The organism is Oceaniglobus roseus (genome assembly GCF_002869745.1).
In the GTDB taxonomy this organism is placed as follows: Bacteria; Pseudomonadota; Alphaproteobacteria; order Rhodobacterales; family Rhodobacteraceae; genus Oceaniglobus; species Oceaniglobus roseus.
Map to the genome: position 1 here is coordinate 54137 of NZ_PNOS01000009.1, position 56220 is coordinate 110356.

The window sequence follows — 56220 nt, forward strand, 5'->3', positions numbered from 1 at the left end:
GCCGAGCTCGGTCATCGCCTTTCCCATCGCCCGGAGCATGCCGGGCGTATTCGTCATCACGTAATCGGCCTCGGCGAAGTTCATCGTCCCGCAGTCGAGCGTGCAGAGTTCGGGCAGGCACTCGGCGATGTGGGCCACCCGCTCCTCCGCCCCGACCATGTCGGTGCCCCTGGCCACCGGCAGCGGCGCGTCGGGCCCGCCGAAGACGATGTCGCCGCCCATCCCCGCGGTCAGGTTCAGCACAACGTCGGTGTCGCTGTCGCGGATCCGGTCGGTGACCTCGCGGTAGAGCTTCGGGTCGCGCGACGGCGCCCCGGTCTCGGGGTCGCGGACATGGCAGTGGACGATGGCCGCCCCCGCCTTCGCCGCCGCGATGGCGCTCTCGGCGATCTGCTGCGGCGAGCGGGGGACATGGGGGCTCTTGTCCTGGGTGCTCCCCGCGCCGGTCACGGCGCAGGTGATGAACACCTCGCGAGTCATGGTCAGTGGCATCCGGTCCCTCCCTGCGCCCTGTCGGGAGGGAAGGACATTTGCCGCCCGGGCGCAACCGGAATGATCGCGCCCGGCCGTCGTCTCAGGCGGCGGCGGCCTCAGGCAGGTCGCGCAGCACCTCCGCCGCGATCTCGAAGCTGCGCAGCCGCGCCGCATGGTCGTGGATCTGCCCGGTCAGGATCAGCTCGTCCGGCGCGTAGCGGTCGATGAAGCCCGCCAGCGTCTTCCTGACCGTCCCCGGCGCCCCCACCGCCGAGATCCGCAGCGCATGGTTCACGCCGTTCAGCAGCGAAGGCCCGAGTTCGGCCTCGATGTCCTCCACGGGGCGCGGCAGCTTCCCCGGCCGCCCCGTCCGCAGCCGCGCGAAGGCCTGCTGCATCGAGCTACGCAGATACGCGCCCTCGGCATCCGTGTCGGCGGCGAAGACGTTCACCGCCAGCATCGCGTGAGGTTTGGTCAGTTGCGCCGAGGGGCGGAAGGTCTGGCGATAGACCGCGAAGGCCTCTTCCAGCGCATCCGGCGCGAAATGCGAGGCGAAGGCGTAGGGCAGGCCCAGGTGCGCCGCAAGCTGCGCGCCGTAGAGAGAGGAGCCGAGGATCCAGATCGGCACATGGGTGCCCTCGCCGGGATGGGCGCGCACCGCCGCGCCCTCGCGCGGATCGCCGAGAAAGCCCATGAGGTCGACCACGTCCTGGGGGAAGGTGTCGGCGGCATGGCCCCGCCGGAACGCCATCGCCACCGCCATGTCGCCGCCGGGCGCGCGGCCCAGCCCGAGGTCGATCCGCCCGGGATGGATCGTCGCCAGCGTGCCGAACTGCTCGGCAATGGCGATCGGCGCGTGGTTCGGCAGCATGATGCCCCCGGCGCCGACGCGCATGGTCTTCGTCGCATCCGCGATGTGGCCGATCAGCACCGAGGTCGCGGCGCTGGCGATCCCGGGCATGTTGTGATGCTCCGCCAGCCAGTAGCGGTGATAGCCCCAGCCCTCGGCGTGACGGGCAAGGTCCACCGAGTTGGCGATGGCCTCCGCCGGGCCGTGACCTTCGGGGACGGGGGCGAGATCGAGGATCGAATGGTGCATGGCTCTGCTCCTTTTTCCCCGATATGGGCGCTGGCGGCGGCGTTGCAAAAGAAAAACTTCCGATGCTTGGAACGGGCGGAGCCCGGGCAAGCAAGGATGGGGAAAGATGCTCCCGCTGCCGGCGCGGTGCGCCGGGTGACAGTCGAACCTGCGCCGGTGCGCACTGGCAAACCGGCGCGTCGGGTATAGGTTGGGAGCCGACAGACACCCTTCCGAAAGGCCAAGCCATGAGCGACACCGAGACTTACCAACCCCCGAAGGTCTGGACCTGGGACGCCGAGAACGGCGGCCAGTTCGCCAAGACCAACCGCCCCATCGCCGGGCCGACCCACGACAAGGAGCTGCCGGTCGGCAAGCACCCGCTCCAGCTCTACTCGCTGGCCACGCCGAACGGCGTGAAGGTGACGGTGATGCTGGAAGAGCTGCTGGCCCTCGGCAAGACCGGGGCCGAGTACGACGCCTGGCTGATCAAGATCGGCGACGGCGACCAGTTCGGCAGCGGCTTCGTCGAGGTCAACCCGAACTCGAAGATCCCCGCGCTGATGGACCACTCCACCACGCCGCCGACCCGGATCTTCGAATCCGGCGCGATCCTCCTCTACCTCGCCGAGAAGCACGGCGCCTTCCTGCCGTCGGACCCCGCGAAGCGGCCCGAGATGCTGTCCTGGCTGATGTGGCAGATGGGCAGCGCGCCCTATCTCGGCGGCGGTTTCGGCCACTTCTACGCCTACGCGCCGGAGAAGATGGAATACCCGATCAACCGCTTCACCATGGAGGCGAAGCGGCAGCTCGACGTGCTCGACCGCCAGCTGGCCGAGCGGCCCTTCATCGCGGGCGACGAATACACCATCGCCGATATCGCGATCTGGCCCTGGTACGGCCAGCTGGTGCTCGGGCGGCTCTATTCCGCGGCCGAGTTCCTGGACGTCGAAAGCTACAAGAACGTCATGGCCTGGGCGAAGAAGATCGACGCCCGCCCCGCCGTACAGCGCGGCCGCATGGTGAACCGCGCCTTCGGCGAGCCCGAGCTGCAGCTGCACGAGCGCCACGACGCCTCGGATTTCGAGACGAAGACGCAGGACAAGATCGGCACCGCCGCCGAGTGAGCGCGGAATCATACCTGTCGCGCGGCGGTCCCTCGGGAACGCCGCGCAGTGCGCCCGATCAGACGCCGCGGAACACGGGCGCGCGTTTCTCCATGAACGCCCGCCGCCCCTCGGCATAGTCCGCGCTGTCATAGCAGGCCTTCACCAGCGCCTCGACCGCAGCAACGTCCGACCCGGGACGGATCGCCGCCTTCGCCGCCGTCACCGTCAGCGGCGCGTTGCCCGCGATGCGCCCGGCCAGCTCGTCCACCGTGGCCGCCAGCGCCTCGACCGGCACGACCCTGTTCACCAGCCCCATCGCCCGCGCCTCCGCCGCCGGGAACAGCGACGCGGTGAACATCACCTCCGCCGCAACCGACGGGCCCACCAGATCCACCAGCTTCCGGATCCCCTCGACGCCATAGCCAAGCCCCATCCGCGCCGCCGTGATGCCAAGCCGCGCATCCTCGGCCGCGATGCGCATGTCGCAGGCCAGCGCCAGCCCCATGCCGCCGCCCACGCAGAAGCCGCGGATCATCGCGATCGTCGGTTTCGGGAAGGCCCAGAGCGCCCGGTCCGCCCCCTCGGACACGCGGTTGTAATCGGCGATCGCCGCCTCCGACGCGCGCTGCGACTCGAACTCCGAGATGTCGGCGCCCGAGACGAAGGCCCTGTCGCCCGCGCCGCTCAGCACCACCACGCGCACCGCGTCGTCGGCCGCAAGCTGCGCCAGCGCATCCGTCAGCCCCTGCCACATGGCGAGCGACATCGCGTTGCGCTTCTCGGGCCGGTTGAACAGCACGTGGCCGACCGCCCCCGTCCGCGAGGCGACGATCAGCCCCCCGGCCAGCTCCTGCCGCATCTCGGCCGCGCTCACGTCCAGCGCCCGCCGCCGTCCATGTCCACGACCGTGCCCGACAGGTACTGGACTTTCGGCGAGGACAGCATGACGGCCATCGCCGCCACCTCCTCGGGCCGCTTCGGGCGGCCGAAGGGGAAGGCGGCGGGGTCGATCAGCTCGCGCCAGCGGCTCTCGTCGCCCAGCTGTTCCGCCGCACGCCCGCGATAGTTGCGCCCCATCCGGTCGGTCAGGGTGGCCGAGGGGTTGATGCCGAACACACGCACCCCGTCCGCCGGCGTCTCGGCGCCGAGCGCCTGGGTGAAGCCGATCAGCGCCGCGTTTCCGGCGGCGCCGATGATGTAGGAGGGCCGCGTCGCCCGCCCGCCCATGCCGATGATGTTGACGATGGTGCCCGCCCGCTTCTCGCGCATCCGCGCGACGTAGAGCTTGCAGAGGTGGATGTAGCCGAAGACCTTCAGCGCCCAGCCCTCGTGGAAATCCTCCATCGAGACCTCGGCGAGCGATCCCGACCGGATCGCCCCGGCGTTGTTCACCAGCACATCGACGTCCGGCACGGCCGAGAACAGCGCCCCCCGGCCCGTGTCGGTGGACAGGTCGGCCGCCAGCGTGTCGGCGGCGATCCCCTCGGCCCGCAGCCCCTCCGCCGCGGCCTCCAGCGCCTCGGCGTTGCGCGCGACCAGCGTCACCGCCGCGCCCTCGGCCCCGAACGCCCGCGCCGTCGCCAGCCCGATGCCCTTCGATCCGCCGGTGACCAGCACCTTCTTTCCGCCCAGTTCCAGATCCATCCCGTCCTCACTCACAGGTAGTAATGCGTTTCAAGCAGCAGGCAGCCCTCGTCCGAGGCGAAGGGACCATGCGCCGTGCCCGGCGGCCGGCAGACATAGGCCGGCGCGCGGTGTTCGACCCCGCCGACCCGCAGCGCGCCGTCGACCAGGAAGGCCTCCTCCCAGTGGTCGTGGCGCGACACGCGGTCGAGCACGGTGCCGGGCAGGAAGCGCACCAGCCGCGTGCGGGCGCCGGTCTTTTGCGCCTCGTCCAGCCCCTCGGCGAGCGGCTTGATCTCGATCCCCGGCACGCCCTCCACCGGCGCGAAGCCCTCCGACAGATCGACGCCGGCCAGCGGCACCTCGGGCTTGGTCACGGACATCTCGGCACCTCGCGGGCAGGGGACACGACGCTGGCGTGAAGCGCGCGGCGGCCCGCGTCAAGCCCTTCCGCCCGCCCGCGTCCTGCCGGCACCGGCAAAACCCGCTGGACCCTCCGGCCCGCGGCGACGATACCTGATGCGTCCGCCGCCCTGCCGCGCGGAGCAGCGAAAGGCACGAAGGACGATGAGCGCCCTCTCCCATCTCCGCATCCTCGACCTGACCCGCGTGCGCGCGGGGCCCCACTGCTGCCGACTGCTGGCGGATTTCGGGGCCGACGTGGTCAAGGTCGAGGCGCCGAACGGGCAGGAGCGCAACGCGGGCGTCTCGGGCGACCGGCACGGCCATGACATGCAGAACCTGCACCGCAACAAACGCTCGATCACCATCGACCTGAAGCATCCCGAGGGGCGCGCGCTGCTGCTGCGCATGGCAGAGCGCGCCGACGTGGTGGTCGAGAACTATCGCCCCGCCGTGAAGACCCGCCTCGGCATCGACTATGCCGCGCTGTCGGCGGTGAACCCGCGGATCGTCCTCGCCTCGATCTCGGGTTTCGGGCAGACCGGCCCCTACGCGGACCGCGCAGGCTACGACCAGATCGCGCAGGGCATGGGCGGGCTGATGGCCACGACAGGCTTTGCCGACGGGCCGCCGGTGCGGGCCGGAACGGCGGTGGCGGACCTGTCGGCGGGGCTCTATGCCGCGACCGGCATCCTCGTCGCGCTGGCCGAGCGCGAGGTGTCGGGGCGGGGGCAGTGGGTGCAGACCTCGCTTCTGCAGGCGCAGATCGCGCTGATGGACTTCCAGGCGGCACGCTACCTGATGGACGGCGTGGTGCCCGGGCGGGCGGGCAACGACCATCCGACCGTCACCCCCATGGGCGTGGTCGAGACGGCGGACGGCCATCTGAACCTCGGCGTCGGCGGTGACGGCCAGTGGCGGGCGCTCTGCGAGGCGCTGGAGCGGCCCGACTGGCGCGACGATCCCGCCTTCGCCGCGATGTCCGACCGCACCGCGCGGCGGGACGAGATCTGGGCCCTGCTGCGCCCGGTGTTCCGCACCAGGACCTCGGCCGAATGGCTGGACCTGCTCGAAGCCCCCGGCGTGCCCGCGGGACCGATCCTGACCATGGATCAGGTCTTCGACGATCCCCAAGTGCGCCACCTGAACATGGCGCAGGGCGTTCGGCACCCGGCGCGCGGCGAGGTCCGCCTCGTCGCCCAGCCGGTCGACCTGTCGCGCACGCCCGCCGCGCTGCGCACCCCCGTGCCCGAGGCGGGAGAACACACCGCCGCGGTGCTGGCCGAATACGGCCTCGCGCCGGACGAGATCGCGGGGCTGCGCGCCGCGGGCGCGATCTGAGCGGCCTCGCGGATGAGACAGCCCATCGCACGCAGGCGCCGCCATTCCGGACTCCTCCCGACCGCGAGGCATCCCTGATGGTCAGCGCGTCCGAAACCCTTCCCCGCGCCACCGGCCGCATCCGCTGGACGCTGCTTCTGGGGGTCTGGCTGATCTACTTCTGCTTCGGCCTGACCTCGGCCGTCATGGCCCCGATGGTCGGCCTCATCCGCAGCGATCTGGACGCGGGCAACGCTGCCATGGGCGCGGTGCTCGGCGCGTGGCAGCTGGCCTACATCTTCGCCGCCATCCCCTGCGGCATCCTGCTGGACCGGCTCGGCGTGCGCTGGATGCTGGTGGCTTCCTGCGCCGTCATGGCGCTGTCCGCCACCGCCCGCGCGCTGTCCGACACGCCGCTCCAGCTCTGGCTCGCCGTGGCCTTCTTCGGTCTCGGCGGCCCGATGATCTCGATCGGCGCGCCGAAGCTCATCACCGGGCTGTTCCGGGGGGCGCAGCGGGGCGGGGCGATGGGCGTCTACATGACCGGGCCGTTCCTCGGCGGCATCGCCGGGCTCGCGCTGACCCATACCGTGCTGCTGCCGGCCTTCGGCGACTGGCGCGGCGTCCTTCTTGCCGTCGCGGCCTTCGTCGCCCTCGCCGGGCTCTGCTGGGCGGTGCTGACCGCGCTGCCGGGTTTCGCCGAGGCGAGCCACCAGGAGGGGCAGGGGAAGAAGTTCGACCTCTCCGCCTTCGGCGCGCTGCTGCGCTACCCGGAGGTGCAGCTGATCCTCGTGATGAGCATCGGCATCTTCTTCATCAACCACGGCATGAACAACTGGCTGCCCGAGCTTCTGGTCGCGGGCGGCCTTTCGCCCACCGACGCGGGGTACTGGGCCGCCTGTTCCACCGCAGTCTGCATCCTCGGCGCCGTCGCCGTGCCGCGCCTCGCCACGCCCGAGCGGCGGATCGGCGCGATGGCGGGGCTCTTCGCCGCGGCCCTGGCGGCGAGCCTGCTGCTCCAGTTCCCGCCGGGCCCGCCGGTCGCCCTGGCACTGGTGCTGCAGGGGATCGCGCGCGGCTCGATGATGACGGTGGCGATCATGCTTTTGATGGAGAGCAAGGGCGTGCCCGCCGACCGGCTGGGCCTTGCCGGGGGGCTGTTCTTCACCATGGCCGAGATCGGCGGCGTCCTCGGCCCCGTGACCTTCGGCGTGCTCTCGGCGGCCACCGGCGGCTTCGCGGCACCGCTCGCCGCGATGAGCCTCGTCTGCGTGGTGCTGATGGGCGTGCTCTGGCGGCTGCGCGGGGCCTGAGGCTCAGGCTCCCGCCGCGCCGACGTAGGCCGCGAGGAACACGCGCACCGCCGCCGCCACGTTCGCCTCCAGCGCCTCGCGCGGGGGCGGAGCGGTCATCGCACCGAACAGGCGCGGCCGCCAGATGCCCGAGGTGGTGAGGTCGACGAACTGGTAGGCCGCGAGTCGCGTGTCGGGGATGGCGAGCCGCCCGGCGGCCACCTCGCGGTCGAGAAACCGGCTGAGCCCCCGCTGCGCCCGCTGCGCGCCGCCCTGGTAGAAGCGCGCGCCGAGGTCCGGCATCCGCTCGGCCGTGCCGATGATGATGCGCTGCGCCTTGATCACCTGGTCCGAGCAGATGATCTCGGCCAGCCGCAGCCCGTAGCGGGTCAGCTTCTCGGGGATCGACAGGTCGCGGTCGAGGATCTGGTCCACGTCCGCGAACAGCCGGTCGCGCTCGCCCTCGATCATGGCGACGAACAGCTCTTCCTTGCTGGAGAAGTAGACGTAGAGCGTGCTCTTCGACACGCCCGCGGCGGCGCGGATGTCGTTCATGCTGGCGGCGTCGAACCCCGACTCGAGGAAGACGCGCAGCGCCCCCTTCAGGATCTGGTCGCGCTTGGCCGGATCCTCGCCGGCGGCATGGCGGCGCGCGGCCTCGGGATTGCACGTTTTCTGGGCGTTCTCTGCAAACACGGCGGGTTCCCTTCTGCTCGCCCCCATATAATCGAACCAGGTGGTTCGATAAACCCTTGATCCCTGCGTCACCCTGCACTAGGTGCTGGATCGAACCGAACGGTTCGGTCCGGATGGGCCGTTCCGCAGGACAGAAGGACCGCCCCCATGTCGCGCCACGACCGCAGCCTGAAGACCGTCGCCCCCGCACCGCTTCCCCTGCGCCCGCAGGACGAGACCGCCCGCGCGCCCGAGCCCGAGACGCCGGCGCAGGCCGCGCCGCCGCAGGAGACGCAAGACAGGGCACCGGAGGCGCCGAAGAAGGGCGGGAAGAAGAAGAAGGCGGTGCTGGGCCTGATCGCGGCCGCCGTTCTGGCCGCGGGCGCCTACGAGGGGCACCATTACTGGACCGTCGGCCGCTTCATGGTCGAGACGGACGACGCCTATGTGAATGCCGACATCACCCTGATCTCCAGCCGCGTGCAGGGCTATGTGTCCGAGGTGCCGGTGCAGGCGAACCAGCATGTAAAGGCGGGCGAGGTGCTGATCCGGCTCGAAGACGGCGATTACCGCAACGCTCTGGACACCGCCCAGAGCCGGTACGAGACCGCGGGCGACACGCTGGCCCGGATCGACGCGCAGATCGAGGCGGCAGAGGCTGCCGTGACCCAGGCCGAGGCCGGGCGCGACGCGGCCGAGGCGCAGCTTCAGAACGCCACCACCAGCGCGGACCGCGTGCGCAACCTGACGGAGCGCAAGGTCGCGGCCCAGGCCCAGCTCGACTCCGCGACCGAGGCGCTGGCCACCGCGACCGCCAACGTCGCCCAGGCGGAGGCCGCCATCGCCAGCGCGACGGCGCAGGTCGACGTGCTGCGCGCCCAGAAGGCCGAGGCCGAGGGCCAGCGGCACGAGCTGGAACTGGCCGTCGAGCAGGCGAAACGCAATCTCGACCGCACCGTGCTGCGCGCCCCCGCCGACGGCACGCTGGCCGCGCTGCAACTGGAGAAGGGCGACCTTGTCGCGCCCGGCACCCGGCTGGCCGCGCTGGTCCCCGACAGCGGGCTCTATGTCGAGGCGAACTACAAGGAGACGCAGCTTCCGGGCATCGAACCCGGCGCTACGGTCCACCTGACCTTCGACGCGCTGCCCGACCGGACCTTCGAGGGCCACGTGCAGTCCGTCGCCCCCGCCACCGGCTCGGTCTTCTCGCTGCTGCCCGCCGACAATGCCACGGGCAACTTCACCAAGGTCGTGCAGCGCGTTCCCGTCCGCATCGCCCTGCCGCCCGAAGCGGTGGAGACGGGCAAGCTGCGCGCGGGCCTCTCGGTGATCGCCGAGGTCGACAGCCGCACCGCCGACGGCGAGACGCCGACCGCCGTCGCGGCCCTGTCGGAGTGATGCGCCATGGCCGCCGTCGCAGAGCAGGGCGCGACCGAGCTGACGCCCCGGAAGATCGTCGCGTTCTTCGTGATGGTCTTCGGGATGTTCATGGCGATCCTCGACATCCAGATCGTCTCGGCCTCGCTACCTGACATCCAGGCCGGTCTCGGCGCCTCCCCGGACGAGATCAGCTGGGTGCAGACCTCCTACCTGATCGCCGAGGTGGTGATGATCCCGCTCTCGGGCTTCCTTGCCCGGGTGATGTCGACCCGCCTTCTGTTCGCCACCGCCGCCGCGGGCTTCACCGCGGCCAGCTTCATGTGCGCGACCTCCTCGACCATCTCCGAGATGATCATCTGGCGCGCCGCGCAGGGCTTCCTTGGCGGCGGCATGATCCCGTCGGTCTTCGCCGCGGCCTTCACCATCTTCCCGCCCTCCAAGCGCGCCGTCGTCTCGCCGATGATCGGCCTCGTCGCCACGCTGGCGCCCACCGTGGGGCCGACCATCGGCGGCTATCTCTCCGACGCGCTGTCCTGGCACTGGCTGTTCCTCGTCAACGTGATCCCCGGCATCCTCGTCACCATCGGGGCCTTCCTGCTGATCGACTTCGACAAGCCGGACTGGAAGCTCGCCAACCGGTTCGACTGGTGGGGCCTCGTGGCGCTGGCCGCCTTCCTCGGCGGGCTCGAGTTCGTGCTGGAGGAGGGGCCGGGCAACGACTGGTTCGCCGACCACGCCGTGGCGCTGATGTTCGTCGTCATGGTCGTCGGCTGCGTCGCGACCTTCTGGCGGGCGCTGACGCGGGACGAGCCCATCGTCGACCTCTCGGCCTTCACCGACACCAACTTCTCCGTCGGCTCGGTGTTCAGCTTCACCATGGGGATCGGGCTTTACGGCCTGACCTACCTCTACCCGCTCTACCTGGCCTCGATCCGCGGCTACGACAGCCTGATGATCGGCGAGACGGTCTTCGTCTCGGGCCTCGCCATGTTCTTCTCGGCGCCGCTCGCGGGGGTGCTGTCGTCGAAGATGGACCTCAGGGTGATGCTGCTGATGGGCTTCGTCGGCTTCGCAAGCTCCACCTGGATGCTCACCGGCATGACCGCCGACTGGGACTTCGCCGAGCTGTTCTGGCCCCAGGTGATCCGCGGCATGTCGCTGATGATCTGCATGGTGCCGATCAACAACCTCGCCCTCGGCACCTTGCCGCCGAGCAAGATGAAGGGCGCCTCGGGCCTCTACAACCTGATGCGCAACCTCGGCGGCGCCGTGGGCCTTGCGACGATCAACACCATCCTGTCCGACCGTCGCGCGCTCCATTACGAGCGGCTGTCCGAGGCAGTGAGCTGGACCAACGCAGAGGCGGTGCGGCAGATGGACATGATGGCGGCGAACCTGTCTTCCCGCGGCCTCGACGGGCAGACCGGGGCCATCGCGCAGATGGTGGGCCGGGTGAAGGGGCAGGCGGCGGTGATGTCGTTCATCGACATCTTCTTCCTGATCACCGCGCTCTTCGCGGCGCTCGCGCTGACCGCGCTGCTGATGAAGAAGCCGGGGAAAGCGCCGGTTGCCGCTCACTGAGGCGGTCCGACCAAGGGCGGGCTTGCCTCGCGCGGTTCGTCCGGCCAATCTGCCGCCATGCGCTGCCACGCTTTTCGGGCGCCGGGCCTTCTGCTCTGTGCCGTCATCACCCTATCGGCCCTCGGCCCCGCCGAGGCCAGCCAGCGGCCCCGACCGCGCCCTCCGGGGCTGGTCGAGGTGATTCCGAAGACCCAGTGGGACCACCGCCCCGAGGCCGAGGCCTGGACACGCGCCGCCCTCGCCGCGCTGAAGGCCCACGGCAGCCCGCTGGTGAAGAGCACGCCGCGCGACATCGCCGAATGGTGCCCCGGATACCCCAAGGCCGCCGCGCCGCTGCGCCGGGCCTTCTGGGTCGGGTTCCTGTCGACGCTGGCGAAGTACGAAAGCCGCTGGCGGCCCCGCGCCGTGGGCGGCGGGGGGCTGTGGTACGGGCTGCTCCAGATCCTGCCGCAGACCGCACGCCATTACCGTTGCCGCGCAGGCTCGGGCAGCGAGTTGCAGGCCGGGGCCGACAACCTGTCCTGCGCGATCCGCATCATGGCCCGCACCGTTCCGCGGGACGGCGTGATCCAGGCCGAGGCGCCGCGCTGGAGCGGGGTGGCGGCGGACTGGGGGCCGATGCGCTCGGACGCGAAGCGGCAGGCGATGGCGAACTGGCTGCGCACGCAGGACTACTGCCAGCGCACGACGAGCCCCCGGCCGAAGCCGCGCCCGCGCCCGGTGGCCGAGGCCGAATGGCTGCCTGACCTGCCGCCCGCCCCCTCGCTGGGCCTGCCGGTGCCGGAGGTGGAAGCGGAGGGGCCCGAGGCCCCGATCACGCTCAGCCGGAACTAGGAAACGTGCGCCGGACGGGCGCGCTCAGTACCCTGCCGCCGAGACCCAGCGGGGGCGGCGCGTGCTGTCGATCAGCGACAGGGCCGGGGCGTGCCGGCCGCCGAGCGCCAGCGTGGCGGCGCGCAGCATCTCGATCCCGTCCTCCGACGTCGCGGGCAGGGCGGCCGGCGAGATCGGCTCGCCCACCCGCACGCGATAGGGCTGGCGGTGCTTGTTCAGCGTCTCGTGGAACAGGGTGATGTCGCGCAGGGTCGGGTGGATGATGTCGAACAGGTAGAACAGCGCCGAGTTGCGGGCGCGCAGGTTCACCGGGATCACCGGCAGGTCGAACTTCCGCGCGATCATCGCGGCGCTCGTCATCCAAGGCCGCTCGTGCAGCTTCAGCCCCCGCCGCTTCGCCAGCCGCCCCGAGGGGAAGATCACCCCGATCCGCCCCGCGTCGATGGCCTTGCGGGTCAGCGCCATGGTCTCGCGCGTCTTGGTCAGGCTGCGCTTCTCGATCCGCCATTCGACCGGCACGATCAGCGTGTCCATCTGCGGCATGACGCGCAGGATGTCGGAGTTGGCATAGATGAAGAGGTCGGGCCGGATCGCCGCCAGGAGGTGGTGCAGGATGATCCCGTCCGCGATCCCGGTCGGATGATTCGCCACCACCAGCGCCGAACCCTGCCGCGGGATGTTCTCGAGCCCCGAAACCGTGACGTGCTTCGCCAGCATCCGGCCCATGTGGCCCATCAGCTCGGGCGTCGGCGAATCCTTCAGCTGTTCGGCCAGCTCCAGTGTCTTGTGATACCCGAGAAGCCGCTCGATCGCGTGGCGCGCAAGGCGCGTCCCCGGACGGCTGGCGAAGAGCCAGGGGGCACGCTCGGCGATCAGAGGATCGAAACGGTCTCGCATTGTGCCCTCTGAACAGGTTTCCGTTACGTTTAAATGACGTGGCCCGTGTCCGGTTCCAAGGGGAGATGATATACTCTGTTAACGAATGAGGCGCAAAGATACGCCGCGCACCGGCAGAACACTGCCGATGCGCGGAGTCGTTTCAGAAGGCCATGTGGCCATGTGCCGGATCAGGCGGCCTTGCGCTCGTGGCGGCCTTCCTGGATCTCCTCCACGATCTTCTTCACGAAGGCGTCCAGATCGTCGGGGTTGCGGCTGGTGACGATGCCCTTGTCGCAGGCCACTTCCTTGTCCACGACCCTGGCCCCGGCGTTTTTCAGGTCGGTGCGGATCGAGGGATAGGACGTCACCTCGCGGTCGCGCACGACGTCGGCCTCCACCAGCAGCCACGGCCCGTGGCAGATCGCGGCGACGACCTTGCCCGCGTCGAAGAACGAGCGCACCAGCGACACCGCTTCCGGCTTCGTGCGCAGCACGTCGGGGTTGATCTGGCCGCCCGGCAGAACGATGGCGTCGTAATCGGCGACGTTCGCGCTTTCGATGGTCAGGTCGACCTCGGCCTCGCGGCCCCAGTCCGTCTCGTCCCAGCCCTTGATGGCCTTGCCGTCGGGCGAGGCGACGTGGACGGTGGCGCCATGGTCGCGCAGCTTGTCGCGCGGGACTTCCAGTTCGGACTGCTCGAAGCCGTCGGTGGCGATGATCAGGATCTTGGCTTGTTCGATGGTCGGCATGGGTATGCCTCCTTTCAATCTTGCGGTTCGCCCGGAAAACGGGTGAGCCGGACAAGAGTTCCGGGTCTTCCGCGGCGGCAGTGCCTGACGTTTTGCCGCACCGCCTCGGTTTTGGATCGAACGGACGGGGGGCGCCGCCCCCCGCCGCCTCAGCCGAGGATCCGGCCCACCATCTCGGTGCTGTCGCGCGACAGGCCCGGCGCGGCCGCGATCCGCTCCAGCGCCGCGCGCATCATCTGCTGGCGGTCGGCGTCGTAGCGCCGCCAGGTCTCGAAGATCGTCGTCATCCGCGCCGCCGTCTGCGGGTTCTTCGGGTCGAGCCGGATCAGCCAGTCGGCGATCAGCTCGTAGGATTCGCCCGAGGCCTCGTGCAGCCCGGCGTGGTTCGCCGCCAGCCCGCCGATCAGCGACCGGAAGCGGTTCGGGTTCCTCCAGTCGAAATCCGGGTGCTGCGACAGCTTCTCGACGATCCCCGCCGCGTCCTCGGGCGGCGCGTACATCGCCTGCAGGTTGAACCACTTGTCCAGCACCAGCCGGTCGTGGGACCACTGGCGATAGAAGTCGGCGACCTGCGCACCGCCCTCGCCGATGGTCAGCAGCGCCGTCAGCGCGCCCAGCTGCTCGGTCATGTTGTCGGCCTGCTGGAACTGCCTCGCGGCCCGCCTGCCGCCGTCCACCCGGCTGAGGAGCCCGAGCGCCGTCAGGCGCAGGGCCCGCACGCCGGCGGCCTTGGCATCGGGCGTGTAGGGTCCGGGCACGTCCATCGCATCGTAGGTGTCGGCCAGCACGCCCGAAAGGTGCTGCGCGATGGCAAGCGACAGCTTCCGGCGCGCGCCGTGGATCGCCGCCGGATCCGGCGTCATGCCGCCGTCGGCCAGGGTCTGCGCCAGGTCGTCCTCGCCCGGCAGGGCCAGCGCAAGGCTGCGGAACGCGGGGTCGAGGCCGTCGTCGCGCAGCACCTGCTCCAGCGCCGACAGGTAATCGGGCCCCGCGACGCTGCCCTTCGTGATCATCCCCACCAGCACGTCCTTGGCCAGCGCGCGTCCCGCCTCCCAGCGGTTGAACGGGTCGGTGTCGTGGGCCAGAAGGAAGGCGCGGTCCTCGGCCGTCAGGTCGCGCTCGACGATGACGGGGGCCGAGAAGCCACGCAGCAGCGACAGCACGGGGCGCACGCCCTCGGTGTCGAAGGTCAGCACCGTCTCGACCTCGTCCATCTCGACCATCTGGGTTCCGACCATCTCGTGCCCGTCGGGATGCAGAAGGCCGAAGGCCAGCGGGATCACCTGCGGCAGCTTCTCGCTCTGCCCCGGCGTCGGCGGCGTCTCCTGGCGCAGCCGCACGGTCAGGCGGCTGCCCTCGAAGCTTTCCTCGACATGGAGGCGCGGGGTGCCCGACTGGCTGTACCAGCGCTTGAACTGCGCAAGGTCGCGCCCCGTCGCATCCTCGAACACCTTCAGCCAGTCCTCGATCGTGCAGGCCTGCCCGTCGTGGCGGTCGAAGTAGAGGTCCAGCGCCTTGTAGTACCCCTCGTCGCCGACAAGCCGCTTCAGCATGCCGATCACCTCGGCGCCCTTCTCGTAGACCGTCGCGGTGTAGAAGTTGTTGATCTCGATGTAACTTTCCGGCCGCACCGGGTGGGCCAGCGGGCCGTTGTCCTCGCGGAACTGCCGCGCCCTCAGCTGCAGCACCGACTCGATCCGCTTCACCGCGGCCGAGCGCATGTCGCCCGAGAACTGCTGGTCGCGGAACACCGTCAGACCTTCCTTGAGGCAAAGCTGGAACCAGTCGCGGCAGGTGATGCGGTTGCCGGTCCAGTTGTGGAAGTATTCGTGGGCGATGATCCCCTCGATCAGCTCGTAATCGCGGTCGGTCGCCGTCTCGGGCGAGGCGAGGACATACTTCGAATTGAAGATGTTCAGCCCCTTGTTCTCCATCGCCCCCATGTTGAAGTCGTCGACCGCCACGATGTTGAACACGTCGAGGTCATAGGCCCGGCCATAGACCTCCTCGTCCCACTTCATCGAGCGGATCAGCGCGTCGAGCGCATAGTCGCACTTCCCCTCGTCGCCGGGCCGCACCCAGATGTTCAGCGCGACGTCGCGCCCCTCCATCGTCGTGAACCGCCCCGAATGGGCCACCAGGTCCCCCGCGACCAGCGCGAAGAGATAGGCGGGCTTCCTCCAGGGATCGTGCCACTCGGCCCAGCCCTTGCCCTGCGCGGTCGGGTTGCCGTTCGACAGCATCACCGGCAGGTCCGATTCCACCCGCACGTCGAAGGGGGCCATCACGTCGGGACGGTCGGGGTAATAGGTGATCTTGCGGAAGCCCTCGGCCTCGCATTGGGTGCAGTACATGCCGTTCGACATGTAGAGCCCTTCGAGCGCGGTGTTGTCGGCCGGGGCAATCTCCACCTCCGCCTCCCAGACGAAGGCGCCCTCGGGCACCGCGCAGGTCAGGCCCGTCTCCGTGACCTCGGTGTTCACCGGCCTGCCGTCGATCCGCGCCGAGATCAGCTTCAGCTGCTCGCCGTCGAGCTTCAGCTCGCGCGAGGGCGCGGCCTCGGGGTTCGGACGGAAGGCGATCTTCGAGATCACCCGCGTGCCCTGCGGCGACAGCCGGAAGGTCAGCGCGACGTGGTCGATCAGGTGCGAGAAGGGGCGGTATTCCGACAGGTGAACGGCCTGCGGGGCTGCATCTTTCATGGAAGACCTTTCGGAGTGGACTAGATGACGTCGGGACGACGGCCGAGGCGGAGGTTACGGCGGCAGGGCCCGGCCTTCAATGGGGGCACCACGCCGCAAGACCCCGCCCCGGCCCGAACCGCCGCGCCCGGCGCGGCAGAGAAAGAAACGAAGGAAGAAGAATGTCCGCACCGAACACCGACCCCGAGAAACAGGCAAAGCGCCACAAGCCCGCGCTGCTCGGCATGACCGCCGTGGTCATCTATGCCCTGATCCTGCTCGCCGCGCTCATCATCTGGCTCGCCTGGAGGGGCAACACCCCGGAGGAGGAAGGCGCGATGATCGACGCACGCACGGGCGAGACCGTGCAGCCCTCGGAATGACCTGAGGGGAAGGGGCGATGCCGCGCGGCGTGAAGAAGGCCGACCTGCCGCAGAAGACCTGCGCCACCTGCGGCCGTCCCTTCGCCTGGCGCCGGAAATGGGCGCGGGATTGGGAGTCGGTGCGCTTCTGCTCGGACCGCTGCCGCGCGGCGGGGCGGAAGGGTCGGGAGGCCGTCGTGGCCGACAGGGCCTGATCCCCGGGCCGCACCCCGGGACACCGCACAAAATTGCGGCGAACGCTTCCGCCCGCGGCAGTGCGGTGGCGGCGCCCTGTTCTTTTTCCGCCTTTCGCTTTATATGAAAGTCAGGATTGTGTGACAGAGTGAGGCAGCGCAATGGCCCGTCCCGTGGTCGGCATCATCGGCAACCATCACCTCATCAACGAGACCTACCAGGTCCATGCCGGCGGCGCGATGAACTCGGAAGCCGTGTCGCAGGTGACGGGTGCCGTGCCGATGCTGATCCCGGCGGACCCGCGGCTGGTTTCGGTCGAGGAGCTGATGGAGGTCTGCGACGGCTTCCTGCTGACCGGCGGCCGCCCCAACGTCCACCCCGAGGAATACGGCGAGGCGGCGACCGAGGCCCACGGCACCTTCGACCGCGCCCGCGACTCGATCACCCTGCCGCTGGTCCGCGCCTGCGTCGAGCGCGGCCAGCCCTTCTTCGGCGTCTGCCGCGGCTTCCAGGAGGTCAACGTCGCCATGGGCGGCACGCTCTACCCCGAGATCCGCGACCTGCCGGGCCGGATGAACCACAGGATGCCCCCGGACGGCACCATCGAGGAGAAGTTCGCGCTGCGCCACCTCGTGACCTTCACCGAGGGCGGGCCGTTCCACCGGCTGATGGGCGCGCAGGCGGTGATGACGAACACGCTGCACGGGCAGGGGATCCGGACGCCGGGGCCCCGCGTGGTGATCGACGGCCTCGCCCCCGACGGCACCCCCGAGGCGACCTATATCAGGGACGCGCCCGGCTTCACCCTTTCGGTCCAGTGGCACCCGGAATACCGGGCGGCCGAGGATCCGGTGTCGCGCACGCTGTTCTCCGCCTTCGGCGACGCCGTCCGGGCCTGGGCCGAGGCGAAGCACGCGATGCCGGTGCGCAGGATCGCCTGAGGCGGGCGGGCGCGTCAGGACGCGCCCCCGCGGCATCTTTTCCGGCCCGATCCGCGTCCCGCAAAGCCGCCGCGGCGTTTACCTAAAAATCCGCGCAAAGCTTCTTGTTCTCTCAAGAAACTTGCCGAGGATTTGACTCAATCTCCCCCGAAACCAGCCCTCGTGCAGGCGGCGGCCCGGCGTCGTCCCACGCTGTCCATTCACTGGCAAGGAGAGGCAATCCGATGGGATTTGCGAGTTTCATCAAGACCTTCGGACGGTCCGAAGACGGCGCCGTCACGATCGACTGGGTGCTGCTGACAGCATCCGTGGCCGGTCTGGCCGTGGCCGCGATGGCCACCGTCTCGGACGGCACCGGCGATGTGTCCGGGGCGATAAGGCGGCAACTGGAAGACCTGTCGATGTCCGCCGACGATCCGTCCGGACCGCCGCCGCCCGACATCGCGGGATGAGGGGGCGTGCCCTCAGGTCACCGCCGCGCGCGTCCGGCATTCCGCCCGGTCCCAGAGCCCGCCGTCCATCACCGCCCGCAGATGTTCCACCGCCGCCTGCACGTCCTCCATCCCGATGTAGAGCGGGGTGAAGCCGAAGCGCAGGATGTCGGGCGCGCGGAAATCGCCGATCACGCCCCGCGCGATCAGCGCCTGCATGATCGCATAGCCCTCGGGGTGGCGGAACGAGACCTGGCTACCGCGCCGCGCCGGATCGCGGGGCGAGGCGAGGTCCAGGGCGGGGCAGGCGGCCTCGACCCCGGCGATGAAGGCTTCGGACAGGTCGATCGAGCGCGCCCGCACCGCCGCCATGTCGACCCCCTCCCAGACGTCGAGCGCGGCGTCGAGCGCGGCCATCTGGATCACCGGCGGCGTGCCGACCCGCATCCGCTCGATCCCGACGCCGGGGCGGTAGTCCGGGTCGAAGGCGAAGGGCGCCTCGTGCCCCAGCCACCCGGCCAGCGCGGGCTTCATCGCGCCTGCATGGCGTGGCGCGGCATAGATGAAGGCAGGGCCGCCGGGGCCGGAGTTCAGGTACTTGTAGGTGCAGCCGACCGCGAAATCGGCATCGCAGCCCGTCAGGTCCACCGGCAGCGCCCCGGCGGAATGGGCCAGGTCCCAGATCACCAGAGCCCCGGCCTCGTGCGCCTTCTCGGTGATCGCGGCCATGTCGTGCAGCCGCCCTGTGCGGTAGTCGACCTCGGTCAGCATCACCACCGCCACCTCTTCGGTGATCGCCGCCGCCACGTCCTCGGGACGCGGCGTCAGCAGCCGGTGGCCCTGTCCCAGCGTCTCGATCAGGCCGCCCGCCATGTAGAGGTCGGTCGGGAAGTTGCCGTCGTCGGACAGGATCACCTTGCGCTCGGGCCGCAGCGCCAGCGCCGCGGCGAGGGCCTGGTAGACCTTGATCGACAGCGTGTCGCCCAGGACCACCGTCCCCTCCGCCGCGCCGATTAGCCGCGCGATCCGGTCGCCAAGCCGGGCGGGCGCCGCCATCCATCCGGCCCTGTTCCAGCCGGTGATCAGCATCTCGCCCCACTCGTCGCCCATCATCCGGGCGACCCGCTCGGGCGTGGATTTCATCAGCGGCCCCAGGGAGTTGCCGTCGAGATAGATCACCCCCTCGGGCAGCTGGAACTTGGCGCGTGTCGCGGTGAAGTCGGTCATGCCTGGCCCCCTGAAATCTCGATCGCCTGCCCGTTGACGCTGCCCGAGCCGGGGCCGCAGAGCCACATCGCCGCGGCGGCGACCTCCTCGGCCGTCACCAGCCGCTTGTGGGGGTTCACCTGCACCATCATCGCCTCGGCCTCGGCCTGCGACACGCCCGCCCGCGCGCTGATCGCCGCGGTGTTGCGGGTCACGATCTCGGTCGCGACATAGCCGGGGCAGAGCGCGTTGAAGGTGATCCCGGACCCCGCGTAATCTGCCGCCAGCCCGCGGACCAGCCCGACCATGCCGTGTTTTGACGCGGTATAGGCGGGCGCGCCCTTCAGCCCCTTCAGCCCCGCGACCGAGGCGACGGCGATCACCCGCCCCCAGTCGCGCCCCCGCATCGTGCGCAGCGCCGCGCGGATCGTCAGGAAGGCCCCGTCGAGGTTCGTGCCCAGCATCCGCCGCCATTCGGCAAGGTCGGTCTTGTGCAGTGCGCGGCCCTCGGCGATGCCGGCATTGGCGATGCAGATCGAAAGCGGCCCCCGTGCCGCCACGGCCGCGTCGACCGCGGCGTCGAGCGCCGCCTCGTCCAGCACGTCGGCGACCGCCGCGTGCAGCCGCGGATGCGCCGCCGCCTCCTCCAGCGCCGCCGCCCGCCGCCCGGTGATCGTCACCTCGGCCCCGGCGTTGCCCATGGCGCGTGCGATGGCCAGCCCGATGCCGCTGCCGCCCCCGGTGACAAGGGCGTGGTGTCCGGTGAGATCCATGGGTTTTCCTCCTGGCCTTTTGCCGCCGAACCTGACGAAGCGGCGCACGGAGGGCAAGCGGGATCGCCCTCAGGACTCCGGCGGCGCGGCGCTCCAGCGATGGGTGTCGAGGTGGGCGGCGCGGAACGGCGTGCCGGGATCCAGAAAGCCGAGCCCGTCGCCCAGTCCCATCACCGCCGCCGGGCGGCCGGTGGCCATGGCGATGGCGGTGGAAAGCTCGGCGCCGCACTGCTCCACCATCACGCCGACGGCCCGGGGCAGGGTCAGGTGCGCGCCCGCCAAGGTGCCGTCGGCCAGGGTCAGCCGGTCGCCCGCCTTCAGGATCCGCCGCCCGTTCAGGGTGAAGCCGTCGATCTCTGCCCCGACCGTCGCCATGGCGTCGGTGACAAGGAACAGCCCCTCGGGGCAAGCCGCCATCGCGGTGCGGATGGCGGCGGGGTGGACGTGGACCCCGTCCGCGATCAGCCCCGCGGCAAGGCCGGGCAGGTTCAGCGCCGCGCCGACCAGGCCGGGGGTCCGGCCGCCAAGCTGGCTCATCGCGTTGAACAGGTGGGTGACGCCCCGCGCCCCGGCGGCGACGGCTTCGGCGCAGAGGTCGAAAGGGGCGTCGCTGTGGCCGAGGAAGACGGTCGCGCCCGCCTGCGCCAGTTCGGCGATCTGCGCGGGCGACACGGCACCGGGGGCGACGGTCAGCAGCAGCGCGGGCAGGCGGCGGGCGGCATCGCAAAGCAGCGCCAGGTCCTCCGCCGTCATTGGCCGGATCAGCGCGGGGTCGTGGGCCCCGGCGCGGGCAGGGTCGAGGTGCGGCCCTTCGAGGTGCAGCCCCGCGATCCCGTCCATCCCCCCGGCAATCGCCTCGGCCGCGGCGTCGATCGCGCGGCGGGTGGTGTCGGGCGTGTCGGTGATCAGCGTCGGCAGAAGCGCCGCCGTCCCGCTGGCATGGTGGGCCGCGGCGATGGTGGCCAGCGTCGCGGGCTCCGGGGCGTCGTTGAACATCACCCCGCCGCCGCCGTTCACCTGGAGATCAACGAACCCCGGGCAGAGCACGCCGCCGGGCGGGGTGATCCGCCGCGCGTCCGGCGGCAGGTCCGCCCCGGGCAGCAGGGCGGCCAGGCGGCCGTCCTCGACCAGCGCCGCCGTGCCCTCGGGCCGGAAGGCCGCCCCGTCGTGGATCCGGGCGCCGGTGTAGGCGACACGCCCGCTCACAGTGCCGCCGCAAGGGCCAGGGCGTGGTCCACGGCGCTGGCCGCGGGCGCGATCAGCGTCGCCTGCGCCGCGCTGGCGAGGTAGGGCGCATAGGCCGGCCCGACGCCACCCATCAGGCAGAGCCGCGCGCCCGGCCGGAAACCGACCGCGGTCAGCGCGCGGTCGAGATAGGCCGCGGCCTCGAGCATCGCCGCCAGCGCCTGCGTGTCGCCCGCCGCGGCCGCCGCGACGATGCGCGGCGCGAAGCGGGCGTAATCCTCGGCTTTCGCGCCGACGGCGAAGGCGACCAGCCCGCGGGGATCGCCGCCGAGTTCGGCGAGAAGAGCGCGGGTCAGTCCGGAATGGTCGGCGATGCCGTCCTCGCAGAGCAGCACCCGGCGCAGCACCGCGCGCCCGAGGTCCGCGCCCGAGGCCTGGTCGGACAGCGGAAAGCCCCAGCCGCCCGCCCGCCGCAGCCTGCCCCCGGTGCGCCCGGCCACGATGGTGCCGGTGCCGATGGCCAGCACGAAGCCGTCGCCGGATCCGAGCGCGCCGCCCACCTGCAACTCGAGGTCGCCGCCCACCTCGGCGCGCATCGGCAGAAGCTCGGCGAAGGCGCGGCCCATCGCCTCGTCCATGATCCCGGCCAGCCCGATCCGCGCCCGCGCCGCGGCGATCTCCGCCGCCTGCGCACCGGCCAGGGCGGCCACCCGTGCCACCACGGCCCGGACGCTCGACAGCGCCTGCGCGCGGTCGGTGGTGGCGTTGGCCGGGCCGCCCGTGGCCGCGAAGACCTGCGGGCCGTCGGACCAGCGCGCCGCCGCGCGGCAGCCGCTGCCGCCGCCGTCGATCCCAATCAGGAGCTGCCGTGTACCCGTCGCCACGTCCGATCCCCGCGTTCGTTCGCCGTGTCCGTTCCGTCCCCCGGGATCAAGCAGGTCGCGGCGCCGGAGTCGAGACGTTGCCGTGTGAATCCCCCGACCGGAGGCCGGGCCAGGAGCGGTGAACAACTTGAAGTTGCGGAATCATGGGGCGCGGGTTACCATGCGTCAAGTTTCAGATGTCCGATTTCAGTCCGGCCGACACCGCATTTCCGTCGGCGCCGCCACGAGGCCTGCTTCGATGGGTTCCACGACCCCCGGCGCGTCCCTTCGCAACACGATCCGCGAGGATTTCGTCGATCTGCGCGACCAGCCCTATGTCCCGAGCCTCGCGGTGCTGGCCGAACGGCTCCAGCTGCGCGACGCCCTCATGGTGGGCCGGGGCGGTGGCGCGCAGCCGGTGTTCGGCGTCCGCGACCAGGGGGCAAGCGGGCGCTGCGCGGGCTTCGCGCTGGCCAACCTGATCGACCTGCAACGCGCCCTGCAACGGCTTCCGGGGCCCGCCGGGGGCAGGGGGGTGAGCATCGACGACGACATCGTCAGCGCCGACATGCTCTACCACATGGCCTATTTCCACGACCGCTATCCCGATCTCGACGCCGAGCGGGATCCGGGGCAGGAGGGGCTGCGCTCGCTCCGCTCGGCGATCAAGGGCTTCTACCACCACGGCGTCTGCTTCGACTGGCCGCACAACGCCGCCTGCGAGGACAAGGCGCGCTGGCAGAGCGAATGCTACTTCGCGCTCCAGACGCGCCAGATCTACCCGAGCGTCGAGCAGGCGAAGACGGCGCGCGGCACCGGGCTTGGCGCCTATTGCCGGCTCGCCTCGGTGCTGAACCACTTCCACGCCGCGCTGAACGATGCCGAGGCGGTGCTGGTCAGCGCGCGGATCCACGACGGCTGGCAGGCGCTGTCCGACCCCGCGAAGGGTGGCGTCATCCCGCCCCCCGTGGGCGAGGATCGGGGGAACCACGCCTTCGTCATCGTCGGCTACGACGAGCGCGGCTTCCACGTCCTGAACTCCTGGGGGCCGGGCTGGGGCGGCTATCCGCGCGCCGGCGGCCGGTTGCACGGCCTTCCGCAGGCGGGCATCGCGCTCTGGCCCTACGAGGACTGGGCCGAGAACGTGCTCGACGCCTGGGTGCTTCGCCTCGGCGTGCGCGCGCCAAGCGCCTTCGGCGCGGGGATCGGCGAGAAGGGGATGAAGGGCGTCCTGTCGGGCGCGGTGCAGGCCGGATCGCAGCCCTGCTTCGACCTCATGGGGCACTACATCCACCTCGACGACGGCCGCCACGTCGGGACCGGCTCCTATCCCTCCTTCCACACCGGCTGGAAGACGACGCGCGACTATCTCGCCGGGAAACTCCACCCGCAGGAGGAGGGCGCGTGGAAGGGGATCCTGGTGTGGATCCCCGGCAGCCTGGAGGGGATCAAGCCCGCCTTCGCCGCCGCGGTCCAGCGCAAGTCGCGGATCAAGGCGGCGGGGCTCTATCCCTACAACCTCTTTTGGTGCAACGCCTTCGTCGAGAAGTCGATGGAGGTGCTGCAGGGGCTCTTCGACGACTGCGCCGCGCAGGCCGGGCAGAACGGCGCCCATCTCGACGCGCTGATCGAATCCCGCGTCAGCGGGGTCGGGCGCGCCTTCTGGCGCGACATCGAGTTCGGCGCCCGCCGCGCCGTGCTGGGACCGGGCGAGATGCCGGGCGATCCGGGCGACCGGCGGCGCAGGCCGGGAGATCCGAAGGGCGTTCTGCACGGCTTCTTCGACGACGTGCTGACCCTCGCGGCCGAGACCGGGACCGAGCTGCATCTGGTGGCCGAGGGCGCGGGGGTGCTGGTGCTGCACGAGCTTCTGCTCGGGATGGACGGCAACGGGCTGGCCGGGCGGCTGCGCGACGGGCTCTCCTCGCTGCACCTCGTGCATCCGGCGATCGACATGACCCGCGCGGCGCGGCGCATCGTGCCGCAGCTTTCGCGGATGAACGCGCGCATCGGCAGCGACCGGCGGGCCGGTGCCGCGGGCTGGCCCGAGGGGCTGTCGCCGCTGGTGCCGGGAGATCCGGTGCGCCCGGCGACGCTGGTCACGCCTTCGCCTGACCTGGAGAAGCGGGTGGTCTTCGGCGCCTACGGCAAGTCGATCCTGCACCTCGTCGCCAACGCCTTCGAGGACCGCGATCCGCCGCCCCCCGCCCCCGCGCCGGGGCCCGACCCCGGGGCCCCGGACCGGCGGCCTTGGCGGCCCCGCACCTTCCTCGGCACGGCCGCGGTGGCGGCGGAGGGGGTGCTGCCCCGCGGCGCGCGCAAGGCGGTGGTGCAGCTAAAGCGGGTCAGCGGCCAGGTTCACGCGCTCGACAAGGTGCCGCAGACCGTCCTGCAGGCCGAACCGCTGGTCTTCGAACACATCCTGTCCACCATCGTCCGGCTCCGCGACGGCGCGGGCCGCCCGGAACACCCGGCCTAGGAGCATCCCATGGCAAAGATCACGGTCGAAGAGCTGATGGCCAAGATGGCCGACCTCGGAACAAGCGAGTCCGAGCTGGCGCCGTACTTCGTCGCCGACCCCGACGCCTCGCGCGCCTTCGCACCGCGGCTGGTGTTCAACCCCGAGACGGTCGAGATCCCGCTGGGCACCGAGGCGCTGAACCGCAGCGCGGCGGCGATGAACGCGGCCAACTGGTTCGCCCGCCTGCACAGGAAATCCCTTTTCTACGCGCGCCTGCGCGACGGCTACACCGGACCGCTGATCGTCTCCGAAGGCGACAGCTGGTTCCAGTACCCGCTGCTGCTGAAGGACACCATCGACCACCTGAGCGAGACCTACGCCATCCTGTCCCTCGGTGCCGCGGGCGACCTGCTCCAGCACATGGCGGACCAAGCGGAATACATCGGCGCGCTCGAGGAGACGGGGGCGCGGATCCTGCTGCTCTCGGGCGGCGGCAACGACCTGGTGGCGGGCGGCGCGCTGGCCGCGCATCTCGAGGCGTTCGACCCGGACTTCGGCCCCGAGGATTACCTGCTGCCCTCCTTCGACGCCCTCGTGGCCGGCGCGCTCGAACAGTACGGGCGCATGTTCACCCAGGTGCGGCAGCGATTCCCCCATGTCTCGATCCTGTGCCACGGCTACGACTATCCGGTGCCGAACGGCGACCGCTGGCTCGGCAAGCCGATGGAATCCCGCGGGATCCGCAACAAGGCGCTGCAGAAGCACATCGCGCAGGTGATGATGGACCGCTTCAACCGCGGACTGCGCCGCGCCGCCGGGCGCCATCCCCATGTCACCTACATCGACTGCCGCGGCGTGGTCGGCGACGGCCGCTGGCACGACGGGCTGCACCCGACGAACGAGGGCTACCGCGATGTCGCGGCGAAATTCGACCGCGAGATCCGCCGCCTCGCCAACCTGCCCGCCGCGACCCGGGGCGGGGTGCCGCTTCTGACCGCGGGGCCGTTCGGGCTGAAGTCCGACCTGCGCGCCGCGGCCCTCGCGGCCCCGGCGACGGTGGCCGGCGGCGCGGCGAGGGGGATCTCGCTGCACGTCGGGCTGAACACCGTCGATCCGGTGCATTACGACGGCTGGGACGGGCGCCTGACGGCCTGCGAGGCCGACGCCCGCGCCATGTGCGCCCTGGCCGAGACCGAGGGATTCGAGACGCGGATGCTGCTGACCGCCGAGGCCACCCGCGGCGCGGTGACGGCGGCCATCGAGGAGGCGGCGGACGGCCTTCAGCCCGGCGACATGTTCCTGATGACGGTCTCCTCCCACGGCGGCCGGATCCCGGACTTCAACGGCGACGAGGACGAGACCGGCGACGACCGCATGGACGAGACGCTGTGCCTCTACGATTTCCAGCTGATCGACGACGAGCTCTACATGCTCTGGGGCCGGTTCCGGGCCGGGGTGCGCATCCTCATGGTGCCCGACACCTGCCATTCGGGCTCCATGGTGCGCATCGGACGGCCGCTGGCCGGGCTGACGTTCAACATTCCGGACACCGTGGCGGCTGCCGTCACCGCCGCCGCGACGCCGCGGGCGATGCCGCTCGGGGTTGAGGACCGGGTCTGGCGGAAGAACCTCGAGGCCTACCGCAAGGTCTCGCTCGGGCTGCCGAAGACGCGGGAGTCCGACATCATGAACCCGCTGATCAGCCCGGTGCACGCCTCGGTGCTGAACCTCGGCGCCTGCCGGGACGACCAGTTCGCCATGGACGGCCCGGCCCACGGCGCCTTCACCCAGGCGCTGCTCGACACCTGGCAGGGCGGGGCGTTCTCCGGCGACTATGCCGCCTTCCGCGCCGCCATCGACGCCCGGATCGCCAGCCCTGCTCAGACCCCGCAGCTGTTCGACCGGCTGCACAAGGCGCCCCTGTTCATCGACGACCGCCCCTTCACCATCCAGCCCCGCGCGGCGGCGGCAGAGGCCACGGCAATGCCCTCGGCGGCGATCCCCGCCGCGCGGCCGCCCGTCCCCGCCGCCGCCCCCCAGGAAACGGAGGAAGAGACCGAGACCAGCGACCAGCTGCCCGAGGCCGAGGTGCAGGCGATTTTCGATGCCAACGCCCGCGGCGCGCGCCCGCGCTCGGGCGGCGCGGCGGCGGCCTGGGCCGATTACGCGGACTTCGACCTGTTCATCCGCTCCCTCGGGCTTGCCCATTTCACTAGTGACGAGTTCCTGGTGCTCGGCGGCTCGCACACCAGCACCACCTCGCCCTGCGCCGGGCTGAACACCTATCCGCCGCGCGCGCTCTGGCCGAACATCGCGAGGACGGCGCGGGTGCTCGACCACCTGCGCGGCCGCCTCGGCCGGCCCATCGCGATCACCAACGCCTACCGCGCCCCCGCCTACAACGCCTGCCTGCCCGGCACCGCGTCCCAGAGTGTCCACATGTCGTTCCACGCGCTCGACTTCCAGGTGTCGGGCATGGCCGCCCCCGAGGTGGCCATGGCGCTGCGCTGGCTGCGCGACCGCGAGGGGCTCTTCGCGGGCGGGATCGGCCGGTACAACACCTTCACTCACGTCGACACCCGCGGCAGCAACGCCACCTGGCCCCCGGCCTTCCGCGACGCGCCCCTGCCCGAGAGCTCGCCCGTCGGCGGCCCGCAGCCGCAGAACCGGGCCGAGCGGGCGGCGATGCTTCAGGCGGTGGAGCTTGCCCCGGCGAAGGCGCCGCGCGGCAAGTCCCGCTCGGCCTTCGCCGAGCCGGTGCGCCGCGACGCGCCGCTGGAGGCGCCGGAGATCGGCCTGGGGCAGCAGACGGCCAAGGCCCTCGTCGCCGCCGCCGGGGTGGTGTCCTTCACCGACAGCCTGACGCCCGCGCAGAAGGAGGACGTGCTGCTCTCGACCCTCTTCGCGCAGCGCGCGGCGGATGCGAAGGTGGATCCGGTGGCCGACCGCGCCGCCTGGTTCGGCATCTACATGGACATGCTGAGCCTCATGGGCTGGAGCCGCGTCGCGCAGCCGTTCGAGGACAGCCGCAGGCTGACCGGCGGCGGCAGCTTCGAATCGGTGATCCTCGGCACCCTGGCCGCGGTGGCCACCGGCGCGCAGATGGCGGTCGTGCAAAGCGCGCTCGACGCGCTGAAGGCGCTGGCCGAGGACGACGGCCGGATCAAGTTGTTCGACCTGTCGACGACGAAGGGCCGGGGGTCGAACTTCCAGATCGCCAGCGCCGAGGCGGCGGGCGAGGCGGTGTCGATGGCGCTCGGCGCGTTCTCCCTCAGCTTCGAGGACGCGCGCCGCAACATCCTGTTCGTCTCCTGGGGCAGCCAGACCGTGGACTACTGGATGTCGGCGGGCAGCCTGCTGCTCAGCCCGTCGATCTTCGCCGACGTCCGCCCGATCCTGCGCGAGAAGCTGGCCGAAAGCCGCAAGGCGCTGCTGATGGACATCGAGATATGAGGGCGCTCCTCAAGCGGGCGCCGGGCTTCGGCACCCGCGCACCGCTCACCCGGCGAGCCAGCCGCCGTCCACCATCACGCAGCTGCCGGTCGTGAAGGACGCCGTGTCGCCCGCGAGGAACAGGATCGCCTGCGCCACCTCCTCCGCCCGCCCGAGCCGCCCCATGGGATGGCGCGCGACCGACCGGGCGCGGGCCGCCGCGGGGTCGGGGCTGCGGGCGAAGCTGCGCGCCAGCAGGGGCGTCTCGATGGCGCCGGGGATCACGGTGTTCACGCGGATCCCCTGCTCGGCATGGTCCAGCGCCATGGACCGCGCCAGGCTCATCACCGCGCCCTTCCCCGCGAGGTAGGCGGCGTTCGACCGCCCGCCCGCCAGCGCCAGCTGCGAGCCGACCATGACGATGGCGCCGCCGCGCTCGGCCATGGCGCGCGCCCCCTGCTGCGCCCAGAGGTAGGTGCCGTCGAGCACGGTGCCGAGCACCGCGCGCCAGCCGGCGAAGTCGCCGTCGGCCACGCTCTTGCCGTCCGACCAGCCCGCGGCGGTCACGAGGATGTCCATCGGCCCGCACTGCTCGGCCACGGCGGCGGCGTGGTCGGCGACCACCGCCGGGTCCCCCACGTCGCCCGAAAGCAGCAGCGCCGCCGGGAACTCGCGCGCCAGCGCGGCGAGCGACTCCCGCTCGCGGTCCACCAGCGCCAGCCGCGCGCCGCAGGTGGCGAAGAGCCGGGCGGTCGCCAGCCCGATCCCCGAGCCCGCGCCGGTGATGACCGCGACCTGACCGGCCAGCGGCGACATGCGTTGGAACGCGGTACTCATCTGCAGACCCCTCATCGCGCAGGGCGACCGCACCGGCGGACCGCCCAACCCCATCCCGACGCCAAAACCCGCACCGCCGCAAGCGGAGACCTTCGGACGGGACCGCTTCCGGCGGCGAGCCGCTGCGCGGGCACCGCGCCCGGCCGCCCGCCGCTCAGGACACCGGCAGGTGGATGCGGAACTGCGCCCGGATCCGCGCATCGGTCGGCGGATCGAACCGGGCGCGCACCGGCATGGCCAGAAGCTCGGCCTTGCGGCGCGTCGCGTTCTTCAGCAAGTCCGGGCGCTGGCGCTCCTCCCATTCCTTCGGGCTCGTCCGGTCGCCGAGGGCGGGGTAGATGTAATCGGTCTGCATCCGCGCCAGCGTCTGGTCGGATCCGAGGTAATGCCCCGGCCCGCCGAGACAGGTCGCGCGCATCACCTCGAGCGACAGCGTGTCGTCGTCCACCTCGATCCCCCGCACGCAGCGCAGCGCCTGGCCGATCAGGTCGTCCCCGAGGATCAGCGATTCCATGCAGAACCCCAGGAGCGAGGCATGCATTCCCGCCGCCTCGTACACCAGGTTGAGCCCCGAGAGCCCCGCCATGACGTTCGAGCACATCTGCTCCCACCCCGCCTGCATGTCCGGCAGCTTGGCATCGGCGATCCCCGCCGCCGCCCCGCCGGGCAGGCCGTAGAAGCGATGCATCTGCGCGCAGCCCGCCGTCAGCAGCGCCTGCTCGCCGGACCCGCCCGACATCGCGCCGGTGCGCAGGTCCGACACGAAGGGCCAGGTGCCGAAGATCGCCGGGAACCCCGGGGCGATCGAGTTGACGTAGACGACGCCGGCCAGGCACTCGGCCACCGCCTGCACGATGGCCCCCGCGATCGGGGCGGGCGCCGTGGCCCCGGCCTGGCCCGCCGAGAGCAGCAGCACCGGCATCCCCCCCGCGATGCAGCGCTCCATCACCATGCAGCTTTCGGTGGCGAACTTCATCGGCGGCACGACGAAGCAGTTCGAGTTCGACACGAAGGGCCGCGCCCGCCACTCCGCCTCGCCGCCCGCCATCAGGTGCAGCATGTCGAAGGCCAGCGGCACCGAGGCAAGCTCGAAGAACGAGGTGCCGACATGCTTCGTCGTCCCCGCGCAGCAGGCATAGAGCGTGTTCAGGTCCATCTCGACATTGTCGGGGATGTCGCGGCAGACCATGGGGCGCTGCACGAAATGGATGTTGTCCAGACGGTCGGCGATCCGCGCCGCGTCGTGCAGATCCTGTACGGTCGAGTCGCGATAGCTGCGCCCGTCCACGTCCACCACATGCACCGCCGCGCCCGCGGTGCCGTAGTGCACCCGCGTGCCCGACAGAGCGAGATCATGTTCGGGGGCGCGGCCATGCAGCGTGATCCCCCGCGCCGCCTTCGCCAGCATGTCCTCGACCAGCGCGGGCGAGAAGCGCAGCCGCCCGTCCTCGCCCAGCCGCGCCCCCGCCGCGGTCATCGCGGCGATCCCGCTCGGCGGCGCGTCGGCCAGCCCGATCTCGTCGAGGGCGCGCAGCGCGGCGTTGTGGATGCGCAGCACTTCGGCCTCGCTCAGGGGGGCGTAGAGCCCGCCGCTCATCCCCGCACGCACCGGGCGCAGGGCCTGGGGCAGGGGGGCGGCGCGGGCGGCCTTCCGGGCGGTTCGCCCGCCGGCGCGGCGGGTCTGGACGAGTTCGGTCATGGGGGCGGCTTTCGGATCTGCGGAGAGGCGTGGGAACGGCGGTTGAATTGCAGCGGGCGCCCTCAGGGACGTCCCCGCGCGGCGCGGCCGCGGCGGGCGCCGATGGTCCGCGCAACGAGGGCGATCCGCCAGTATCCGGCCACGGCACACCTCACATGACCCCGGTGATGGCGCCCACGCTGCGGCCCGGCCGGGGCGCGGTCTGTTCCGTTTGCGGCGCGATGTCGGTTTCGGACAGCGGCGGCGATCTGCCGGAACGGCGCGCATACCCGGCAAGGGATGGCCCATCGCATCCCCGCGCGCGGTTTCGTGAGCGCCCGGGGGGAACATCCCCCGGGAGAATTCATTAGGTGGGCACAGACGCCGCAGTGCAGCGGCGCCAAGACGCTGGATTCACCAGCCAGACGAACGGAGCAGACACATGAAGATCATCGCAACCACCGCCATCCTGTCCGCGGCTGCCTTCCCGGCCTTTGCCGGCGGCCTGACCCAGCCCCAGCCCGAGCCGGTCATCGCGGCCCCCGTGGCCCCGGCCCCGGTCTACAGCGGCGCCGACTGGACCGGCGGCTATGTCGGGGCGCAGCTGTCCTATGGCGACCTGAACGCCGACACCGGCGTGGTGGACGACGGCGCCAGCGGCGTGGTCGGCGGCCTGAACGCGGGCTACCTCTACGACTTCGGGAAGTTCGTCGTCGGTGGCGAGCTCAGCGCCAATGCGGCGGACCTCGACTTCGACAGCGGCAACGGCTCGATCGACAGCCTGACCCAGGCGAAGCTGAAGATGGGCTACGACGCCGGGCGCACGCTGCTCTACGGCACCATCGGCGCGGCCTATGCCGACGGCACCATCGGCGGCGTCGGCGCCAACGACTTCGGCTACGAGGTCGGCGCGGGCATCGACTACATGGTGACGGAGAACGTCTCGGTCGGCGGCGAAGTGACCTACAACCGCTTCGACGACTTCGACGGCACCGGCACCGACATCGACGCGACCACGGTCGGCGCGAACGTCGCCTACCACTTCTGAGAGACGAGGGTCCGGGCCGGGAGGCCCGGACCGCGCTGCGGGATCAGGCCTCCCCCCCGACCAGGTCCCGCAGCACCTCCTCCACCGTCATCACGTCCTCGCGGGTGCAGTCGAACTGCCCCACCGAGACGCGGATCACGAAGCGCCCCGCGTGCCGGGTCTGCGTCAGGTACACCCGCCCGTCATCGTTGATCCGGCGAAGCAGCGCCTCGGTCTCCGCGTCCGAGCGGTAGCGGAAGGTGAAGAGCGACAGCGCCGGACCGGTCACGATCTCGAACCCCGGAAGCGCCGCCACGGCCTCCGAAAGCTCCCGCGCCCAGGCGACATGGTTGCGGATCCGCTCTCGCAACCCCTCCAGCCCGTAGGCGCGCAGCGTGAACCACAGTTTCAGCGCCCGGAACCGTCGGCCGAGAGGCACGGTCCAGTCGTTGTAATCCGTGACCTGCGCCTGCCCGAGCGTCTTCAGGTAGTCCGGCTTCATCGTCAGGGTGCGCAGCTGGTCCGCCGGGTCGGCCAGGACCTGCACCGCGCAATCGAACTGCGCGCCGAGCCATTTGTGGGGGTTGAACACCACGCTGTCCGCGCCCTCGATGCCCGACCACAGCGACCGGAACTCCGGGCAGATCATCGCCGAACCCGCCCAGGCGGCATCCACGTGCACCGGCAGCCCGTGCGCCTTCGCCACATCCACGCAGGCCCCGACCGGATCGCAGGCGCCGATCCCCGTGCCGCCGACGCAGAGCACCACGCCGACCGGCAGGAACCCGGCGCCGATGTCGGACCGGATCGCCGCGTCCAGTGCCTGCGGGTCCATCCCGTGACCCGCGCCGGTCGCCACCTTCACCAGGTTCTCCTGCCCGATCCCGGCGATCCTGACCGCCTTGTCGACCGAGGAATGGGTCTCGGCGCTGGCATAGAGCCGCAGCCGCCTCTGCCCCGACAGCCCCGCCGCGTTGCCCTGCCAGTCGAGCGCCGCCTCGCGCATCGCCAGCACCGCCGACAGCGTCGCCGTCGTCGCGCTGTCGTGGATCGTGCCGGTCCACGTCCCGGGCAACCCGAGGGCCGAGAGCAGCCAGCGGATCATCACCCCCTCGATCTCGGTCGCCGCCGGCGCGGTCTGCCAGAGCATCCCCTGGCCCGCCATGGCATTGGCCAGCTGTTCCGCCAGCATCGAGGCCGGGGAGGCGTTGGCGGGGAAATAGGCGAAGAAGCGGGGATGCTGCCAGTGGGTCGTCGCCCCCGGCACGATCGCCTCGAAATCCGTGAAGATCCGCTCCATCGGCTCCGCCTGCTCGGGCGCCGCCGACGGCAGTTGCGCGGCCACCGCTCCCGGAGTCACCCGCGGCCGCACCGGCCTCTCCCTCAGCCCCGCGTGATACTCCCGCGCCCAGTCCGCCGCCCGCTTCGCCCAGTGATTCAGTTCGTCGTGGTTCACGCCACTCCCCCGCCGTTCCCCGTCAAGAAAAACGGGCCCCGGAGTCTTCCCCGGCCCCCCTCATCCATGCTTCCTTAAATATCCCGGGGTCCGGGGCAGAGCCCCGGTCCCGCACTCTCGACCTTCGCAGGGTTTGCCGCTCGGGGAAGTCCGGTCCCACCCTCACCCCAGATACCGGTCCACGTCCTTCCCGCCCATGACCTTCATCGCCGCGAACTCCCCCCGCTCGAGGATCGCGCGTCCCGCCTCCTCGATCACCCGGTGGGTCGCGCGGGCCAGCGAGGAGCCGAGCGAGATCCGCGCCACCCCGAGCGCCGCCAGCTCCGCGCGGGAAAGCCGCATCATCGGCCCCGCGGCCAGGGCGTTCACCGGGACGGAGACCGCGGCGCAGACCGCCGCCTGGTCCTCGGCCGTGCCGGGCAGGGGGACATAGACGCAGTCCGCCCCCGCCTCGGCGAAGGCCCTCACCCGCCGGATCGCCTCGGCAAGGTCGTAGGCGCCGGTCATCACCCCGTCGGCGCGGGCGCAGAGCACGAAGTCCTCGGGCAGCGCCCGCGCGGCCGCGGCGGCGGCGGACACCTTCTCCACCGCCAGCGCGAGGTCGTAGACGCCGCCCTCCGAGGGCACGTCCTCCAGCGAGATCCCGGCCAGCCCCGCCTCCGCCGCGAGACGGACGATTCCGGCGGCGCTGTCGGCGGTGTCGCCCCAGCCGTTCTCGAAATCGCCCGAGACCGGGACCGCCACCGCCGCGGCGAGGGCGGCGGCATGGGCCAGCGCCTCGTCCCGGCTGACGCGCCCGTCGGGGCGGCCCAGGGTGAAGGCATGGGCGGCGGAGGAGGTGCCGATCGCCTCGGCCCCCATCCCCGCGAGCATCTTCGCGCTGCCGAGGTCCCAGGCGTTCATCAGCACGAACGGGTCGCCCGGCCGGTGCAGCGCGCGGAAGGCGGCGCCGCGGCTCATGCGAGGGTTCCCGCGAACGCCACCAGCGTCTTCAGCGCGGCGGCGAAGCGGTCGTCGTCCACCGTCATCGCCACGCGGACATGGCCCGCGGCGCAGGTGCCGAAGCTTTCGCCGGGCATCACCGCGATCCGGTGGGTGTCGAGCAGGCGGTTGGCGAACTCCTCCCCCGACAGCCCCGTGGCGCGGATGTCGAGCATGACGTACATCGCCCCCTTCGAGGGCACCGCGCGCACCGTGTTCTGCCCGGCCAGCACCGACCGCGCGATGTCGCGGCGGCGGCGGAACGGGGCGGCGACCTTTTCTTCCAGCGCGGCGCCTTCCGAGAACGCGAAGACCGAGGCCTCCTGGATGTAACCCGGCACGCCGTAGGTGGTGTTGGTGGCGAGGTTAATCAGGTGCTCGATCACCGGCGCGTCGGCGACGATCCAGCCGCAGCGGCTGCCGGTCATCGCGTGGCTCTTCGACATCGAGCCGATCACCAGCGTCCGCTCGGCCATGCCGGGCAGGGCGCGGGGCGACAGGTGCGCGCCCTCCCAGACCTGGGTGTCGTAGACCTCGTCCGAGATCAGCCACAGCCCGTGGTCCTGCACCGCCCCCGCGATCCCCTCCAGCGTCGCACGGGTGTAGATCGAGCCGGTGGGGTTGTTCGGCGTGTTGACGAGCAGGGAACGCGCGCCCCCGGCCACCGCCTCGATATCCGCGCGGCGGGGCTGGAAGTCGTTCTCGGGGTCGGTCTTCACCGACACGGGGTCCAGCCCGAGCGAGCGCAGGGTGCCGGGGTAGGTGGCATAGTAGGGATCGACGATCAGCGCCCGATCGCCGGGATCGCCGACGGCGAGGTGGGTGGCGAACAGCGCCGACTGGCCGCCCGGCGTGATCAGCACGTTCTCGGGGCCGGTCTTCACGCCGGTCCGCGCCTCCACCCGCTCGGCCACGGCGCGGCGCAGGGCGGGGATGCCGGGGACGATGGCGTATCCGGTGGCGCCGCCCCGCGCGGCGCGGCCCATGGCGGCGAGGATCGTCTCGTCGGTGCGGATGTCGTGCTCGCCGATGGTCAGCTCGATCACCGGCTCTCCGGCGGCCACCATGGCGCGGGCGCGATAGAACACGTCCCAGCCGTCGCTGCCTTCTGCGAGGATTCCGGTGATGCGGCGCGACAGTTCCATGGGACCTCCTGAGACAAGCGCGCGCAGGGGACATGGCGGCCGTGAAAATGTCAAACCCCGGATGCCCGAGATCGCGTGATGGCGCCCATCACCGAACGTGAACTCCCCTCAGCCGAGCGCCGCCCGCACCTTCTTCGGCAGGCCCGCGCGGATCGTGGCATAGGAGCTTTCGATGCGGTGCCCGAGAGCCCCGGCATCGGTGGTCGCGAAGGGCAGGTGGACCCAGGAGCGGTGGAAGTAGGGCGCGCGCTCGGCCGCGCCGACCTCGACCAGCATCTCCGCCGTCCCGACATCGGGGCACTTGACCGAGACACCGGTGCCTGAGGTGCCGACGACCGCGAACATCTTGCCGCCCACCTTCCAGGCATCGTGACCGCCGCCCCAGGGGTCGCTGTTCTCGGCCCCGGGAAGTGCTGCGCAAATGCGGTTGACGGTGTCGCGGCTCATGGGCCGAGCCTGCGGCGGAGCCGTGCCGCGGGCAAGCGGAATCCCCGGGCCGGCGGACGCCGCCGGACTTGCCCGGATGCGCCGCCCGTGCTATCGCCGCGCCCATGACCAGACCCGCCCCCATCCGCTGCTGCATTACCCGCTGACATCGCCGCGCGGGCCGGTCTTCTGTTTCCAAACACCTCCGAAGCCGATAAGCCCGCCGCGGTACCGCGTGCGCCTTTTGCCGTTCGTGCCAGGAGAGACAGACATGACCGAGATCCGGCTCCACAACTCGAAGACCCGCAGGAAAGAGGTCTTCGTTCCGCTCGACCCCGGAAACGTGCGGATGTATGTCTGCGGGCCCACCGTCTATGACCGCGCCCACCTCGGCAACGCGCGCCCCGCGGTGGTCTTCGACGTGCTGTTCCGCCTGCTGCGCCACGTCTACGGGGCGGGGCACGTCACCTATGTCCGGAACATCACAGACGTCGACGACAAGATCAACGCGCGGGCGGCGGAGAGCGGGCGGTCGATCGGCGATATCACCGAGGAGACGACGGGCTGGTATCTCGAGGACATGGCCGCGCTCGGCGTGATGGAGCCGACGCACATGCCGCGGGCGACAGGCTACATCGCGCAGATGATCGCGATGATCGCCGGGCTGATCGAGAGCGGCCACGCCTACGAGGCGGAGGGCCACGTGCTGTTCGCGGTGGAAAGCTATGCCGCGTACGGCGCGCTGTCGGGGCGGTCGGTGGACGACATGATCGCGGGCGCGCGGGTCGAGGTCGCGCCCTACAAGCGCAACCCGATGGATTTCGTGATGTGGAAACCCTCGCCCGAGGGGCTGCCCGGGTGGGACTCGCCCTGGGGCCGGGGGCGGCCCGGCTGGCACATCGAGTGCTCGGCCATGGCGGCGGACCTGCTGGGCGACAGCTTCGACATCCACGGCGGCGGCAACGACCTGATGTTCCCGCACCACGAGAACGAGATCGCCCAGTCCGCCTGCGCCCACCCCGGCGTCGAGATGGCGCAGGTCTGGATGCACAACGAGATGCTGATGGTGGAGGGGAAGAAGATGTCGAAATCCCTCGGCAACTTCTTCACCGTGCGCGACCTGCTGGAACAGGGGGTGCCCGGCGAGGTGATCCGCTTCGTGCTGCTGTCGACGCATTACGGCAAGCCGATGGACTGGACCGAGGCCAAGCGCGAGGAGGCCACCGCGACACTGAAACGCTGGTACGCCATCCTGCACCGCCACGGTTTCACCGCCCGGCTGGTCGAGACGCTGCGCCAGGGCGGACAGTGGCAGGCGGACGCCGAGTTCGCGGGCGTGCTGGCCAACGACCTGAACGCGCCGGGCGCCATCGCGCGGCTGCACGTGCTGTCCAAGGGGCACACGGCCCCGGCGCTGGCGGGCTTCGCCCACGGGCTCGACATGCTGGGACTGGTTGCGGACTGGGACCGGCTGGGCGAGATGGCCGGGATCGCGGCGGCGGAGCAGGTGGTGCCGGACTGGGTCGGCCCGCTGGTCGAGGACCTGCTGGCCCGCCGCCAGGCGGCGCGGGCGGGCAGGGACTGGGCCGAGGCGGACCGGCTGCGCGACCTCCTGAACGCGGCGGGGGTGAACGTGACGGACGTGGGCGGCGGTGCCTCGTGGTCCCCGGGAGAGCGCTTCGATCCGGCCGTGCTGGAGGCGCTGCGGTGAGGGCGGCGCGCACTTCGGGCCGGGGAGGGGGGCTGTCTGCCCCCCGGCCTTCGGCCTCCCCCCGAGGATATTTGGAAAGCAAAGATGGGGGGTGCCGTCTTGGCTGAGCGGCTGTATCTCTACGACACCACGCTGCGCGACGGGCAGCAGACCCAGGGGGTGCAGTTCTCGACCGCCGAGAAGCACCGGATCGCGGCGATGCTGGATGCGCTCGGGGTGGATTACGTCGAAGGGGGGTGGCCGGGGGCGAACCCGACCGACTCGGCCTTCTTCGAGGAGAAGCCGCAGCTGAAGGCGACCTTCACCGCCTTCGGGATGACGAAGCGGTCGGGGCGGTCGGCGGAGAACGACGACGTGCTTGCGGCGGTGCTGAACGCCGGGACGCCGGCCGTCTGCCTGGTCGGCAAGACCCACGAGTTCCACGTCAGGACCGCCCTCGGCGTCTCCCTGGAGGAGAACGTGGAGAACATCGCCGCCTCCGTCGCGCATATCGTCGCCGAGGGGCGCGAGGCGCTGTTCGACGCGGAGCATTTCTTCGACGGCTACCTCTCGGACCCCGGCTATGCGCTCGAGTGCCTCCGGGCCGCCTTCGACGCGGGGGCGCGGTGGATCGTGCTCTGCGACACCAACGGCGGCACCCTGCCCGCCGAAATCGGGCGGATCGTGGCCGAGGTGATCGCCTCCGGGATCCCGGGCGACCGGCTGGGCATCCACACCCACGACGACACCGGCAACGCGGTGGCGGGGTCGCTCGCGGCCATCGACGCCGGGGCGCGGCAGGTGCAGGGGACGCTGAACGGGCTGGGCGAGCGCTGCGGCAACGCCTCGCTGACAACGCTGATCCCGACGCTGCTGCTGAAGGAGCCCTACCGCTCGGCCTACGAGATCGGGGTGAGCGAGGCCGCGCTGAAGGGGCTGACGCGGGGCTCGCGCCTGCTTGACGACATCCTGAACCGGGTGCCGCTGCGCTCGGCCCCTTACGTCGGCGCCTCGGCCTTCGCGCACAAGGCGGGGCTCCATGCCTCGGCGATCCTGAAGGATCCGACGACCTACGAGCACATCGACCCGAAGGCCGTGGGCAACGCCCGGATCGTGCCGATGAGCAACCAGGCCGGCCAGTCGAACCTGCGCGCGCGCCTCGCCGACATGGAGCTGGAGGTCGACAAGGGCGATCCGGCGCTGGGCCGGATCCTGGAGGAAGTGAAGGCGCGGGAGGAGGCGGGGTATTCCTATGACACCGCGCAGGCGAGTTTCGAGCTGATCGCCCGCGCGGCGCTGGGTCGGCTGCCGACCTTCTTCGAGGTCAAGCGGTACCGCGTCACGATCGAGCGGCGGAAGAACAAGTACAACCGCACGGTCAGCCTGTCGGAAGCCGTGGTGGTGGTGAAGATCGGCGACGAGAAGAAGCTCTCGGTCAGCGAGTCGATGGACGAGACCGGCAGCGACCGCGGCCCCGTCAACGCGCTGGCCAAGGCGCTGGGCAAGGACCTGGGGCCCTACCAGGGCTATATCGACGACATGCGGCTGGTGGACTTCAAGGTGCGGATCACCCAAGGCGGCACCGAGGCCGTGACGCGGGTCATCATCGACAGCGAGGATTCGCAGGGGCGGCGCTGGTCGACCGTCGGCGTCTCGGCCAACATCGTCGACGCCTCCTTCGAGGCGCTGCTCGACGCGATCAACTGGAAGCTGGTGCGCGACGGGGCGGTGGCGGAGGGTGCGCGATGACGCCGTTCTTCCAGCTCCACAGCGGGCTTCTGCGCGAGGGGCCGGGCACGCCCGAGGACGTGGCCTGGGCGCTGGAGGTGGCGGGCACCCCGGCGCGGGCGCGGATCTGCGACGCGGGCTGCGGGCCCGGCGCCGACACGGTGACGCTGGCGCAGCTGCGCCCCGCCGCGCGGATCGAGGCGGTGGACGCGGTGCCGCATTTCGTGACCGAGGCGCGGGCGCGGCTGACCCCCTTCGCCGACCGCGTCACGGTCAACGAGGACGACATGGCCGGGATCGAAGGGCCTTACGATCTGATCTGGTGCGCCGGGGCGCTCTATTTCCTCGGCGTGACCGAGGGGCTCAGGGGCTGGCGCGGGGCGCTGGCGCCGGGCGGCCATGTCGCATTTTCCGAACCCTGCCTGACGGGCGAGCCCTCGGCGGCCGTCCGTGCCTTCTGGGCCGACTATCCCGCGCTCGGCGATCTCGACGACATCGCGGCCAGGGTCGGGCGGGCGGGGTTCCGGGTGCTGGATCACCGGATGGTCACGGGTCAGGCCTGGAAGGCCTATTACGACCCCATGGTGCTGCGTATCGCGGGACTGCGCGAGGCGGCGGATGACGAGCTTTCGGGCGTTCTGGACGAGCACGAGCGCGAGATCGCGCTCTGGCGCGAGGCCGCCGGCGAGATCGCCTATGCCCTCATGGTGGTGGCGCCGCGATGAGCGTCAACGCCTGCGCCGAACTGGTCCGGCGGGGCGACCCCGACCGCTTCGCCGCCGCCATGGCCGCGCCGCCCGGCGCGCGGACGGTGTTGTTCCCGCTCTATGCCTTCAACCTCGAAGTCGCGCGCGCGCCCTGGGTCACGCAGGAGCCGATGATCGCCGAGATGCGGCTTCAGTGGTGGCGCGATGCGCTGGCGGAGATCGCGGAAGGCGGGCTGGTGCGGCGGCACGAGGTGGTGGTGCCGCTGGCGCAGGTGCTGGACGGTGCGGGGGCGGGCCTGCTCGACGCGCTGATCGAGGCGCGGCGCGCGGATATCGGGGGGCCGGACTTCGCCGACGGGGCGGCGCTGATGGACTATCTGGATGCGACGGCGGGCAGCCTGATGTGGGCGGCGGCCCTCGGTCTCGGGGCGACGGAAGGGGAGGCGACGGTGCGCGCCGTGGCGCGGGCCGCGGGGCTTGCCCGCTATCTCGCCGCGGTGCCGGAACTTGTCGCGGCGGGTCGTCAGCCGTTGCCGGAGGGGTTCGACGTCGCCACCCTCTGCCGTCGGGCGCTGGCCGACTGGCCGGGGCGTCCCGGCAGGGTGCTTCGGCCCACGGCGCGTCCGGCGCTTCTGGAGGCCTGGCAGGCGCGGGGCGTCCTGCAACGGGTCATCGCCGCGCCGGAGCGGGTGGCGGCGGGGACGCTGGCGCCCTCGGAATTCGCCAGGCGGGCCGGGCTGTTGCGGGCGGCGGTGGCAGGGCTCTAGCGGCGCGGCGCCTTCGGCGGGATCGCTTCCAGCAAGCAAGAAATGGACGCGGCTCAGGCGCGCGCCTCGGACCTCGGGCGCAGCACCAGCCAGATCAGCGCGCCGCCGGCGAGGGCCAGGAACGGGATCATCGCGTAGTTCACCGCGTGCCAGCCCGCCTGGGGCGTGCCGCCCGAACAGTTCATCAGCCCGCCCGAGGCGAGCGAGGCAATGGTGACGCAGCCGAAGACGATCATGTCGTTCATCCCCTGCACCCGTCCCCGCTCGGCCGCCGTATGGGCGCCCGCAAGCATCGAGGTCGCGCCGATGAAGCCGAAGTTCCAGCCGATGCCGAGCAGGATCAGCGCGACGAAGAAGTTGCCGAGGTGCACCCCCGCCAGGCCCACGACCCCCGCCGCCGCGAGGATGGCGAGGCCGAGGGCGACGATCCGCTCGACCCCGAAGCGGGCGATCAGGTGGCCGGTGAAGAAGGAGGGGATGAACATGGCCAGCACGTGGCCCGAGACAACGTCGGCGGCGTTGTTGCGGTCGAAGCCGCAGCCGACCACGGCGAGCGGCGTCGAGGTCATCACCAGGTTCATCAGCGCGTAGGAGACCATGGCGCAGATGATGGCGACGGCGATCCGGGGCGTGGTCAGAAGCTCCCACCGGCTGCGGCCGAGGGAATCACCCTCCCTGGGCGCCGGGGGCTTCGGGATGTCGAGGCCGAGGAAGAGCAGCGAGCCGATGGCATTGATCGCGATCACGGCAAGGTAGGAGCCGAGGAAGGGCACCACCATGGCGTCCGACGTCACCTTCACCAGCTGCGGACCGATCACCGCCGACAGAAGGCCCCCGGCCATGACGTAGGAGATCGCCTTGGGCCGGAACTCGTCCGAGGCGGTGTCAGAGGCGGCGAAGCGGTAGAAGCCCTGGGCCGACATGTAGATGCCGGTCAGGAACGAGCCCGCGAGGAACACCGGGAAGCTGGCGATCGACAGGCCGTAGGCCCCCACCGCCGCGCCCAGCGAACCGCCCATGCAGCCGGTGAAGAAGCCCGCGCGCCGCCCGAACTTCTGCATCAGCGCCGACATCGGCGTGGCGCAGAGCATGTTGCCGAGCACGATCATCGAGATCGGCAGCGTGGCGAAGCAGATGTTGGAGGCCAGCGACTGCCCCGCCAGCCCGCCGATGGTGAAGATCATCGGCATCTGCGCCCCGAGGAACGCCTGTGCGGCGACGAGGATCAGGACGTTCTTGCGGGCGGTGGCGCTGGCGGTGCTCATGGCGCCGGATTATCCCTGTTGTACGACAAAGGGAAGGGGCCGCGCACAGCCTCTCGCCGCGGCCGGATCATGTCCGGGGTGCGATCAGGTGCGCGAAGCTCCCGGCCACCCATCCCTCGCGCAACCCCATCGGCGGAAGCCGGTTTCCCTCCGCATCCGTGGCTTCGAAGAGCGGGATGCCGCGGGCCTCGAGCGTCGTCGCATAGTGGAACTCGTGCCCCGCCCAGGTGCCCGCGAAGGGGCCGGTATCGGCGCTGAGGGTGCGGTAGCCGAGGTGCAGGCGCCGGGCGGCGAAGCTGGTGGAGAGGCGCAGGAGGCCGGCCATGGGGTGCCGTGTACCGTCGGCATCGGTCAGGCTGTCGCCCAGCACCATGTAGCCGCCACATTCTCCGTATATATTAGTGGATTCCGCGGTGTTTCTCAGGCTCTGCATGAAGGTGCGTGCAGCGGAAAGGGGACCGGCGTGCAGCTCCGGATAGCCGCCGGGCAGGATCACGAGGTCGGCCTCCGGCACCGGCTCGTCCGCGAGCGGAGAGAAGGGCGTGACGTTGGCGCCGGCCGCGCGCCAGGCCTGAAGGAGATGCGGGTAGGCGAAGGCGAAGGCGCGGTCGCTGGCCAGCGCGATGCGCTGCGCCGGGGGCTTCGCGGTCGGCGCGGGCGCGGCCGTGGCGAGGGGGGCCATCAGGCCGACGAGGGGGTCGAGGTCGACGGAGGTGGCGACGAGTGCGGCGGCGGCGTCGAGGAAGCTTTCGAGGTCCGCCCGCTCGCCCGCCTGCACGAGGCCGAGGTGGCGCGAGGGATGGACGAGCCCCGCGTCGCGCGGCAGGGCGCCCAGCACCGGCAGGCCGAGGGACGCGACGGCGCGGCGCAGCATCGCCGCGTGGCGGGGCGAGCCGGTGTTGTTCAGGATCACCCCGGCGATGTGCACGTGCGGGTCGTGCCGCGCGAACCCCGCGACCAGCGGCGCGACCGACTGCGCCATACGCCCGGCGTCCACCACCAGCACCACCGGCAGGCCGAGGATCCGCGCGAGGTCGGCGGTGGAGCCGCGCCCCTCGGGCGGGGCGCCGTCGAACAGGCCCATGGCGCCTTCGACGATCAGGTCGCCATCGCCCGCGGCCAGCCCGCGGATCAACGCAGGGGGCATGGCCCAGGCGTCGAGGTTGAAGCAGGGGCGGGCGCAGGCGGCCTCGTGGAAGCGGGGGTCGATGTAGTCGGGGCCGGACTTCGCGCCGCGCACGGGCAGGCCGCGGCGGTGGAGGGCGCGCAGTAGCCCGAGGGTCAGGGTGGTCTTGCCGCTGCCCGAGGCGGGGGCGGCGACGATCAGGCCCCGGCTCATCGCGCGCGTGCGGCGCGGTCGGTCGCCACCGGCGCCGGTGTTCGGGATACCGGGGAAGGGCGCGCGTCACGCGGGGCGGCCCGGCGGAGGGCGCATCCGGCGATGGTCATGTGCCTGACAGGCGTGATGGTCATGGGACCGCGGGCCCGGCTCAGGCGGACTGCGCGGCGTCGTCGCGGCCGAGCGGGTCGAGATCGCGCGGCGGCACGCCCCTTGCCATCGCCTGCCAGTCGAGGGTCTGGCGCATCAGCGCCGAGCGTCCCACGCAGATGATCGCGGGCGGCTCGAGCCCCGCGTCCGCGATGTCGGTGGTGCAGGCGGCGAGCGTCGTCTCCAGCACGGACTGCGCGGGCAGGGTCGCGTTGGTGACGACGGCCACGGGCTCGGATGGAGCGCGGCCCGCGGCAAGGAGGGCGGCGGAGATCTGGGCGATGTGCTTCATCCCCATGTAGATCACGATCACCTGCGAGCCCTTGGAGATCGCGGCCCAGTCCAGCGAGCCGGGCGTGTTGCCCGACTGGTCGTGGCCGGTGACGAAGGTCACGGACTGGTTCACGTCGCGGTGGGTGACGGGGATCCCGGCATAGGCCAGCCCGCCGATGCCGGCCGAGATGCCGGGAATGATGCGGATCGGCACGCCGTGCTGCACCAGCGTCTGCGCCTCTTCGCCGCCGCGCCCGAAGACGAAGGGATCGCCCCCCTTCAGCCGCAGCACCCGCTTGCCCTGCCGCGCGAGGTCCACCAGTTGCAGCGAGATGTCGCGCTGCAGCGCCGAGGGCTTGCCGCCGCGCTTGCCCGCGTAGACGTGGCGCGCGCCGGGCGCCCAGTCGAGGATCGCGGGTTCGACCAGGGCGTCGTAGACCACCACCTCGGCCTGGCGCAGGGCGTTCAGGGCGTGCAGCGTCAGCAGCCCCGGATCGCCGGGGCCCGCACCGCACAGCCAGACCCAGCCGGGGTGCAGCCGGGGCCAGTCCATCGGGGGCAGGGGATCGGGTGTGCTCATGGGCCGGTTATGCCGCAGCGCGCGGCGAAGGCAAAGCCCGGAAGCGGCATCGGGCGGGGCGTTGGCGGCAGCCGCGGCGGGGCCTATAGAGAAGGCATGACACGCAAACCCGCCCGAGAGTTGCGCCGCGGCTGGACCACGGGCGCCTGCGCCACCGCCGCGGTGAAGGCGGCGCTGACCCGGCTCTGGACCGGGACGTTCCCCGAACGGGTGTCGATCGTCCTGCCGCGGGGCGAGGTGCCGGAGTTCGCGCTGGCCCATCGCGACTCGGGGCCGGGCTGGGCCGAGGCGGGAATCGTGAAGGACGCGGGCGACGATCCCGACGTGACCCACGGCTGCCTCGTCGTCGCCCGCGTCACGGCGTCGCGGGGCGGCGTGACCTTCCGCGGCGGCGCGGGGGTCGGCACCATGACGAAGCCGGGCCTGCCGATCCCCCCCGGAGAGCCCGCGATCAACCCGGTGCCGCGCCGGATGATGGCGGCGGAGGTCGACGCGCTGGCGGCGGAACTGGGGCGGGCGGCGGACATCGAGATCACGGTGTCGATCCCCGGCGGCGCCGAGATCGCGCAGAAGACGTGGAACCCGCGGCTGGGGATCGAGGGCGGGCTGTCGATCCTCGGCACGACCGGCGTGGTGCGCCCCTTCTCCTGCGCCGCATGGATCGCCTCGATCCACCGCGGCATCGACGTGGCCCGCGCCGCGGGCCTCACCCATGTCGCGGGCTGCACCGGGGCGCAGAGCGAGGCGGCGGTGCAGAAGCTCCACGGCCTGCCGGACCACGCGATGCTCGACATGGGGGATTTCGTCGGCGGCATGGTCAAGTACCTGGTGCGCCACCCGGTCGCGCACCTGACGGTGGGAGGCGGGATCGGCAAGCTGACGAAGCTCGCGCAGGGGGCGCGGGACCTCCATTCCTCGCGCAGCCGGGTCGACTTCGCCCGCCTGGCGCTGCTGTCGGACAATCCGGAGGTTGCAACCGCCACCACGGCGCTCCATGCTCTGACCATCGCCGGACCGCCCCTCGCCAGGGCGGTCGCAGAACAGGCGAAAAGGGAACTGGAGACGATGGTGGAGGAGACCGGGATAACCGTGGACGTGGTCGTGACCGACCGCGCAGGGCAGATACTGGCCCGGGCGGTCTGATGCGCCTGCTGCTGCTCGCGGGAACCATGGAGGCCCGGCAGATCGCCGCGGCCTTCTCCAGCGACAACCGCATCAAGGTCATCGCCTCGCTGGCGGGGGCCACGCGCACCCCGCGCGCCCTTGGCGTGCCGACCCGGATCGGCGGCTTCGGCGGGCGCGAGGCCTTCGCCGCCTACCTTGAGCGCGAGCGGATCGGCGCGGTGCTGGATGCGACCCACCCCTTCGCCGCCGCCATGTCGCACCGCAGCGCCGATGTCTGCCACGAGATGCAGGTGCCCTACATGCAGTTCCTGCGCCCCGCCTGGATGCCCGGGCGCGGCGATCACTGGACCTTCCTGAACAGCGAGGAGGACGCGGCGCGCCACATCCCCGAGGGCGCGCGGGTGTTCGTCGCCACCGGGCGGCAGACGCTGGAGCGTTACGGCAACATGCACGGACGCACCTTGATCGTGCGGCTGATCGACAGCGTGCCGGGGCATTTCCCGCTGCCCGAGGGGTATTTCCTGCCCGGAACGCCCCCCTTCACCGTCGAGGAGGAGGTGGCGCTGTTCCGCCGCCAGGAAATCGACTGGCTCGTGACCAAGAACGCCGGCGGCAACGCGAGCCGGGCCAAGCTGGACGCGGCGCGCCACCTGGGGCTGCCGGTGGCGATGATCCGCCGGCCGCTCCAGCCCGAGGGGCCGAAGCTCGAGACGATCTCGGCCGCGCTCTCCTGGGTGCGGCGGCTGCTGTGAGCGGGACCGCCCGTCGGATCATCGACACGCAGGACGACATGGAGGAGGGGATCGCCGCGCTGGCCGTCGTGGAGCCGGCCTTCGCCCGGATCCGCGCGCTGACCGGGCCCTGGCCGCTCCGGCGGCGGGACGGCGGGTTCGGCGCGCTGGCCTTCGCCATCGTCGGCCAGCAGGTCAGCGTCGCCTCGGCCGCCGCGGTCTGGGGCCGGGTCAGCGCGGCGGGGCTCGACGATGCGGCGCGGATGGCGGCGGCGACGGGGGACGACCTCTGGGCCTGCGGGCTGACCCGGCCGAAGCAGGGATACCTGAAGGCGATCGCCGTCTCCGGCTTCGACTACGCCGCGCTCGAGCACATGGAGGACGAGGCGGTCCTCGCGCGGCTCTGCGAGTTGCCGGGGATCGGCCGCTGGAGCGCCGAGATCTACGCCGCCTTCGCGCTTGGCCGCGCCGACGTGCTGGCCGCGGGCGATCTCGCCATGCAGGAGGCGGCGCGGATGCTGTTCGGCCTGCCCGCCCGCCCGAAGGAGGCGGAGCTGCGCGCGCTCGCCGCCCCCTGGTCGCCCTGGCGCGGCGTTGCGGCGCGGGGGCTTTGGGCCTATTACCAGCACGTCAGATCACGCGAGGGGATGTTGTGAGCAGAACTCTGGACAGCGGGCGCGCCGGGGCGCCGAAGGGGCAGGCCGAACGGCTGGTGGTGCTGCTGCACGGCTACGGCGCCGACGGTGCGGACCTCCTGGGCCTGGCCGAGCCGCTGGGCCCGCACCTTCCCGGCACCGCCTTCCTGGCCCCGAACGCGCCGGAGCGCTGCACGGTCAACCCGATGGGATTCCAGTGGTTTCCGATTCCCTGGATCGACGGGTCGAGCCAGGAGGAGGCCGAGGCGGGAATGCAGGCGGCGGTCGGCGACCTGAACGCCTGGCTGGCCGCCACGCTGGAGGACGAGGGGATCGGGCCGGAGAGGCTGATCCTCCTCGGCTTCTCCCAAGGCACGATGATGAGCCTGCACGTCGCCCCGCGCCTCGGTGACGAGATCGCGGGCGTTGTCGGCTTCTCGGGCCGCCTGCTCCAGCCCGAGCTCCTGGCCGACGAGGTGGTGAGCCGCCCGCCGGTGCTGCTGATCCACGGCGACCAGGACGAGGTGGTGCCGCCCCAGAGCCTGCCCGAGGCGGCAAGCGCGCTGCAGGAGGCGGGGTTCGACGTCTATGCCCACGTGATGAAGGGCACCGGCCACGGCATCGCGCCGGACGGTCTGTCGGTCGCGCTGGCCTTCATGCGCGAGCAGCTCGGGCTCGAGGATCAGGCCGGATGAGGGCACACCGCGGCGCCTGACCGTTCTTTGGTGCCGCGAACCGCCGTCATCGTTCTGCCGCCCGGACGGGCGGTGCATCCCGGCAGCGGCGCATGGTCCGTCATGTCCCTGTCATGCGCAGGCGTTACCCCGCACCCGGCGGCGGTCCACAGTTTGTGGGGCTTGCCACGGGTCCGCCGCCATATATAGTCCTTCCCTGACGGGGCGGCGAACCCGCCCTCGACCGGAACGACGGCAGCGTGTGACGGGAGACGTGACGACGATGGACGGTGATTTCAGAACCAGTTTCGTGCGCGAGCCAAGCAGCCTGAAGCATTTCCCGGCCCTTGTCCTGAACGCCGACTACCGCCCGCTCTCCTACTATCCGCTGTCGCTCTGGCCCTGGCAGGAGGCGATCAAGGCGGTCTGGCTCGACCGGGTCGAGATCGTCGCCGAGTACGAGAAGTTCGTGCACTCGCCGACGACCCAGATCCGAATACCGTCGGTGGTGGTGCTGAAGGATTTCGTGAAACCCCAGAAGCGCGTGGCCTTCACGCGCTTCAATCTTTTTCTGAGGGACGAATTCTGCTGCCAGTACTGCGGCAGCAAGGGCGACCTGACCTTCGACCACGTCGTGCCCCGCGCCCGCGGCGGCATCACCTCGTGGGAGAACGTCGTCGCCGCCTGTTCGTCCTGCAACCTGAAGAAGGGCAGCAAGAGCCTGAAGCAGTCGGGCCTGACGCTGAGGAAGCCCGCCCGCCGCCCCGGCGCGGAGGAGCTGAAGAACCTCGGCCGCCGGTTTCCGCCGAACCACCTGCACGACACCTGGCTCGACTTCCTCTACTGGGACGCGGAACTGGAAGCATGAGCCGACCGAAGGCCGTCGCCACGCCGCTGCTCGAGGACGCGCGCGTCATCGTCACCCGCTTCGACTTCGCGCCGGGGGCGGAGACGGGCTGGCATGTCCACGGTCACGACTACGTCATCACCGCGCTGACCGACTGCGCGATGCTGCTGGAGACGCCGGAGGGCGAGCGGACGGCGGAAATTCCGGCCGGTGACGCCTATCGCCGCGACCGGGGGATCGAGCACAACGTGGTCAACCGCGGCGACGCCCCCATGAGCTTCATCGAGATCGAACTGAAGGATCCCACTTGACCGACCCGTTCTTCCACCCCGTCTCGGGGTCCGTCCTGCCGCGCTATGCCGGGATGGCCAGCTTCATGCGCCTGCCGATCCTCGGCCCCGACCACCCCCGCCTAGGCGAGGTGGATGTCGGACTCTACGGCATGCCCTGGGACGGGGGCACCTCGAACCGCCCCGGCGCGCGGCACGGCCCGCGGGCGCTGCGGGACGCCTCGACGATGATCCGGGCGCAGAACGGGGTGACGGGCGTGCGGCCCTTCGAGACGCTCGCCTGCGCCGATCTCGGCGACGTGGCCTGCAACCCTGTGGACCAGGACGCGGCGCTCGGGGCGATCCAGGACTTCGTGGCCGACATGGTGCGGCGCGGGATGCGGCCGCTCGGCGCGGCGGGCGACCACCTGTGCACCCTGCCGGTGCTGCGGGGCCTCGCCCAGGCGCGGGGCGACGCGCCGAAGCCGGGGCTGGTGCTGCTCGACAGCCACACCGACCTGAACCCGCCCTATTTCGGGTCCGAGACGCTGACCCACGGCAACCCGTTCCGCCAGGCGGTGGAGGAGGGGCTGATCGACCCGCGCCGCTCGGTCATGATCGGGATGCGCGGCACGATGTACGACGCGGCGGACCGGGAGTTCGGGGCCGAGCACGGGATCAGCATCGTGCCGATGCACGAGGTCTTCGCCCGCGGCATCCCGGAGGTGGCCGAACAGGCGCGCGGCATCGTCGGCGACGGCCCCGCCTACCTGTCCTTCGACATCGATTTCGTCGACCCCGCCTTCGCGCCGGGCACGGGGACGCCCGAGGTCGGCGGCCCGACCTCGGCCCAGGCGTTGCAGATGGTGCAGGCGCTGGCGGGGCTGGATTTGGTCGGCGCGGACCTGGTGGAGGTGTCGCCGCCCTTCGACGTGGCGGGCCTCACCGCGTGGATGGGCGCCACGGTGCTGTTCGAGCTTCTGTGCCTGATGGCGGCCGACGGGTGACGCGCGGCTGACGCCGACGCCCCACCCGCCGTCCCGCAGGGCGGCGCGGCGGGCGCGGCCTGCCGAAAAGGCGGGCGATTTCCGCGGTCGCAGTTGTGAACATCTCCTGCAATGCTAGACACGGTGCAGGCGGCGGGGTTATCACGCGCCGCAAGGGCGGTTAGCGCTAACGGCGCGCCGCGGCAGAGCAGACGAGAGGATGCAGCATGGTCTCACGCGTCATTCCGGTCGACCCGTTCGATCTGGTCATCTTCGGCGGCACCGGCGACCTGGCCCGCCGCAAGATCCTGCCGGGCCTGTTCCGACGCTTCAAGGCCGGGCAGATCCCCGAGGACTCGCGGATCATCGGCGCCTCGCGCTCGGACCTCAGCGACGACGACTATCGCCGGTTCACGAAGGAGGCGATCGAGGAGTTCATTCCCGAGGACGAGCGGCGCAACAGCCCGCTCGACAAGTTCCTGGACTGCCTGCATTTCGTGACCATCGACGCGACCGGCGAGGCGGGCTGGCAGCAGCTTTCCGACAAGATGCGCGACAACGTGGTGAACGCCTTCTACTTCTCGGTCGCGCCGAGCCTGTTCGGCGCCCTGGCCGAGCGGCTGCACACCTACGGGATCGCGGACGCGAAGACCCGGATCGTCGTGGAAAAGCCCTTCGGGCGCGACCTGGAAAGCGCCAGGGCGCTGAACGCGACGCTGGCGGAGCACTTCAAGGAAACCCAGATCTACCGGATCGACCACTATCTCGGGAAGGAGACGGTGCAGAACCTGATGGCGGTGCGCTTCGCCAACGTGCTGTTCGAGCCGCTGTGGAACGCGCAATACGTCGACCACATCCAGATCACGGTGGCCGAGACGGTGGGGGTCGGCGGGCGCGGCGCCTATTACGACAAGTCGGGCGCCATGCGGGACATGGTGCAGAACCACCTGATGCAGCTTCTCTGCCTGATCGCCATGGAGCCGCCGAGCCGCTTCGATCCCGATTCGGTGCGCGACGAGAAGCTGAAGGTGATCCGGGCGCTCGAGCCGGTGCAGCCCTATCACATCGTGCGCGGCCAGTACGACGCCGAGGGCGACGCGCCGAGCTATCGCCAGGATGCCGAGAACCCGCGCTCGCTGACCGAGAGCTTCATCGCGCTGCGCGTCCACGTCTCGAACTGGCGGTGGGCCGGGACGCCCTTCTTCCTGCGCACGGGCAAGCGGCTCAAGGCGCGCACCAGCGAGATCGCGGTGGTGTTCAAGGACGCGCCGCACTCGATCTTCGGGCAGGAGGCTGGGACGCACCGCAACATCCTGACGATCCGCCTCCAGCCGAACGAGGGGATGACGCTGGGCGTCACCATCAAGGAGCCGGGACCGGGCGGCATGCGGCTGATCGACGTGCCGCTCGACATGACCTTCGCCGACGCCCTCCCGCAGGAGGCGGAGGACGTGCACGACGCCTACGAGCGGCTGATCATGGACGTGATCCGCGGCAACCAGACCCTGTTCATGCGCGGCGACGAGGTTGAGGCCGCGTGGGCCTGGACCGACCCGATCATCGACGGCTGGGAGAGCCGCGGCGAGGCGCCGAAGCCCTATGAACCGGGCACCGCGGGCCCGGAGGACGCGATGATGCTGATGATGCGCGAGGGGCGGAAGTGGCGCGAGATCAAGGAGTGATCGCGGCCCCGCCGGTCGGCGCGTGATCGCCGCATGACTTGCGGACGGCGTCCGTCTGCACGATCTTCCCGGACAGGAAAGCGAGGGCGGAGATGAAACTGATCGAATACGCCGACAGCGAGATGATGATGATGCAGCTGGCCGACACCATTGCCAGCGAGCTGTCGAACTGCCTGGTGGCCCATCCCTGGGCCTCGCTCGCCGTGCCGGGGGGCACGACGCCGGGGCCGGTCTTCGACACGCTGGCCGGGGCGAACCTCCAGTGGGACAGGGTCCATGTCATGCTGACCGACGAACGCTGGGTGCCCGAGACCTCCGAGCGGTCGAACACGCGCCTCCTGCGCCAGCGGCTGCTGACCGACAGGGCGGCCGCGGCGACCTACGTGCCGCTCTATGCCGAGGCGGAGACGCCGGAGGAGAAGATCGGGGAGCTGGGCGAGGGGATCGCGGCGGAACTTCCGATCTCGATCCTGCTGCTCGGGATGGGGGCGGACATGCACACCGCCTCGCTCTTCCCCGGTGCCGACCGGCTGGAGGAGGCGCTGGCCTCGGATGCGCCCCCGCTGATGGCGATGCGCGGCGGCGGCGCGCCCGAGCCGCGGATCACCCTGACCGCGCCGGTCCTGAGGGGCGCCATGTCGACCCACATCGTCATCACCGGCGCCGCCAAGCGCGAGGCGCTGGAGCGCGCCCGGAGCCTTCCCGTTGCCGAGGCGCCGGTGAACGTCGTCCTCGGCGAAGCCACCGTGCACTGGGCCGCCTGAGCCCCCCTGTCCCGAACGAACTGCGGAGCCTGACCATGTGGAGCGACCTGACCGCCAAAGCCGACGCCGTGAAGGACCGGCGCATCCTCGAGCTGTTCGACGACGCCCGCGCGTCCGACTTCTCGATCGCCGCGGGCGACCTGCTGTTCGACTATTCCAAGACCAACATCGACGCGGAGACCCGCGACCTGCTGGTGGGCCTGTTCGAAAAGGCGGGCGTCGCCGACAAGCGCGCGGCCATGTTCTCGGGCAAGCCGATCAACGACACCGAGGGGCGCGCGGTGCTGCACACGGCGCTCAGGAACCTCTCGGGCACGCCGGTCGAGGTCGACGGCAAGGACGTGATGCCGGGCGTGCTGGACACGCTGGCCCGCATGGGCAGCTTCGCCGAGGCCGTGCGGAGCGGATCCTTCACCGGGCAGGGGGGAAGGATCACCGACGTGGTCAACATCGGCATCGGCGGCTCGGACCTCGGGCCGGTGATGGCGACGCTGGCGCTGGCGCCCTACCACGACGGCCCGCGGGTGCATTACGTCAGCAACGTGGACGGCGCCCACATCGCCGACACGCTGTCGGGCCTCGACCCCGAGACGACGCTGGTCATCATCGCCTCGAAGACCTTCACCACCATCGAGACCATGACCAACGCCGAGATGGCGAAGGCCTGGATGGCGGGCGCGGTGAAGGATCCGGGCGCGCAGTTCGCCGCGCTCTCCACCGCCGCCGACAGGACCGCCGCCTTCGGCATCGCCCCCGAGCGGGTGTTCGGCTTCGAGGACTGGGTCGGCGGGCGCTATTCCCTCTGGGGCCCGATCGGCCTGCCGCTGATGCTGGCTGTGGGCCCCGAGGCGTTCCGCGCCTTCCTCGCCGGGGGCGAGGCGATGGACCTGCACTTCAAGTCCGCGCAACCGCTGGAGAACATGCCCGTCATGCTGGCGCTGGTCGGGATCTGGCACAACCAGGGTTGCGGCCATGCCACCCGCGCGGTGCTGCCCTACGAGCAGCGGCTGCTGCGCCTGCCCGCCTACCTCCAGCAGCTCGAGATGGAGAGCAACGGCAAGTCGGTGGCGATGGACGGCACGGACGTGCCGGTGAACACCGGCCCCGTGGTCTGGGGCGAGCCCGGCACCAACGGCCAGCACGCCTTCTACCAGCTGATCCACCAGGGCACCCGGGTGGTGCCCTGCGAATTCATGGTCGGCGCCGAGGGGTTCGAGAGCGAACTCGCCCACCAGCACACGCTGCTGGTCGCCAACTGCCTCGCCCAGTCCGAGGCGCTGCTGCGGGGACGCACGCTCGATGAGGCGCGGGCGCTGATGGAGAAGAAGGGCTTCACCGGCGACGAGCTGGAGCGGCAGGCGCGCCACCGGGTCTTCCCCGGCAACCGCCCCTCGACCACGCTGGCCTATCCCAAGCTGACGCCCTTCGTGCTGGGCCAGATCATCGCGCTCTACGAGCACCGGGTGTTCGTGGAGGGCGCGATTCTCGGCATCAACTCCTACGACCAGTGGGGCGTGGAGCTCGGCAAGGAACTGGCGAAGGCGCTGGAGCCGGTCGTGACCGGCGAGGCCGACGGCGCGGGCAAGGACGGCTCGACCCTGGCGCTGGTCGACTACATCCGCCGTCACGCGGGCTGACGGGCTGAAATCTCCTGCCGGTGCGGCGCAGGGGACTGCGCCGCGCGCCATGCGTCACGGGCAATCGCCGCCTGCCGCAGGAATACCGCTCTGTTATTCAGGGCGCCGAGACGGCCGACCGAAGAACGTCGTCCCCGCCAGCCACCCCCGGCGGTGGTCTGCCACGGGATGACCCTGGGCCTTCTCATGCTGCCGAAGGGGTGAGGATCGCCGCAGTTTGACCTGACGCCGACTCTCTTCTCACCGCGCGATCCCGCTGACGCTCGGTCGAGGAAACGCACCGCCTTTCCCGGCCCGCCGCAAGCGGGGCAGGCCAGACCGCGAACGGCCCGCGATCCGAGAGGCCGCCGCCCGCCGAGGCAACCGCGCGCTGTCCCCGGCCAGCGAGAGCGTCGCATGCCCTGACCACCGGCCCCGGGCGCGGATCATGCGCAGGACTCGCCTCGTGCAACAGGCAGGTCCGGGGCGGGGTCCGCCCGCGCACCGTCGCAACCCGCGCAAGCGCCGGCACGCGAAGCCCGGAGAGGGGGTTCGGGGGAGAGGATCCTCCTCTCCCCCGCTGCCTCAGCCGAGCGCGCGCCAGCCGATGTCGCGCCGGAACACCCCGCGGGGCCAGTCCACCGCCTCGGCCAGCGCATAGGCCCGCGCCCGCGCCTCGGCCAGCGTGGCGCCGCGCGCCGTCGCGCCCAGCACGCGGCCCCCGGCCGAGACGATCTGCCCGTCCCGCTCGGCCGTTCCGGCGTGGAACATCATCGAGAAGCTGTCGCCTTCCAGCGCCTCCAGTCCGCCGATCCGCTCGCCCTTCGCGTAGCTGCCCGGATACCCCTCGGCCGCCAGCACCACGCACATCGCGTGATCGTCGGCCCAGTTCACCCGCGCCTCGGCAAGCCGCCCCTCGGCCGCCGCCAGCATCAGGTCCAGCGCCTGCGCGCCAAGCCGCATCATCAGCGCCTGGCACTCGGGATCGCCGAAGCGCACGTTGTACTCGACCAGCCGCGGCGCGCCGTCCGCGATCATCAGCCCGACGAACAGCACCCCCTGGAACGGTGTGCCCCGCCGCGCCATCTCGGCCATGGTCGGGCGCACGATCCGCTCCAGCGCCGCCTCCGTCACCGCCTCCGTCATCACCGGGGCGGGGGAATAGGCGCCCATCCCCCCGGTGTTCGGCCCCGTGTCGCCCTCGCCGATGCGCTTGTGATCCTGCGCGGTGCCCAGCGGCAGCACCGTCTCCCCGTCGCAGAGCACGAAGAAGCTCGCCTCCTCGCCCGCCATGAACTCCTCGATCACCACCTCGGCCCCGGCCGCTCCGAAGGCGCCGCCGAACATGTCGTCGATCGCCGCCAGCGCCTCGCCTTCCGTCATCGCCACGGTCACGCCCTTGCCCGCCGCCAGCCCGTCGGCCTTCACCACGATCGGCGCGCCCGTTGCCCGCACATGGGCCTTCGCGCTGTCGGCATCGGTGAACCGCGCCCAGCCCGCCGTCGGCGCCCCGGCGGCATCGCAGACCTCCTTGGTGAAGGACTTCGACGCCTCCAGCCGCGCCGCCGCCTCGGACGGGCCGAACACCGCGATCCCCGCCTCGCGCAGCCGGTCCGCGACGCCCGCCGCCAGCGGCGCCTCGGGGCCGACGATGACGAAGCCGATGGCGTTCTCCTCGGCGAAGTCCACCACCGCGCCGCCGTCGAGGATGTCGAGGCTGGCGCAATCGGCGATCATCGCGATCCCCGCGTTGCCCGGCGCCACGATCAGCCGGTCGCATTTCGGGTTCTGCATCACCGCCCAGGCCAGCGCATGTTCGCGCCCGCCGCCGCCGAGGATCAGGATGTTCATGTGCCGCGCCCCGCTTTAACTTGACTTCCGGGCGTTCTAGGGTTCGCGCAGAACCAGCACAAGACGCACCGGGAACCGCCGCCATGTCCGACCTGATCGACGATCCCGTTCCCGGCGGCAACGCGCCGGAGTTCACCGTGTCCGAACTCTCGGGCGCCGTGAAGCGGGTGATCGAGGGCGAATTCGGCCGCGTCCGTGTCCGCGGCGAGGTCGGGCGCGTCTTCAAGGCCCGTTCGGGCCACCTCTATTTCGACATCAAGGACGACCGCAACGTGCTGGCCTCGGTCACCTGGAAGGGCCAGGTGCCGCTTCTGACCCAGCTGCCGGAAGAGGGCATGGAGGTCGTCGCCTCGGGCCAGCTGACCACCTTCGGGTCGCAGTCGAAATACCAGCTGACGGTCGACGACCTGCGCCCGGCTGGCGTGGGCGCGCTGATGGCGATGCTGGAGAAGCGCAAGAAGCAGCTCGAATCCGAAGGTCTCTTCGCGCCCGAGCGCAAGCGGCCGCTGCCCTACCTGCCCGAGGTGATCGGCGTCGTCACCTCGCCCTCGGGCGCGGTGATCCGCGACATCCTCCACCGCCTGCGCGAGAGGTTTCCGCGCAAGGTGCTGGTCTGGCCGGTGGCGGTGCAGGGCAAGGACTGCGCGCCGCAGGTCGCCCGCGCGATCCGCGGCTTCAACGCGCTGACCCCCGGCGGCGCGGTGCCGCGCCCCGATCTCATCATCGTCGCCCGCGGCGGCGGCTCGATCGAGGACCTCTGGGGCTTCAACGAGGAGATCGTCGCCCGCGCCGCCGCGGAAAGCGCGATTCCCCTGATCTCCGCCGTCGGCCACGAGACGGACACGACGCTGATCGACTACGTCTCGGACCGCCGCGCGCCGACGCCGACCGCCGCCGCCGAACTGGCCGTGCCGGTGCGCGCCGAGCTTCTGGGATGGGTGCAGGGACAGGGCGCGCGGATGACCGGCGCGACGGGGCGGATGCTGGTGCAGCGGGGCCAGCGCCTGCGCGACCTCGGACGCGCCCTGCCGCGCCCCGAGGGGCTGCTCGCCCCCGCCCGCCAGC

At 71.3% G+C, this 56220-nt stretch carries 51 protein-coding genes (1 of these 51 running past the window's edge); 28 read left to right on the plus strand and 23 right to left on the minus strand.

From position 1 onward, the window contains the following. Both bcoG and A7B20_RS06540 read right to left on the minus strand, forming a co-directional pair. Positions 1-492, minus strand: the 5' portion of a protein-coding gene (gene bcoG, locus A7B20_RS06535; RefSeq protein WP_102107757.1) for a 3-dehydrocarnitine:acetyl-CoA trimethylamine transferase BcoG. It extends 423 nt beyond the left edge of the window; only the first 492 of its 915 coding nucleotides appear in the window; it begins with the start codon at positions 490-492; the stop codon falls past the left edge of the window. Positions 493-574: 82 nt separating this feature from the next. After that, on the minus strand, positions 575-1573 hold the full coding sequence (locus A7B20_RS06540) for an LLM class flavin-dependent oxidoreductase (protein WP_102107758.1): 999 nt from the start codon (positions 1571-1573) through the stop codon (positions 575-577). A gap of 227 nt (positions 1574-1800) precedes the next feature. Between A7B20_RS06540 and yghU the strand changes: the two genes are divergently transcribed. After that, a complete protein-coding gene (gene yghU, locus A7B20_RS06545) occupies positions 1801-2679 on the plus strand; it encodes a glutathione-dependent disulfide-bond oxidoreductase (RefSeq protein WP_102107759.1) in 879 nt (292 codons plus the stop codon). 58 nt (positions 2680-2737) lie between these two features. Here yghU and A7B20_RS06550 read toward each other — a convergent pair whose 3' ends face one another. From A7B20_RS06550 to A7B20_RS06560, 3 genes are read right to left on the minus strand one after another with little or no spacing between them, the layout of a single operon-like run. Then, positions 2738-3535: an enoyl-CoA hydratase gene (locus tag A7B20_RS06550; protein WP_245866637.1), complete on the minus strand. Its 798-nt coding sequence runs from the start codon at positions 3533-3535 to the stop codon at positions 2738-2740. Next, positions 3532-4305 (minus strand): short-chain dehydrogenase/reductase, encoded by a 774-nt coding sequence (locus A7B20_RS06555; RefSeq protein WP_102107760.1) that lies wholly within the window; start codon positions 4303-4305, stop codon positions 3532-3534. Before A7B20_RS06555 ends, A7B20_RS06550 begins: the two co-directional genes overlap by 4 nt. A gap of 11 nt (positions 4306-4316) precedes the next feature. Continuing rightward, a complete protein-coding gene (locus A7B20_RS06560) occupies positions 4317-4667 on the minus strand; it encodes a cupin domain-containing protein (RefSeq protein WP_102107761.1) in 351 nt (116 codons plus the stop codon). 184 nt (positions 4668-4851) lie between these two features. Between A7B20_RS06560 and A7B20_RS06565 the strand changes: the two genes are divergently transcribed. After that, positions 4852-6027: a CaiB/BaiF CoA transferase family protein gene (locus A7B20_RS06565; protein WP_102107762.1), complete on the plus strand. Its 1176-nt coding sequence runs from the start codon at positions 4852-4854 to the stop codon at positions 6025-6027. A gap of 77 nt (positions 6028-6104) precedes the next feature. After that, positions 6105-7319: an MFS transporter gene (locus A7B20_RS06570; protein WP_102107763.1), complete on the plus strand. Its 1215-nt coding sequence runs from the start codon at positions 6105-6107 to the stop codon at positions 7317-7319. A 3-nt stretch (positions 7320-7322) separates the two neighbouring features. Here A7B20_RS06570 and A7B20_RS06575 read toward each other — a convergent pair whose 3' ends face one another. Then, complete coding sequence (locus A7B20_RS06575) at positions 7323-7994, minus strand: TetR/AcrR family transcriptional regulator (protein WP_245866640.1); 672 nt, start codon at positions 7992-7994, stop codon at positions 7323-7325. Between the two features lie 147 nt (positions 7995-8141). Between A7B20_RS06575 and A7B20_RS06580 the strand changes: the two genes are divergently transcribed. The 3 genes from A7B20_RS06580 to A7B20_RS06590 are packed head-to-tail and all read left to right on the plus strand — an operon-like array spanning position 8142 to position 11768. Beyond that, positions 8142-9371, plus strand: coding sequence for an HlyD family secretion protein (locus A7B20_RS06580; protein ID WP_102107765.1), 1230 nt, complete (start codon positions 8142-8144; stop codon positions 9369-9371). A gap of 6 nt (positions 9372-9377) precedes the next feature. Continuing rightward, positions 9378-10934, plus strand: coding sequence for a DHA2 family efflux MFS transporter permease subunit (locus A7B20_RS06585; RefSeq protein ID WP_102107766.1), 1557 nt, complete (start codon positions 9378-9380; stop codon positions 10932-10934). Positions 10935-10991: 57 nt separating this feature from the next. After that, positions 10992-11768 carry a transglycosylase SLT domain-containing protein gene (locus tag A7B20_RS06590; protein ID WP_102107767.1) on the plus strand — a complete coding sequence of 259 codons (777 nt, stop codon included), beginning with the start codon at positions 10992-10994 and terminating at the stop codon, positions 11766-11768. A 24-nt stretch (positions 11769-11792) separates the two neighbouring features. Here the strand turns inward: A7B20_RS06590 and A7B20_RS06595 are convergent, their stop codons facing one another. From A7B20_RS06595 to pepN, 3 genes are all read right to left on the minus strand, one after another. Continuing rightward, positions 11793-12665: a lysophospholipid acyltransferase family protein gene (locus A7B20_RS06595; protein ID WP_102107768.1), complete on the minus strand. Its 873-nt coding sequence runs from the start codon at positions 12663-12665 to the stop codon at positions 11793-11795. A 170-nt stretch (positions 12666-12835) separates the two neighbouring features. Continuing rightward, positions 12836-13396: a type 1 glutamine amidotransferase domain-containing protein gene (locus A7B20_RS06600; RefSeq protein ID WP_102107769.1), complete on the minus strand. Its 561-nt coding sequence runs from the start codon at positions 13394-13396 to the stop codon at positions 12836-12838. Between the two features lie 149 nt (positions 13397-13545). After that, positions 13546-16098 carry an aminopeptidase N gene (pepN, locus tag A7B20_RS06605; protein ID WP_102107770.1) on the minus strand — a complete coding sequence of 851 codons (2553 nt, stop codon included), beginning with the start codon at positions 16096-16098 and terminating at the stop codon, positions 13546-13548. Positions 16099-16259: 161 nt separating this feature from the next. Between pepN and A7B20_RS06610 the strand changes: the two genes are divergently transcribed. The 4 genes from A7B20_RS06610 (at position 16260) to A7B20_RS06625 (ending at position 18027) form a co-directional block, all read left to right on the plus strand. After that, complete coding sequence (locus tag A7B20_RS06610; RefSeq protein ID WP_102107771.1) at positions 16260-16460, plus strand: hypothetical protein; 201 nt, start codon at positions 16260-16262, stop codon at positions 16458-16460. Positions 16461-16477: 17 nt separating this feature from the next. Beyond that, a complete protein-coding gene (locus tag A7B20_RS06615) occupies positions 16478-16654 on the plus strand; it encodes a DUF2256 domain-containing protein (protein WP_102107772.1) in 177 nt (58 codons plus the stop codon). A 141-nt stretch (positions 16655-16795) separates the two neighbouring features. Continuing rightward, a complete protein-coding gene (locus tag A7B20_RS06620) occupies positions 16796-17575 on the plus strand; it encodes a gamma-glutamyl-gamma-aminobutyrate hydrolase family protein (RefSeq protein ID WP_102107773.1) in 780 nt (259 codons plus the stop codon). Between the two features lie 224 nt (positions 17576-17799). After that, complete coding sequence (locus A7B20_RS06625; protein ID WP_102107774.1) at positions 17800-18027, plus strand: pilus assembly protein; 228 nt, start codon at positions 17800-17802, stop codon at positions 18025-18027. Positions 18028-18039: 12 nt separating this feature from the next. Here A7B20_RS06625 and kynU read toward each other — a convergent pair whose 3' ends face one another. The 4 genes from kynU to A7B20_RS06645 all read right to left on the minus strand — a co-directional run bounded on the left by kynU (position 18040) and on the right by A7B20_RS06645 (position 22054). Then, positions 18040-19233: a kynureninase gene (kynU, locus tag A7B20_RS06630; RefSeq protein ID WP_102107775.1), complete on the minus strand. Its 1194-nt coding sequence runs from the start codon at positions 19231-19233 to the stop codon at positions 18040-18042. After that, positions 19230-19985 carry an SDR family NAD(P)-dependent oxidoreductase gene (locus A7B20_RS06635; protein WP_102107776.1) on the minus strand — a complete coding sequence of 252 codons (756 nt, stop codon included), beginning with the start codon at positions 19983-19985 and terminating at the stop codon, positions 19230-19232. The genes kynU and A7B20_RS06635 overlap by 4 nt, the downstream gene beginning before the upstream one ends. Positions 19986-20054: 69 nt before the next feature. Next, on the minus strand, positions 20055-21191 hold the full coding sequence (gene nagA, locus A7B20_RS06640; RefSeq protein ID WP_102107777.1) for an N-acetylglucosamine-6-phosphate deacetylase: 1137 nt from the start codon (positions 21189-21191) through the stop codon (positions 20055-20057). Then, positions 21188-22054: a glucosamine kinase nucleotide-binding domain-containing protein gene (locus A7B20_RS06645; protein ID WP_157937616.1), complete on the minus strand. Its 867-nt coding sequence runs from the start codon at positions 22052-22054 to the stop codon at positions 21188-21190. Before A7B20_RS06645 ends, nagA begins: the two co-directional genes overlap by 4 nt. 238 nt (positions 22055-22292) lie before the next feature. On the opposite strand from A7B20_RS06645, the gene A7B20_RS06650 reads away from it, so the two are divergent. Then, a complete protein-coding gene (locus A7B20_RS06650; protein ID WP_102107779.1) occupies positions 22293-24512 on the plus strand; it encodes a C1 family peptidase in 2220 nt (739 codons plus the stop codon). 9 nt (positions 24513-24521) lie between these two features. Next, complete coding sequence (locus tag A7B20_RS06655) at positions 24522-27947, plus strand: D-Ala-D-Ala carboxypeptidase family metallohydrolase (protein ID WP_102107780.1); 3426 nt, start codon at positions 24522-24524, stop codon at positions 27945-27947. Between the two features lie 45 nt (positions 27948-27992). On the opposite strand, the gene A7B20_RS06660 is transcribed toward A7B20_RS06655, so the two are convergent. Beyond that, positions 27993-28763: an SDR family oxidoreductase gene (locus tag A7B20_RS06660; RefSeq protein ID WP_216641176.1), complete on the minus strand. Its 771-nt coding sequence runs from the start codon at positions 28761-28763 to the stop codon at positions 27993-27995. Positions 28764-28917: 154 nt separating this feature from the next. Beyond that, entirely contained in the window at positions 28918-30462 is a 1545-nt protein-coding gene (locus tag A7B20_RS06665; protein WP_102107782.1) for a trimethylamine methyltransferase family protein, read from the minus strand. A gap of 421 nt (positions 30463-30883) precedes the next feature. Here A7B20_RS06665 and A7B20_RS06670 point away from each other — a divergent pair, with 421 nt between their 5' ends. Next, positions 30884-31489, plus strand: coding sequence for an outer membrane protein (locus tag A7B20_RS06670; protein ID WP_102107783.1), 606 nt, complete (start codon positions 30884-30886; stop codon positions 31487-31489). Positions 31490-31532: 43 nt separating this feature from the next. On the opposite strand, the gene A7B20_RS06675 is transcribed toward A7B20_RS06670, so the two are convergent. From A7B20_RS06675 to A7B20_RS06690, 4 genes are all read right to left on the minus strand, one after another. After that, positions 31533-32924, minus strand: a complete 1392-nt coding sequence (locus tag A7B20_RS06675; RefSeq protein WP_102107784.1) for a pyridoxal phosphate-dependent decarboxylase family protein — start codon at positions 32922-32924, stop codon at positions 31533-31535. Positions 32925-33086: 162 nt separating this feature from the next. After that, a complete protein-coding gene (locus tag A7B20_RS06680; protein WP_102107785.1) occupies positions 33087-33884 on the minus strand; it encodes an isocitrate lyase/PEP mutase family protein in 798 nt (265 codons plus the stop codon). After that, entirely contained in the window at positions 33881-35050 is a 1170-nt protein-coding gene (locus tag A7B20_RS06685) for a pyridoxal phosphate-dependent aminotransferase (RefSeq protein WP_102107786.1), read from the minus strand. Before A7B20_RS06685 ends, A7B20_RS06680 begins: the two co-directional genes overlap by 4 nt. A gap of 108 nt (positions 35051-35158) precedes the next feature. After that, positions 35159-35497 carry an MmcQ/YjbR family DNA-binding protein gene (locus A7B20_RS06690; protein ID WP_102107787.1) on the minus strand — a complete coding sequence of 113 codons (339 nt, stop codon included), beginning with the start codon at positions 35495-35497 and terminating at the stop codon, positions 35159-35161. A 250-nt stretch (positions 35498-35747) separates the two neighbouring features. Here A7B20_RS06690 and cysS point away from each other — a divergent pair, with 250 nt between their 5' ends. The 4 genes from cysS to A7B20_RS06710 all read left to right on the plus strand — a co-directional run bounded on the left by cysS (position 35748) and on the right by A7B20_RS06710 (position 40368). Continuing rightward, the gene (gene cysS, locus A7B20_RS06695; RefSeq protein ID WP_102107788.1) at positions 35748-37187 is read left to right on the plus strand and encodes a cysteine--tRNA ligase; all 1440 of its coding nucleotides are present in this window, start codon (positions 35748-35750) and stop codon (positions 37185-37187) included. Between the two features lie 99 nt (positions 37188-37286). Next, positions 37287-38915, plus strand: coding sequence for a citramalate synthase (cimA, locus tag A7B20_RS06700; protein ID WP_425437127.1), 1629 nt, complete (start codon positions 37287-37289; stop codon positions 38913-38915). Continuing rightward, a complete protein-coding gene (locus A7B20_RS06705; RefSeq protein WP_102107790.1) occupies positions 38912-39619 on the plus strand; it encodes a class I SAM-dependent methyltransferase in 708 nt (235 codons plus the stop codon). Before cimA ends, A7B20_RS06705 begins: the two co-directional genes overlap by 4 nt. Next, positions 39616-40368 carry a squalene/phytoene synthase family protein gene (locus tag A7B20_RS06710; RefSeq protein WP_102107791.1) on the plus strand — a complete coding sequence of 251 codons (753 nt, stop codon included), beginning with the start codon at positions 39616-39618 and terminating at the stop codon, positions 40366-40368. The genes A7B20_RS06705 and A7B20_RS06710 overlap by 4 nt, the downstream gene beginning before the upstream one ends. Before the next feature lie 53 nt (positions 40369-40421). Here the strand turns inward: A7B20_RS06710 and A7B20_RS06715 are convergent, their stop codons facing one another. The 3 genes from A7B20_RS06715 to cobA all read right to left on the minus strand — a co-directional run bounded on the left by A7B20_RS06715 (position 40422) and on the right by cobA (position 43975). Continuing rightward, on the minus strand, positions 40422-41633 hold the full coding sequence (locus A7B20_RS06715; protein WP_102107792.1) for an MFS transporter: 1212 nt from the start codon (positions 41631-41633) through the stop codon (positions 40422-40424). Between the two features lie 67 nt (positions 41634-41700). Further along, positions 41701-42972: a cobyrinic acid a,c-diamide synthase CobB gene (locus A7B20_RS06720; RefSeq protein ID WP_102107793.1), complete on the minus strand. Its 1272-nt coding sequence runs from the start codon at positions 42970-42972 to the stop codon at positions 41701-41703. A gap of 151 nt (positions 42973-43123) precedes the next feature. Beyond that, entirely contained in the window at positions 43124-43975 is an 852-nt protein-coding gene (cobA, locus tag A7B20_RS06725; RefSeq protein ID WP_102107794.1) for a uroporphyrinogen-III C-methyltransferase, read from the minus strand. 96 nt (positions 43976-44071) lie between these two features. Here cobA and A7B20_RS06730 point away from each other — a divergent pair, with 96 nt between their 5' ends. The 10 genes from A7B20_RS06730 to pgi all read left to right on the plus strand — a co-directional run bounded on the left by A7B20_RS06730 (position 44072) and on the right by pgi (position 53325). Then, positions 44072-45118, plus strand: a complete 1047-nt coding sequence (locus A7B20_RS06730; protein WP_102107795.1) for a cobalt-precorrin-5B (C(1))-methyltransferase — start codon at positions 44072-44074, stop codon at positions 45116-45118. Beyond that, entirely contained in the window at positions 45118-45852 is a 735-nt protein-coding gene (locus A7B20_RS06735; protein WP_102107796.1) for a cobalt-precorrin-6A reductase, read from the plus strand. Before A7B20_RS06730 ends, A7B20_RS06735 begins: the two co-directional genes overlap by 1 nt. Positions 45853-45890: 38 nt before the next feature. Continuing rightward, positions 45891-46487: a DNA-3-methyladenine glycosylase family protein gene (locus A7B20_RS06740; RefSeq protein WP_102107797.1), complete on the plus strand. Its 597-nt coding sequence runs from the start codon at positions 45891-45893 to the stop codon at positions 46485-46487. Next, positions 46484-47161 (plus strand): alpha/beta hydrolase, encoded by a 678-nt coding sequence (locus A7B20_RS06745; protein ID WP_102107798.1) that lies wholly within the window; start codon positions 46484-46486, stop codon positions 47159-47161. The genes A7B20_RS06740 and A7B20_RS06745 overlap by 4 nt, the downstream gene beginning before the upstream one ends. A 262-nt stretch (positions 47162-47423) precedes the next feature. Then, positions 47424-48008 carry an HNH endonuclease gene (locus A7B20_RS06750; protein ID WP_102107799.1) on the plus strand — a complete coding sequence of 195 codons (585 nt, stop codon included), beginning with the start codon at positions 47424-47426 and terminating at the stop codon, positions 48006-48008. Further along, entirely contained in the window at positions 48005-48298 is a 294-nt protein-coding gene (locus A7B20_RS06755) for a cupin domain-containing protein (protein WP_102107800.1), read from the plus strand. The genes A7B20_RS06750 and A7B20_RS06755 overlap by 4 nt, the downstream gene beginning before the upstream one ends. Beyond that, a complete protein-coding gene (locus A7B20_RS06760; protein WP_102107801.1) occupies positions 48295-49263 on the plus strand; it encodes an agmatinase in 969 nt (322 codons plus the stop codon). The genes A7B20_RS06755 and A7B20_RS06760 overlap by 4 nt, the downstream gene beginning before the upstream one ends. 206 nt (positions 49264-49469) lie before the next feature. Continuing rightward, positions 49470-50924, plus strand: coding sequence for a glucose-6-phosphate dehydrogenase (gene zwf, locus A7B20_RS06765; protein ID WP_102107802.1), 1455 nt, complete (start codon positions 49470-49472; stop codon positions 50922-50924). A 92-nt stretch (positions 50925-51016) separates the two neighbouring features. Beyond that, positions 51017-51688 (plus strand): 6-phosphogluconolactonase, encoded by a 672-nt coding sequence (gene pgl, locus A7B20_RS06770; protein ID WP_102107803.1) that lies wholly within the window; start codon positions 51017-51019, stop codon positions 51686-51688. Between the two features lie 29 nt (positions 51689-51717). After that, on the plus strand, positions 51718-53325 hold the full coding sequence (gene pgi / locus A7B20_RS06775) for a glucose-6-phosphate isomerase (RefSeq protein ID WP_281260092.1): 1608 nt from the start codon (positions 51718-51720) through the stop codon (positions 53323-53325). A 564-nt stretch (positions 53326-53889) separates the two neighbouring features. On the opposite strand, the gene purD is transcribed toward pgi, so the two are convergent. After that, the gene (purD, locus tag A7B20_RS06780) at positions 53890-55155 is read right to left on the minus strand and encodes a phosphoribosylamine--glycine ligase (RefSeq protein WP_102107805.1); all 1266 of its coding nucleotides are present in this window, start codon (positions 55153-55155) and stop codon (positions 53890-53892) included. A gap of 83 nt (positions 55156-55238) precedes the next feature. On the opposite strand from purD, the gene xseA reads away from it, so the two are divergent. Then, positions 55239-56220 (plus strand): exodeoxyribonuclease VII large subunit (gene xseA / locus A7B20_RS06785; protein ID WP_102107806.1); only part of this gene is annotated, 982 nt, incomplete at its 3' end.

Bases quoted from the DNA above. Each gene is read 5' to 3' on its own strand.
- A7B20_RS06540 (WP_102107758.1), bottom strand. From the start codon at position 1,573: ATGCACCATTCGATCCTCGATCTCGCCCCCGTCCCCGAAGGTCACGGC.
- yghU (WP_102107759.1), top strand. From the start codon at position 1,801: ATGAGCGACACCGAGACTTACCAACCCCCGAAGGTCTGGACCTGGGAC.
- A7B20_RS06555 (WP_102107760.1), bottom strand. From the start codon at position 4,305: ATGGATCTGGAACTGGGCGGAAAGAAGGTGCTGGTCACCGGCGGATCG.
- A7B20_RS06560 (WP_102107761.1), bottom strand. From the start codon at position 4,667: ATGTCCGTGACCAAGCCCGAGGTGCCGCTGGCCGGCGTCGATCTGTCG.
- A7B20_RS06565 (WP_102107762.1), top strand. From the start codon at position 4,852: ATGAGCGCCCTCTCCCATCTCCGCATCCTCGACCTGACCCGCGTGCGC.
- A7B20_RS06570 (WP_102107763.1), top strand. From the start codon at position 6,105: ATGGTCAGCGCGTCCGAAACCCTTCCCCGCGCCACCGGCCGCATCCGC.
- A7B20_RS06580 (WP_102107765.1), top strand. From the start codon at position 8,142: ATGTCGCGCCACGACCGCAGCCTGAAGACCGTCGCCCCCGCACCGCTT.
- A7B20_RS06585 (WP_102107766.1), top strand. From the start codon at position 9,378: ATGGCCGCCGTCGCAGAGCAGGGCGCGACCGAGCTGACGCCCCGGAAG.
- A7B20_RS06590 (WP_102107767.1), top strand. From the start codon at position 10,992: ATGCGCTGCCACGCTTTTCGGGCGCCGGGCCTTCTGCTCTGTGCCGTC.
- A7B20_RS06595 (WP_102107768.1), bottom strand. From the start codon at position 12,665: ATGCGAGACCGTTTCGATCCTCTGATCGCCGAGCGTGCCCCCTGGCTC.
- A7B20_RS06600 (WP_102107769.1), bottom strand. From the start codon at position 13,396: ATGCCGACCATCGAACAAGCCAAGATCCTGATCATCGCCACCGACGGC.
- pepN (WP_102107770.1), bottom strand. From the start codon at position 16,098: ATGAAAGATGCAGCCCCGCAGGCCGTTCACCTGTCGGAATACCGCCCC.
- A7B20_RS06610 (WP_102107771.1), top strand. From the start codon at position 16,260: ATGTCCGCACCGAACACCGACCCCGAGAAACAGGCAAAGCGCCACAAG.
- A7B20_RS06615 (WP_102107772.1), top strand. From the start codon at position 16,478: ATGCCGCGCGGCGTGAAGAAGGCCGACCTGCCGCAGAAGACCTGCGCC.
- A7B20_RS06620 (WP_102107773.1), top strand. From the start codon at position 16,796: ATGGCCCGTCCCGTGGTCGGCATCATCGGCAACCATCACCTCATCAAC.
- A7B20_RS06625 (WP_102107774.1), top strand. From the start codon at position 17,800: ATGGGATTTGCGAGTTTCATCAAGACCTTCGGACGGTCCGAAGACGGC.
- kynU (WP_102107775.1), bottom strand. From the start codon at position 19,233: ATGACCGACTTCACCGCGACACGCGCCAAGTTCCAGCTGCCCGAGGGG.
- A7B20_RS06635 (WP_102107776.1), bottom strand. From the start codon at position 19,985: ATGGATCTCACCGGACACCACGCCCTTGTCACCGGGGGCGGCAGCGGC.
- A7B20_RS06650 (WP_102107779.1), top strand. From the start codon at position 22,293: ATGGGTTCCACGACCCCCGGCGCGTCCCTTCGCAACACGATCCGCGAG.
- A7B20_RS06655 (WP_102107780.1), top strand. From the start codon at position 24,522: ATGGCAAAGATCACGGTCGAAGAGCTGATGGCCAAGATGGCCGACCTC.
- A7B20_RS06660 (WP_216641176.1), bottom strand. From the start codon at position 28,763: ATGAGTACCGCGTTCCAACGCATGTCGCCGCTGGCCGGTCAGGTCGCG.
- A7B20_RS06665 (WP_102107782.1), bottom strand. From the start codon at position 30,462: ATGACCGAACTCGTCCAGACCCGCCGCGCCGGCGGGCGAACCGCCCGG.
- A7B20_RS06670 (WP_102107783.1), top strand. From the start codon at position 30,884: ATGAAGATCATCGCAACCACCGCCATCCTGTCCGCGGCTGCCTTCCCG.
- A7B20_RS06680 (WP_102107785.1), bottom strand. From the start codon at position 33,884: ATGAGCCGCGGCGCCGCCTTCCGCGCGCTGCACCGGCCGGGCGACCCG.
- A7B20_RS06685 (WP_102107786.1), bottom strand. From the start codon at position 35,050: ATGGAACTGTCGCGCCGCATCACCGGAATCCTCGCAGAAGGCAGCGAC.
- A7B20_RS06690 (WP_102107787.1), bottom strand. From the start codon at position 35,497: ATGAGCCGCGACACCGTCAACCGCATTTGCGCAGCACTTCCCGGGGCC.
- cysS (WP_102107788.1), top strand. From the start codon at position 35,748: ATGACCGAGATCCGGCTCCACAACTCGAAGACCCGCAGGAAAGAGGTC.
- A7B20_RS06705 (WP_102107790.1), top strand. From the start codon at position 38,912: ATGACGCCGTTCTTCCAGCTCCACAGCGGGCTTCTGCGCGAGGGGCCG.
- A7B20_RS06710 (WP_102107791.1), top strand. From the start codon at position 39,616: ATGAGCGTCAACGCCTGCGCCGAACTGGTCCGGCGGGGCGACCCCGAC.
- A7B20_RS06715 (WP_102107792.1), bottom strand. From the start codon at position 41,633: ATGAGCACCGCCAGCGCCACCGCCCGCAAGAACGTCCTGATCCTCGTC.
- A7B20_RS06720 (WP_102107793.1), bottom strand. From the start codon at position 42,972: ATGAGCCGGGGCCTGATCGTCGCCGCCCCCGCCTCGGGCAGCGGCAAG.
- cobA (WP_102107794.1), bottom strand. From the start codon at position 43,975: ATGAGCACACCCGATCCCCTGCCCCCGATGGACTGGCCCCGGCTGCAC.
- A7B20_RS06730 (WP_102107795.1), top strand. From the start codon at position 44,072: ATGACACGCAAACCCGCCCGAGAGTTGCGCCGCGGCTGGACCACGGGC.
- A7B20_RS06735 (WP_102107796.1), top strand. From the start codon at position 45,118: ATGCGCCTGCTGCTGCTCGCGGGAACCATGGAGGCCCGGCAGATCGCC.
- A7B20_RS06740 (WP_102107797.1), top strand. From the start codon at position 45,891: ATGGAGGAGGGGATCGCCGCGCTGGCCGTCGTGGAGCCGGCCTTCGCC.
- A7B20_RS06750 (WP_102107799.1), top strand. From the start codon at position 47,424: ATGGACGGTGATTTCAGAACCAGTTTCGTGCGCGAGCCAAGCAGCCTG.
- A7B20_RS06755 (WP_102107800.1), top strand. From the start codon at position 48,005: ATGAGCCGACCGAAGGCCGTCGCCACGCCGCTGCTCGAGGACGCGCGC.
- zwf (WP_102107802.1), top strand. From the start codon at position 49,470: ATGGTCTCACGCGTCATTCCGGTCGACCCGTTCGATCTGGTCATCTTC.
- pgl (WP_102107803.1), top strand. From the start codon at position 51,017: ATGAAACTGATCGAATACGCCGACAGCGAGATGATGATGATGCAGCTG.
- purD (WP_102107805.1), bottom strand. From the start codon at position 55,155: ATGAACATCCTGATCCTCGGCGGCGGCGGGCGCGAACATGCGCTGGCC.